The organism is Streptomyces sp. NPDC047049, assembly GCF_040643995.1.
GTDB classification, from domain to species: domain Bacteria; phylum Actinomycetota; class Actinomycetes; order Streptomycetales; family Streptomycetaceae; genus Streptomyces; species Streptomyces mooreae.
This window is the reverse complement of the sequence record NZ_JBEYVM010000013.1, coordinates 57,672-114,039: the sequence shown is the minus strand read 5'-3', so window position 1 is coordinate 114,039 and position 56,368 is coordinate 57,672. Positions and strand designations below refer to the sequence as shown.

The window sequence follows — 56,368 nt, the reverse complement described above, 5'->3', positions numbered from 1 at the left end:
TCGCCTCGGCCCACCGGCTGTCCGGCGGCTGGAGCGCCCTCTACGACCGCAACGAGGACGTCATCGGCTCCGACGCGGACCTGATCAAGCCGGGCCAACTGCTCGATCTCGGGCACTCCGCGGGGTAATTCGCCGCCGTTCGACCGCTTTTGGGAAAGTGAGACAAGGGTCTCGTTGACTCGGCTGAACCTCGGTGTGTACCGCCTCGGTAAACCGGGGTTCACCTGCGGGTATGTGACCCAGTCGTGATCAAAAGCGGTCAACTTGGTTCAGATGGTGGGGTTTGAACCCCAAGCCCATTACTGCTTAACGTCAGGACCGCTCGCCAAAGCGGGCCCTTTGATCACACGCCGAATCCTGCCGGTGATCGGAGGCACTTGACGCGCAAGCGCCGAAGGCAGGAGCGGGGGAACCAAGGTAAGTGCCGGCCCCGCCCGTGAAAGCGGGTCAGCCGGCTTGGGGTGAAGCCACGTGCGTCACGCGCACACGGCCGGGCGATTCTCACAGCCCGAACCCGACAGCTCACCTCGTAGGCGTCGGTGAGGAAACGAACGAACCATGCTGATCATCAAGGGCAAGCACCGTCGTCCCTCCAAGGCCGTCCGCGTCGCCACCCTCGCCGGCATCGCCGGTGCTGCCGTGGCCGTCCCGCTGATGGGCGCCACCTCCGCCTCCGCCGCCTCCGTCTCCACCTGGGACAAGGTCGCCCAGTGCGAGTCCGGCGGCAACTGGTCGATCAACACCGGTAACGGCTACTACGGTGGCCTGCAGTTCTCCAACTCCAGCTGGGCCGCCGCCGGTGGCACCAAGTACGCCCCGCGCGCCGACCTGGCCAGCAAGTCCCAGCAGATCGCCGCCGCCGAGAAGCTTCTCGCCATCCAGGGCCCGGGCGCCTGGTCCTGCGCCGGCGCCGGCAACCTGACCTCCGGCGGCCCCGCGGCCGACGTCGACACCTCCGGCTCCGCGCAGACCAAGTCCGCGCCCCAGCAGGACCAGGGCTCCGCCAAGGCCGAGACGAAGAAGGCCCCGGCCGCTCCCGAGCAGCACGCCTCGCGCTCGACCGAGCGCAAGTCCATGGGCCACGGCAACTACACCGTCAAGGCGGGCGACACCCTCGCCAAGATCGCCAAGGCGCACGGCACCGACTGGAAGTCCGTCTACAAGGCCAACAAGTCGGTCATCGGCGGCAACCCGAACCTGATCTTCCCGGGTCAGAAGCTCAACGTCTGAGTCTCCTTCTCACCGGGATCGGACGGGCCCGAGCGGCGAGCCCCCTTCCCGTGTGAGACCTCCGTGAGACCGCTTCCTGCGTGAGACCGCCCCGCCCGGCGCGCCCTTCCCCCCAGCGCGTCGCGGCGGGGCTTCTCTCGTCCGGCGCCGTGCCCGGGCCGCCGCAGCCGAGACGGCCGCACGCCGGTGACCGGCGACGATCACGGTTTTTTCCCATTCAGCGAACAATGCCCTGAAATCTCCCGCGAACTGGGTCTTTGGGGAGTATTCCGGGCCGTTCCGTCCCACGGAGCGGGCCAAGGGCGGGCGGACGCACCCCGGGCCGTTAGGCTCATGCGCAGAACGCCAGACACCCACGAAGGAGACAACGTGCCGTCGATCGACGTCGTCGTAGCCCGCGAAATTCTCGACTCGCGAGGTAATCCCACGGTCGAGGTCGAGGTCGGCCTCGACGACGGCAGCACCGGCCGTGCCGCCGTGCCGTCCGGCGCCTCCACCGGCGCCTTCGAGGCCATCGAGCTTCGTGACGGCGACCCGAACCGCTACCTGGGCAAGGGCGTGGAGAAGGCCGTCCTGGCCGTCATCGAGCAGATCGGCCCGGAGCTCGTCGGCTACGACGCCACCGAGCAGCGGCTGATCGACCAGGCCATGTTCGACCTGGACGCCACCGACAACAAGGGCTCGCTCGGCGCCAACGCCATCCTCGGCGTCTCCCTCGCCGTCGCGCACGCCGCCTCCGAGGCCAGCGACCTCCCGCTGTTCCGCTACCTCGGCGGCCCGAACGCGCACGTCCTGCCCGTCCCGATGATGAACATCCTGAACGGCGGCTCGCACGCCGACTCCAACGTGGACATCCAGGAGTTCATGATCGCCCCGATCGGCGCGGAGTCCTTCTCCGAGGCGCTGCGCTGGGGCGCCGAGGTCTACCACACCCTCAAGAAGGTCCTGAAGGAGCGCGGGCTGTCCACCGGCCTCGGCGACGAGGGCGGCTTCGCCCCGAACCTGGGCTCCAACCGCGAGGCCCTGGACCTCATCCTGGAGGCCATCAAGCAGGCCGGTTACGCCCCCGGCCAGGACATCGCGCTCGCGCTGGACGTCGCCGCCTCCGAGTTCTACAAGGACGGCAAGTACCAGTTCGAGGGCAAGGACCGCTCGGCCGCCGAGATGACCGAGTACTACGAGGAGCTGGTCGCGGCCTACCCGCTCGTCTCCATCGAGGACCCGCTCTTCGAGGACGACTGGGCCGGCTGGAAGGTCATCACCGACAAGCTCGGCGCCAAGGTCCAGCTCGTCGGCGACGACCTGTTCGTCACCAACCCCGAGCGCCTGGCCCGCGGCATCGAGGAGGGCTCCGCCAACGCGCTGCTGGTGAAGGTCAACCAGATCGGCTCGCTGACCGAGACCCTGGACGCCGTCGAGCTGGCCCAGCGCAACGGCTTCAAGTGCATGATGTCGCACCGCTCCGGTGAGACCGAGGACGTCACCATCGCCGACCTCGCCGTCGCCACCAACTGCGGCCAGATCAAGACCGGCGCCCCGGCCCGCTCCGAGCGCGTCGCCAAGTACAACCAGCTGCTGCGCATCGAGGAGATCCTCGACGACGCCGCGGTCTACGCCGGCCGCTCCGCCTTCCCGCGGTTCCGCCACAGCTGACCGCACCAGGCCCGCTGCCCGCCCGACCGGGGCAGAGGGCCGATCGGGCGAGGCAACCGCCCAGCACCCCGTACGTCCCCGGCGACGGTCCCGTACCGTTGCCGGGGACGTGCCTGCTTGAAGCAGTCAGGCGTCCGTCAGTGAAGGGGAGACGACGTGCCCGCGGACCGGTTCTCGACCGCGACCCGACTCAAGGCGCTCGGCGAGCAGGCCGCCGCCCGCGTCTACCGCGCCCGCCCGCCCCGCCGTAACCGCCTCACCGGCCGCGCCGCCCTGCTGGCGCTGGTGATGTGCTCCCTGGTGGTCGCCCTCGCGTACCCGATAAGGCAGTACGTCTCCCAGCGCTCCGACATCGCCGACCAGCGCCGCAAGGCCCAGGACGCGGGCGCCGCCCTCGACCGGCTGCGCGAGCAGAAGGCGCGCTGGCAGGACCCCGACTTCGTACGCCAGCAGGCCCGCCGGCATCTGCACTACCTCATGCCGGGCGAGACCGGCTATATCGTCCAGGACGGCTCCGCCACCGGCTCGGCACCGAAGGGGCCGCGAGCGGCGCAGCGCCCCTGGTACGAGAATCTGTGGGACACCGTCGACGCGGCCGACAAGCGGTAGCCCCCGGCTGCCCGTACCGCCGCCCGGCGGCAGCCCGTAGTGTCGGGGCCGGACGGCCGCCCCGCCGCCACCTCACCACTCACCTCACCGAAAGCGCACATGGACACCCCCCCGCCCCAGACCGAGCCCACCGAGCCCACCGACGCGGACATCGCCGCCTTCCGGGAACAGCTCGGCCGCCCGCCGCGCGGCCTGCGCGCCATCGCGCACCGCTGCCCCTGCGGGCAGCCGGACGTCGTCGAGACGGCGCCGCGCCTGGAGGACGGCACGCCCTTCCCCACGCTCTACTACCTCACCTGCCCGCGCGCGGCCTCCGCGATCGGCACGCTGGAGGCCAACGGCGTGATGAAGGAGATGACCGAGCGGCTGGCGAGCGACCCCGAGCTCGCCGCCGCCTACCGGGCCGCCCACGAGGACTACATCCGCCGGCGGGACGCCATCGAGGTGCTGCAGGGCTTCCCGAGCGCGGGCGGCATGCCGGACCGGGTCAAGTGCCTGCACGTCCTCGTCGGCCATTCGCTGGCCGCCGGGCCGGGCGTCAACCCGCTCGGCGACGAGGCGCTGGCGATGCTGCCGGAGTGGTGGAAGAAGGGGCCGTGCGTGACCCCCTGCCAGGACACCTCCGGCGGCCCGGACGCCCCCGGGGACCGGGACGCTGCCGAAGGAGACGCCAAGTGAAGCGGGTCGCCGCCATCGACTGCGGTACGAACTCCCTCCGGCTGCTGGTCGCGGACGTCACCGTGCCCGAGGCCTCCTCCGGGCCCGGGGCGGCGGGCGAGCTCAAGGACCTCGAACGCCGGATGGAGATCGTCCGGCTGGGGCAGGACGTGGACCGCACCGGGCGGCTGGCGCCCGAGGCGCTGGAGCGCACCTTCGCGGTCTGCCGCGAGTACGCCGCCGTGATCAAGGGCCTGGGCGCCGAGCAGGTCCGCTTCGTGGCGACCTCCGCCTCCCGGGACGCGGAGAACCGTGCGGACTTCGTCCGCGGTGTGCGGGACATCCTGGGCGTGGAGCCCGAGGTGATCACCGGCGACCAGGAGGCGGAGTTCTCCTTCATCGGGGCCACCAAGGACCTCACCGGCCGTGCGGACTTGGCGCGGCCCTTCCTGGTGGTCGACATCGGCGGCGGCTCGACCGAGTTCGTGCTCGGTGACGACTCCGTCCGCGCCGCCCGCTCGGTCGACGTCGGCTGTGTCCGGATGACCGAACGGCATCTGGCGCACGGCGGTGAGGCCCACCCGTCTCCCGGCCACCGCCCCTCAACGAGTGCCGCGCACGCCTCTCTCACCGACCCGCCGACCCCGGGGCAGATCAGCGCCATGAAGGCCGATATCGCCGCGGCGCTGGACCGGGCCGCGGAGACCGTCCCGCTGGACGAGGCCGCCACCCTCGTGGGCCTGGCCGGCTCGGTGACCACGGTCGCCGCGATCGCGCGGGGCCTGGAGGGCTACGACTCCGGGGCCATCCACCACTCGGTGATCTCCCTGGCCGAGGTCCGCGAGATCACCGAGCGCCTGCTGACCTCCACCCATGCCGAGCGCGCGGCCATCCCCGTGCTCCACCCGGGCCGGGTCGATGTGATCGGCGCGGGTGCGCTGGTGCTGCTGTCGGTCATGGAGCGGACCGGCGCCGAGAAGGTCATCGCGAGCGAGCACGACATCCTCGACGGCATCGCCTGGAGCCTCGCCGGCTGAGGGCGGCGGAGAAGCGGCAGAGGCCGGCAACGGCCTCTGCCGCGGAGTTTTCTGAGCGGGTGTGATGCCCGTCCGAGCGCACTACAGGGGGCTCGGGAGGGCTCCGCGGAGGGCCCCGCGGAGAAAGTTCGTGAAATCCTTCACATGAAAATCCCTCCCGTTGGACGAACAATCTGATCGTCCGACCCTCATTCGAAGGCTCCAGGGCGTCTCGACCCGGAAAATGCGCGGCGGCCGGTGCGCGGGCGGCGCGCCGACACAGGCGGTGGTTCACCCGCCCGGCGGACGACAATCCCTGATCAACAGGGGTCTCCAACGCCTCGCGGCACCCGGTGGTTCCGGATTGGACTATGGCGTCGGTCACGAAGCTGGCGGAGTGTAGCAGATGCCCCTGGCTTGCTTGTGAAGGGGCTCACGAGCGACCCCCCATGTGGGGGTGGATACTCGATTGCATGAGCACCACGGAGCGTCCCAGGATCCTCGTTGTAGGCGGTGGGTACGTAGGCCTGTACGCGGCACGTCGCATCCTCAAGCAGATGCGGTACGGCGAGGCGACCGTCACGGTCGTCGACCCGCGCTCGTACATGACGTACCAGCCCTTCCTCCCCGAAGCTGCAGCCGGCAGCATCTCCCCCCGCCACGTCGTGGTGCCGCTACGACGCGTGCTCCCCAAGGCGGAGGTTCTCACCGGCCGGGTCACCACCATCGACCAGGACCGCAAGGTCGCCACGATCGCCCCGCTGGTCGGCGAGGCGTACGAGCTGCCCTTCGACTACCTGGTCATCGCGATGGGCGCGGTCTCCCGTACCTTCCCGATCCCCGGCCTGGCCGAGAACGGCATCGGCATGAAGGGCGTGGAAGAGGCCATCGGCCTGCGCAACCACGTGCTGGAGCAGCTGGACAAGGCCGACTCCACGACCGACGAGGACGTCCGCCGCAAGGCGCTGACCTTCGTCTTCGTGGGCGGTGGCTTCGCGGGTGCGGAGACCGTCGGTGAGGTCGAGGACATGGCCCGCGACGCCGCGAAGTACTACAACAACGTGAAGCGCGAGGACATGCGCTTCCTGCTGGTCGACGTCGCCGACAAGATCCTCCCCGAGGTCGGCCCGAAGCTCGGTGCCTACGGCAAGGAGCACCTCGAGGGCCGCGGGGTCGAGGTCTACCTCAAGACCGGCATGGACTCCTGCGTCGACGGCCATGTGAAGCTCAACAACGGCCTCGAGGTCGACTCCAACACCATCGTGTGGACCGCGGGCGTCAAGCCCAACCCGGCGCTGGCCCGCTTCGGTCTGCCGCTCGGCCCGCGCGGCCACGTCGACACCGGCGCCACCCTCCAGGTGCAGGGCACCGACTACATCTGGGCGGCCGGCGACAACGCCCAGGTCCCGGACATGGTCGGCCGCAAGAACGGCAACGAGAACGCCTGGTGCCCGCCGAACGCGCAGCACGCGCTGCGGCAGGCCAAGGTCCTCGGCGACAACGTGCTCTCCGGTATGCGGGGCTTCCCGCAGAAGGAGTACAGCCACGCCAACAAGGGTGCGGTCGCCGGTCTGGGCCTGCACAAGGGCGTCGCGATGATCGTCATGGGCAAGATGAAGATCAAGCTCAAGGGCCGTCTCGCCTGGTACATGCACCGCGCGTACCACGGCATGGCGATGCCGACGTTCAACCGCAAGATCCGGGTCTTCGCGGACTGGACGCTGGCCATGTTCCTCAAGCGCGAGGTCGTTTCGCTCGGCGCCATGGAGAACCCCCGCGAGGAGTTCTACGAGGCCGCCAAGCCGGCGCCGGCCCCGCCGACCGCCGCCGAGGCCGGGGACAAGACGAAGGCCAAGGCTTCCTGAATTCCCGGTCGGGTACTCCGACCAGCCCGAAGGGCGTCCGCCATCCGTGGGGCGGGCGCCCTTTGGCGTGTCCGCTCTGGCGGAAACCGGGCGGTGTGCGGTTCTCTTGCGTGTGAACGGGACTATCCGGGCGCCCCATTGGCGTTTACGTGGTGGGTGAAACTTCTTTGCCCGACTCGTCAACACGGAGGTGTGCGACATGGCCGACGCCGCTGGACGGCTCACCAAGCTCGCCGAGGAGGTGCTGGGAGTCCCGCTCCCGGTGCGCATCCGCGCCTGGGACCGCAGCGAGTCGGGCCCGCCGGGGGCACCCACGCTCGTCATCCGCCATCGCCGGGCGCTGCGCCGGCTGATGTTCAAACCGGGCGAGCTGGGCCTGGCCCGCGCCTGGGTGGCCGGCGACCTCGACATCGAGGGCGATCTCTACGACGCGCTCGACCGGCTCGCCGGACTGATCTGGGAGCGCGGCGACACGGCGGCGCCGCACCGCGCCGCCGCGCTGCGGGCGTTGGCCCGCCCGGAGGTCCGCGCCGCCGCCCGGGAGCTGCTGTCGCTGGCCGGTGCCCCCGTCCCGCCGACGCCGCCCGCGGAAGAGGTCAGACGCCGCCGTGGACCCCTGCACACCCTGCGGCGCGACAAGGAAGCCATCAGCCACCACTACGACGTCGGCAACGACTTCTACGCCCTGGTGCTCGGCCCGTCCATGGTCTACTCCTGCGCCTACTGGGGGACCGCCGAGGAGGGCGTCGCCACCCTGGAGGACGCCCAGCGCGGCAAGCTGGACCTGATCTGCCGCAAGCTCGGCCTCCGGAAGGACCTGCGGCTGCTGGACGTCGGCTGCGGCTGGGGCTCGATGGTGCTGCACGCGGCCCGCGAGTACGGCGTACGGGCGGTCGGCATCACCCTCTCCGAGGAGCAGGCCACCTTCGCCCGTAAGCGCATCGCCGAAGCCGGGCTGGCCGACCGGGTCGAGATCCGGGTGCAGGACTACCGCGAGATCCACGACGAGCCGTTCGACGCGATCTCCTCGGTCGGCATGGCCGAGCACGTCGGCCGCACCCGGTACGCGGAGTACGCCGGTGCCCTGTATGCGCTGCTCAAGCCCGGGGGGCGGCTGCTCAACCACCAGATCGCCCGGCGGCCGGTCGCGGACGAGTCGGCGTACCACGTCGACGAGTTCATCGACCGCTATGTGTTCCCGGACGGTGAACTGGCGCCGCTCGGCCGGACCGTCGGCCAGCTGGAGGACGCCGGCTTCGAGGTGCGGGACGTGGAGGCGATCCGCGAGCACTACGCCCTGACGCTGCGGCGCTGGGTCACCAACCTGGAGGAGCACTGGGACGAGGCGGCGCGGCTGACCTCCGTGGGCCGGGCCCGGGTGTGGCGGCTGTACATGGCCGCCTCCGCGCTGTCCTTCGAGCGCAACCGGATAGGAGTCAACCAGGTGCTGGCCGTCCGTACACCGGAGTCCGGGACCTCGGACCTGCCGTGGCGGGCGCGTGAGTGGCGCACCGGCACCCACCGCGGCTGAACGCCGCCCGCCCGCCCGCTGCCGTGCAGGAGCGGGCGGGCAACGGGGCCGCGCCGGGGCGCTATTCGGCCTTGATGGCGGCCAGCATGTTCAGCCGCGCCGCCCGGAACGCCGGCCACAGGGCGGCCAGTACGCCGACGAGCGCGGCCAGGCCGAGGAAGATGCCCATCCGGGCCCACGGCAGCATCAGTTCGTAGGTGGGCAGGTGGGCACTGATCAGCCGGCCGACCGCCCAGCCCATGAACACGCCGAGCCCGATGCCGAGCACCCCGCCGAACAGCGAGATGACCAGCGACTCCAGCCGCACCATCCGCTTGATGCCACGCCGGTCCAGGCCGATCGCCCGCAGCATGCCGATCTCCTGTGAGCGTTCGAAGACCGACATCGCCAGGGTGTTGACGACCCCGAGCACCGCGACGATCACGGCCATGGCCAGCAGGCCGTAGAGCATGTTCAGCAGCAGGGTGAACATCGAGGCGATGGCGTTCGAGACGTCCTTCTTGTCCGCGACGGTGACCGCCGGGTTCTTGCCGAGCGCCTTGACCAGGTCTTCCTTGTGTGCGTCGGTGGCGCCGCCGGCCATCTTCACCAGCAGCCGGCTGTCGCCGATGTCCTTCTGGTGCGGAGCCAGGGTGCGGTTGTCCAGGTAGACGCCGCTCAGCATCTGGTTGCCCTGGTAGACGCCCCCGACCGTCAGCGTGGACGTCTTGCCGTCCTGGAACGTCACGGGGAGGTGCGAGCCGGCCCGCCAGCCGTTGCGGGCAGCGGTGTCCTCGTCCACCAGGACCCGGTCGCCGCGCAGGGTGCCGAGCGACCCCTCGCTGATGTCGGGCCGGACGAGCGAGCCGAACTGTGCGCCGTCGACACCGGTCAGCCGGGTCGGATACCGGGCGGCGTCGCCGGTGCCGATCGTCGCCATGCCCTCGCGCAGCGGGGTGACGGCGGTGACGCCGGGCGCCTGGCGGACCTGCTTCTCCGTGGTGGTGGGCAGTGGGGCGTGGCCCTCCATGGAGATGGTGTAGTCGGCCTTCAGCGCGTCGACGGCCAGTTTGTCGATGGCCTGCTGCGTACTGCCCGCGATCACCGTCATGCCGGTGATCAGGGTCAGCCCGATCATCAGCGCGGAGGCGGTGGTGGCGGTACGGCGCGGATTGCGCAGCGCGTTCTGCCGGGCGAGGCGGCCGGAGGTGCCGAAGGCGCGCAGGACGGGGGCGGCCGGCGCGATCAGCGGACGGGACAGCAGCGGCGTCAGGATGAACACGCCGACCAGCAGCAGCATTCCGCCGCCGCCGAGCAGGATCTTGCTGGTGTCGTCGCCGTCGTACGTGGAGGTGGCGGCGATGACCGCGGCCGTACCGGCGCCCGCGACGAGCGCACCGAGGGTGTTGCGGACCACCAGCGACTTGGTGGTGGCGACGGCGTGCACGCTGTTCATCGCGGCGACCGGTGGGACCTTGGCGCCGCGCCGGGCGGGCAGCCAGGCGGCCAGCACCGTGATGACGATGCCGATGCCCAGGGCGGCGACGGCCGCGGAGGGCGAGACCACCAGCGGCCCCTCGGGGAACTTCGTGACGAAGCCGTTCAGCACCTCCCGCAGCAGTGCGGCGAGGCCGATCCCGGCCACCAGGCCCGAGACACCGGCGATCGCACCGACGAGGAACGCCTCGATCAGCACCGAGCGGGTGACCTGGCGCCGGCTCGCGCCGACCGCCCGCAGCAGCGCCAGCTCCTTGGTGCGCTGGGCGACCAGCATGGTGAAGGTGTTGGCGATGAGGAAGATGCCGACGAAGAGCGCGACGGCGGCGAAGGCCAGCAGCGCGGTCCTCATGCCCTCCGTCTTCTGGTCGATCGCCTTGGCCTCGGCGTCGGTGAGTTCCTTGCCGGTGGCGGTGGTGGCGCTGCCCTGGGGCAGCGCCTTGTCGATCGCCTGCCGCAGCGCGGCCTGGGACGTCCCGGCCGCGGCCTTGACGTCGATCTCGGTGTAGCCGCCGGACAGCCCGAACAGCTTCTGCGCGGTCGTGGTGTCGAACAGGGCCAGCGAGCCGCCGGCCGCGACCCGGCCGTCGTCGGTGGTGAAGATGCCGGTCAGCTTCTGCTGCCGGACCGGTCCGCCGGCGGATATCCGGACGGTGTCGCCGACGTGGTAGCCGCCCTTCGCCGCGGTGCCCGCGTCCAGCGCGAACTGGCCGGCGCCGGCGGGGGCCGTGCCCTGCTTCAGCGGATAGCGGGCGTCCTTGCCGTCCTTGCCGCGGAAGTAGTTGCTGCCGCGGCTGTTCTCGCCGGACGCGATCAGCTTGCCGTCCTTGTCGCCGACCCCGGTGAAGCCGTCGGCGGTGCCGGTGACGGAGGCGGCGCCGGGGAGGTGGGCCAGGGTGCCGAGCGCCTTGCCGTCGAGGCGGGAGTCCTTGGCACCGGTGGTGCCGGGCCCGTCGGGCGACGCCGGCAGCACGGCGACGTCGACGTTGTCGAAGCTCTTCTCGGAGCTGGTGCGGAAGGCGTCGGAGATGGTCGAGGTGAAGACCAGGGTGCCGGAGACGAAGGCCACGCCGAGCAGCACGGCGAGGACGGTCATCAGCAGCCGGGCCTTGTGCGCAAGCACATTGCGCAAGGCGGTACGGAACATGGGGGTCAGTCCTGGAGGAGAGGTCCGGAGTTCTGGCGGCGGTTGCTGATCAGGTCGTACGACGCCGGCCGTCGAAGCCCTTCATGCGCTCCAGCACCGTGTCGGCGGTCGGGCCGGCGAGGTCGTCGACGATCCGGCCGTCGGCGAGGAAGACCACGCGGTTCGCGTACGAGGCGGCGACCGGGTCGTGGGTCACCATCACCACGGTCTGGCCCAGTTCGCGCACGGAGTTGCGCAGGAAGCCGAGGATCTCGGAGCCGGAGCGCGAGTCGAGGTTTCCGGTCGGCTCGTCGGCGAAGATGATCTCGGGCCGGGAGGCCAGCGCACGGGCGACCGCGACGCGCTGCTGCTGGCCGCCGGAGAGCTGGCCGGGGCGGTGCTTGAGACGCCCGGCCAGGCCGACGGTCTCCACGACGCGGTCCAGCCAGGCGCGGTCGGGCTTCCGGCCCGCTATGTCCATGGGCAGGGTGATGTTCTCCAGGGCGTTGAGGGTCGGCAGCAGGTTGAACGCCTGGAAGATGAAGCCGATCTTGTCGCGCCGGAGCTGGGTGAGCTTCTTGTCCTTCAGCCCGGTCAGTTCGGTGTCGCCGATCCGGGCGGAGCCGCCGGAGATCGCGTCCAGCCCCGCCATGCAGTGCATCAGGGTCGACTTGCCGGACCCGGAGGGGCCCATGATCGCGGTGAACTGGGCCTGCTGGAATGTGACGGAGACCGCGTCGAGGGCGACCACCTGGGTCTCGCCCTGTCCGTAGACCTTGGTGAGGTCCGTGGCGCGGGCGGCCGCCGCGGTGGCGCGGGGGGCGGGGGCGACGCCGGTGTGGGTGGTGGTCACGGGAACGGGCTCCTGTCGGGACGAAGGACCTCGGATCCGCGGCGGCCGTGAGGACGGCTGCCGCGAAGGGAAGCGGACCTTTCCATCGTGGGACAGGGCGGGGGCCCGGACGTCAACCCCTGTGCCCGTCCTGGGCCACACCTGGGAGGTAGCCGGGGAGTGCGGGTCATCCCTGGGGAGGAGCGGAACCCTGACGGGCGCTACTGCGTCCGGAGCGGCCGGACGGGCCGGTGCGGCGGCGGCGCGGGGGCTCGGAGAGGGCGTCGAGTTTCCGTCAATTCGGACAAGAAATTGCGTTGCGGGGTGTCCTGGCGAAGGCGGGCCTCAGGCATGTGCCCAAGGCCTGTACCCGGCACTGATGCTCCCTCAGTTGCCAATAAAATAAGACAACCTCGGGAAGAGCGGCCGATCTGTGTCGTGCGCTGCGGGCTACGCTCGTGCTGCCTCTTTGAGGTGGCATGGGGGGAGCCCAGGCCCGGATGGTGGAATGCAGACACGGCGAGCTTAAACCTCGCTGGCCTACGGGCCGTGCCGGTTCAAGTCCGGCTCCGGGCACTGCTCAAGCGCAACCTTGAGACCTTGAACCAACAACCATATAGATCCCAGGTCCCTGCCCTTCACCGGAACACGCCGGGAACGCAGGGACTTTGACGGTGCGGACGACGAGAGCCGCCCGCGGAAAACCGTGCCGGAAATATCCCGGGTTACCAAGTGAAGTGCCGCCATGACGGCATCGGACAAACGCCTGGGCGGCCCGCCCTGTTCCTGCCCTGTTCGTACCGTGTCCTACGGTCGGGGCCGCTTCCGGGGAGCGCTGAAGGCCCGTCAACTAGCCTGCGCACAGGCCGCCTTCGGGAACGGCGGTCGGGTGTGGCGGGTGGGGCCTACTGGGCGGGCGGCCCGGCGGACGGCAGGGGTTCCCCGTCTTCGTGGTGGGCGGCACGGTGTTCGCCTCGTACGGCCCTCGCGGGGCGCGCTCCTGGCACATACCCGAGGTAACTTGAATATTGGATTTTCCCGCTGTCGGTGAGCCGATACCCGGCACCGCGCACTTCCTCTCCGACGCCGTCCGGCTGATGTGCCCGCCCTGATCCGGAAAACGTTGTGCCACTTCTGTTGCCCGGGCCCGCTTTTGCCTTCTTGGCGTCGCCGGGTGGTGGACGGCGAACGCGCCGGGCGCCGAGCGATCGGCGCTTTCGGAAGTTTTGCGGCGTGAAAGAAATGGTGCCCCATCGCCTTCGAATGTGAGGCGATGCGATGTGGTGGCTGCTGTACGCAAGGACGGGCGGCCCGCTCCGGTGTGCGAGGGCGGCCGGGGGGTCCGAAACGGGCGTGCGGAGCGGTCGAGCGGATCACCGCGGTTTTCCCGGTGCCGAGAGCGTGCGCGTTGTTGTGGGAGATTCACAACTTACCGTTGCTGAAATCGGTCTGCTCGGCCCCTGTTTGGCGAGCGTATCGCTGAGATGATCTCTACGGGCCCGCCATGGGCTTTGTGCGGTTTCTATGAGATCAGAGGAGACGGAGATGACCGAGAACGGTCAGGTGCTGGTGACGGGTGTCGGAGCGATGACTCCGGTCGGCGCCGATGCGTCATCGTCCTGGTCGGGGCTGCTGGCGGGGAAGTCCGGGGTGCGCGCGCTGGAAGAGGAGTGGGCCGCGGATCTCCCGGTGAGCGTCGCGGCCTCCCTCACCGAGGATCCGGCCGCCGCGCTGCCGCGTACGGAAGCCCGGAAGCTGGACCGCAGCGAGCAGTTGGCGATACGCGTCTCGCGCGAGGCCTGGCAGGACGCCGGCGCGCCCGAGGTCGAGCCCGAACGGCTGGCCGTGGTCATCGGTACCGGCACCGGCGGTGTGCTGACCACGCTCGGCCAGGACGACCTCTTCGAGAAGTCCGGGGCACGCCGGCTCTCGCCGTTCGCGGTGCCCATGCTCATGCCCAACGGACCGGCCGCCTGGGTGAGCATGGACCTGGGCGCCAAGGGCGGGGCCAGGACGCCCGTCAGCGCCTGTGCGTCCGGTGCCGAGGCGCTGGCGATGGGCCTCGACCTGCTCCGCGCCGGACGGGTGGACGTGGTGGTCGCGGGCGGCGTCGAGGCCTGCCTGCACCCGTTCACCCTCGCCGCCTTCGCCCAGATGAAGGCGCTCTCCACGCAGTCGGCGGACCCGGAGGCGGTCTCCCGCCCGTTCGATGTGGCCCGCAGCGGCTTCGTCATGGGCGAGGGCGCGGGAATCATGGTCCTGGAGCGTGCCGGGTTCGCCCGGGCCCGCGGCGCGACGGCGTACGGCACGCTGGCCGGCAGCGCCGTGAGCTCCAGCGCGAACCACATCACGGCCTCCGACGCGGCGGGCCAGGTCCACGCCATCGAACTGGCCCTGCGCGATGCGGATCTGACCGCGCGGGACATCGGCCATGTGCACGCCCACGCCACCTCCACCGAGTCCGGCGACCTGGCCGAGGCCGAGGCGATCGGCCGCGCGGTGGGCACCCATGCCTCCGTCACCGCCACGAAGTCCATGACCGGCCACATGCTGGGTGCCTCCGGCGCGGTGGGCGCGCTGGCGGCGCTGCTGGCGCTCAGGGACGGCGTGGCCCCCGCCGTCCGCAACCTCGACACCCTCGACCCGAGGATCGACCTGGACGTGGTGCGGGGCGAGAACCGGACCGGCAGCTGGAAGGCCGCACTGGCCAACTCCTTCGGCTTCGGCGGCCACAACGTGAGCCTGGTCTTCACCGCGTGACCCCACGGGGAGGGGCCGCCACGGATCACGTGGCGGCCCCTCCCGCAGGCTGTGGGGGTCCCGTCCGCGCCTCAGCGCTCCACGAGCGCGAACAGGTTCTCCCAGCGGCCGACGATCTCCTCCGTGGAGAAGCGCTGGATGTTCTCCCGGCCCGCTTCGCCCATGGTGTCGCGGAGGTCCTTGTCGGACATCAGGGTGTCGAGGTGCCGGGCGAACTCGGTGATGTTGCCCGGGGGCGCGAGGAGGCCGTCCACGCCGTCCGAGATGATCTCGTGGACGCCCGGTGCCACATCGAACGCCACACACGGCACCGCCGTCGCCATGGCTTCCATGGGGGCCAGCGGGAAGCCCTCGCCGCGCGAGCTGAGGGCGAAGACCGCGCTCTGGCGCAGTGCGCCCGGCACATCGGACGTCCGGCCCATCCAGGCGACCGTGGACGCGACCCCCAGGTCCGCGGCCTGCTTGCGCAGCGCCTCCTCTTCCTCGCCGGAGCCGTAGATCCGCAGCGTCCAGTCGGGGTGCTGCGGCGCGACCTTGGCCCAGGCCTCCAGCAGGAGGTCCACGCCCTTCTCCTCGTGGAGCCGGCCGATGCTGACCACACACTTGTGGGAGCGGTCCGAGGGGACCTCCGGGAAGAACGGCAGCGGGTTCGGCATGAAGCCGACGTTGTCCATCCGCTGCCGGATCCAGCGGTCGGCGTCCTCCCGGGTGAGCGTCAACATCCGGTCGACGTTCGCGTAAAACCGCTTGACCCGGCCGAAGCGCGACGACTTACGGCAAGTTTCGAAGGATTCATGGCTCATACCGATCACACTCAGACCCGCGGTGTCGGCCAGCGCCACCCACTCCATCGCCCACACCTGCGTGACGATCACCACGCCGCCCGGCTCGGCCGCCCGGAACAGCGCGCTCATCTTGCCCGCCTGCTCGTGCATACCGGCCTCGCGGGCGGCGCGACGGCGCTGCTCGACGAGGTTGAGCCTGCCCTTGAGGCCCCGCGGGGGACGGACGGACGGCGGGTGCTCGGAGTAGAGCGTGGTGGTCTTGAACGGCAGATCGGCCGCCAGCTCGTGGACCCGCCCCTCCGGGGGCGGCACCACGCCGATGAGGTGCACCCGGTGGCCCCGCTCGCTGAACAGGCGCGCCATCTGGTGCGACCAACTGGTGACGCCACCCACCTCGTTGACGCTGTTGGAGACGAAGAAGATGTCCCGCGGCTCGGCTGCGTACGACTCGGTCATCAACGGCTCCACTGCGCGAAAAACTGATCGACGATGCTCCGGGCGGCGTTGCCCTGGTCGTATTCACCGAACTTGGCGACGAATTCCCTGCGGCTCTCCGCGTATTCCGCGGACTGCGAGTCGAAGACCTTGATCGCCTGGTGGAAATCCTCCTCGGTGCGGACCACCGGGCCCGGTGCGTGCTCCAGCAGATCGAAGTAGGTGCCCCGGCCCTCGTGCACATACTCGTCGTAGTCGTAGGTGAAGAACACCAGCGGCCGGTCGAGCAGCGCGTAGTCGAACATCACCGAGGAATAGTCGGTGATCAGCCCGTCGGCCAGCTCCAGCACCGGGGTCACATCGTGGTGCCCCGATACGTCGATGACCCGGCCCTGCACGGTCGGCGGCAGCACCACGTGATTGAGGTAGTGCGAACGCACCAGCAGGACATAGCGGTCACCGAACCGGTCGGCGAAACGCTCCACGTCGAAGGGCAATTCGAAGCGCCCGTGCCGGCCGCCGGCCTTACGGAACGTCGGCGCGTAAAGCAGCACGGTCTTGTCGTCGGGAATGCCCCAACTGGCTGCCAGCGGCCCGCGTTCACGCACCCCCCGGTCCGCTTCCCGCTGCCGGGCGCGCACCAGCGCGTCATTGCGCGGGTACCCCACCCGCAGCAGGGTCTTCTCCTGGAGCCGGAAGGCCCTGGCGAGGGTGTGCACATCGTGCTCGGAGCGGATCAGGAACCGGTCGAAGCGGTCCAGCGAACGCTGCTGCTCCGCCTGCTGCTGCCGGGTCTGCGCCTTCAGCGCCGGCTGGTCGAAGCCCATGTTCTTCAGCGCCGAGCCGTGCCAGGTCTGGAGGTAGGTGGTCTCCGGGCGCTTGGTGAGCTTGAGCGGGTAGCTCTGGTTGTCCACCCAGAACTCGGCCTGGGCCAGCGCCTTGAGGTAGGGCAGCGACCAGCGCTTGACGAGCGTGGCGTCCTTGGGGAAGCCCTTGGGGGACCCCGCGTACGACCAGATCGCCTCGAACTGCAGGCCCCGCCGGCGCATCTCCTCGTAGAGGGCGCGCGGGCTGTCGCTGTACTGCTTGCCCAGGTGGCTTTCGAAGACCACCGTGCGCTTCTTGACCGGCAGCCGGCTGAACACCTCGTGATAGGCGCGGATCTTGTTGTCGCCCGAGAGGACCTTGCCGCGCAGCGCCTTCGCCTTGCGGTAGCCGGTCTTGGCCAGCGTCCCCGGCTTGCCGTGCACCCCGCGGGTGATCAGTTCCTGTACCCGCTCGGCCTTCTGGCTCTCGCTGACCAGGCGGAATGCCAGATGGCCCTTGGCCGAGACATGCGGTTCGAGGTGGTCGGCGACCATCCGTGTCAGCCGCGGCCGCACCGGCAGCGCCCCGGACAGCGTGGTGTCGGCGACGGTGAGCCGGCTCGTGGTGCGCACGCCGTCCACCTCCAGGCGCAGCCGTACGTCCCAGATGGTGTCGACGATGCCCAGCGGGCGCAGCTTCGCGGTGAGGTCGGCGACAGCCGCCCAGTGGATCGCGTCCCCTTCGTGGCGCAGCTCCTGCACCGGGAAGTGGAAGGACTGCAGGCTGCGCCGCCGGGCACTGAACTCCAGCTCGCCCTTGAGCCGCGCCCCGGGCGGGATGACACCGAGCGGGTTGGTGATCTCGCCGGTCAGCGAGACGGCCCGGCCGGACTCGCCGAAGCCGGTGAGCTGGTTGCGCAGGAACAGCTGGTTGACCGGCTTCTCGTGGTAGCCGATGTCGGTCACGTCCAGCACTCCGCGCCCGAACGCATCGTCGAAGTGGCCGCCGCACCAGTAGATCCGGCCGTCGTGCTCGGCGAGCGGCGAGGAGATCTTGGTGCGGTTGATGAGCGTGTCGACCGCCGGGATCAGGTTGGCCCAGTCACCCTGCTGGAGCAGATACGCACAGATGGCCTGTATCGGCTGGACGTGCTCGTACGCCTCGGGGGCCACGCCGGCGAGGTATTCCCGGGAGAGCTCGGCGAACTCCCGGCGGTAGGCCTCGTCCCGGAACGGCAGATCCCGCAGGTGCAGCACCAGGTCGTGCTTGAGGAATTTGATGTCCTTGGCGAGCTTCATCTCGGTGAGACCGCGCTCCGCCAGCATGGCGTCGATCCGCTTGTGGACCTCCAGCCGGTGGACGTAATTCCTCATCTCGTGCCGGCGGTTTGTCACCGACTTCACGGCGCCCTGCGTGTAGACATTCCAGAAATAGACCTGATTGGGGATCAGGGTGATGCGTTCCGCGGCGAGGTAAGCATCGGCGATAAAGAGCAGGTCCTCGTAGAACAATCCCTTGGCGAAGCGGAGATTGTGCGCCATGAGGAATTCGCGCCGGTAGCACTTGTTGGTGGAGAGGGTATCCCACACGAACAGGTCCGGAAATTCCGTCACGGAATCAATGGTCCGGGTGGTGGAGTACAGCCAGGAATACCACTCGTCCCGCTTCTTGTTGCGGGTGTCCACATGCAGTCGTACGCACTGACCGGAAACGATATCGGAGCCGGTTTTCTCGGCGGCCTCCAGCATATTCCGGCACGCATTGGGTTCCAGGACGTCATCGCTGTCCAGGAACATGACGTAGCGGCCCCGGGTGTGCTGGATGCCGGCGTTGCGCGGCTCGCCGCACCCACCGCTGTTCTCCGGCAGCTGGAAGGCTCTGGCCCGCCCTGGATGATCAGCGGCGAGCCGCTGCGCCACTTCGAAAGAACGGTCGGTGCTGCAGTCGTCGACGATCACCACCTCGACGTCCCGGAGCGTTTGATCCAGCACGGACTGAACCGCGGTCGGCAACCGGTCGGCGTCGTTGTAGACGATGACGACTACTGAGACGTCAGGCACAGGCACCTCAACCCTCTTTCGCTACTGTTTCCCGCCAGAATAGCCCTATCTGTACCCCCGGATTACAACCGATCGCGTCCATAGTGCTACGGACGGTGAGTCGCGGGAGAGTGGCGAGGGGTCCTCCGGCGTTCGGATCTTGACCATGCGTCAGCCCTGCAGATCCACCCGCCGAGGCAGGATCCGGCCGCCAGGGAAGACGGGTCCCCCCGTGAATCGGTTGCCTGCCGTGTCGGGCGAGGTCCGTTGCGATCAGACATTTATCGGATTCCGTGCGAAGCGTCCCGGGAAGGAGTGCCCGGGGCGGCGGACGGAAATGGCAGTTCGAGCACGGCTGCCTCGCGTGACGACAACGGACGGCAGCAAGAAGGCGACAAGAGAGTGGCAAGGGAGCGGTAAGGGAGCGGCAAGAGCGCGACGGGACACGGCAAGAACACGGCAAGAACACAGCAACAACACGGCACGAGATCGAATATCCGAAATGGCGGGGACGGGCAGGCGTGACGGTGTAGCGGCAGGACCGCCCGGCCGGTCGGGCGCCGCCCGTCCGGGGCTGCTCCGGGCCCCCGCCGACCCGCTCCGGGCACCTCTGCGTCCTCCCGTACGTCCTCCTCCCGGAGGAGGTGTCCGGCTCCTCTCGGAGGAGGTATCCGGGCGGGTTCGGGGAAAGATCCTGCTCAAGAACTAGCGACGCCCCTTTGCCAAGCCATTACGCTTGCCGTCGAGGCCGCGCAGGGCGGCCATGGAGGAGTGAGATGAGGAGCAGCAACCCGGTCTTCTCGCGACGGGGGTTCAGCCGCGCCACCGGCTACGCGGGCTTCAACGCACCGCCGCAGGCCGGGGCCGCCGCGAACCCGTACGCCGGAGCCAACCCCTACGCGCAGGGCGGCAACCCCTACGCCCAGGACCAGCAGCAGGTAACCCAGGCACCGCCGCAGTACAGCCCGCAGACCCGCCCGATGACGATGGACGACGTCGTCATGCGCACGGGCATGACGCTCGGCACGCTCATCGTGGGCGCCACCGCCGGCTGGCTCTTCCTGACCGGGAGCCTCGGCTTCGCGTTCGGTGCCGGCCTGGTCGCGATGGTGCTGGGCGTCGTCCAGTCCTTCAAGCGCACGCCGTCGCCCGCACTGATCCTCGGGTACGCGGGGCTGGAAGGCCTCTTCCTCGGGGCGCTCAGCGGCTTCATCAACGACCTGCCGCAGCTGCACGGCGCGCCCATGCAGGCGGTGCTGGGCACGATGGCGGTGTTCGTCGCCATGCTGGTGGCCTACAAGACGCGGATCATCCGGGTCACCGCCCGGTTCACCCGCTTCGTGATCATCGCGGGCCTCGGCTTCTTCCTGCTGTCGATGGTCAACGTCCTGTTCATGGTGTTCAGCGGGGGTGACGGCCTCGGCTTCCGCAGCGGCGGCCTGGGCATCGTCTTCGGCATCGTGGGCGTGGTCCTCGGCGCGCTCTTCCTGGCGCTGGACTTCAAGCAGGTCGAGGACGGTGTCGCCTATGGCGCGCCGCGCGAGGAGTCCTGGCTGGCGGCGTTCGGCCTGACCACGACCCTGGTGTGGATCTACGTGGAGATGCTGCGGCTGATCTCCATCCTCCGGGGCGACTGACCCCGCACGACGCCGGGCGCACCAGGCGCCGTACGCGGCCCGAGCGCCGCACGAAGGGCCCGTGGGCAGATCTGCCCACGGGCCCTTCGGCGTGGTGAACGAGGAGTGTCCCGATCCGGGCCGGGGCCGGGCCCCGTCACCGCGGATCAGAACTTGCGCGCGGCGCGCCTGAGGTCGTGTTCATGGACAATTGCCTTGGCGTGGCCGTAGGCGAGATTGTGCTCGCCACGGAGCCAGCTGACCTTTTCGTCGAAACGGAAGAGAGCGGGGCCTTCTTCAACGGTGCGGAGCCAGTCGGAGATTTCCCGGCCGGTGCAGTGCGGGATACGGGAGAGCATGTTCCGGTGGGTCTCTTCTGAGAAGAGCTGAGACATCGGCGCCTCCGGACGCGGTCGATGCTGGTTCTTCAGCCCACCGTGCCTGAGCGTTCGGGCGTTGGCAACCACCCCGCGGTGGCGCATAGGCTCACTGCGTGCTTGACGTGACCCCCTTGCAGACCGCCGTGGACGCCCTCGCCGACCGGCTCCGATCGCTGCCGCAGAGCAGGCTCCACCAGGGTGCCGCGGCCGAAGGTCTGGCGCTGGCACGGCAGTTGGCGGCCCGTGCGCAGCTGATCGAACGGCCGGGGGAGCCCCCGCGGGAGCTGCCGGACGCCGGGGTGTTCGCGGCCGGCGACCAGCTGGCGGTGGCCGGCCACGATCTTGTCGAGGCGCTGCGTGCCGCGGCGGTGCGGATGGCCGACGCACCGGGGGATTCTGACGCGAAAAGGGCCCCCGCCGACGAACTGGCGGAGGCCGTGCGATGCGTCCGGGCGGCGGCGGAACGCTGCTGACGCGGACCGCCGCGCCGGGTCAGAGCGAGGCGATGACGCGGTCGGCGAGGATGTAGACGCTGTCCTCGCGGCTCTCGCCCCAGGAGAAGGTCAGCGCGTACGCGCCGGAGATGCCGGAGCCGCCCAGCAGCACGGGCGTGTGCCCCGCGTGCAGTGCGCCGGCCACGCGCTCCGCGGTCTCGCGCTGCCCGGGGGTCAGGCAGAGCGTGGTGCCGTCGGTGAAGACGTAGACGTCCAGGGTGCCCAGCGGGCCGGGACGGACGTCCGCGAGCGGGGTCGCCAGCTGCGCCAGTTCCTCCAGGCGCGCGACGGTGCGCTCGTGGTCACTGACCACCGGGGACGGGGAGAAGTCGGGGTGCGAGGGGTGGCGCCGGCGCGCGGCGGCCAGCTCGGCGGACTCGGTCTCCTCGACGGGCTCCAACTCCGGCGCGTCCAGGGCGTCCATGGACTCCAGTGCGTCCATCGCCTCCAGGGCGTCCGGGCCCAGTAGCGGCTCCAGTCCGGCCAGGTCCGCCTGGCGGGGGAGGAACGGCTGGGTGTCGAACCGGTCGGCGTCCTGGTGGTCGGGCAGCTCGCGCGGGTCGGTGCGGCCGTCGAGGAGTTCGTCGCCGAGGCCGGCGAGGCCGCCCAGCAGCGACGGGGCGTCGGCGGCGTCCCTGGCCTCCTGCGCGGCCCAGAAGGCGCGTGCCTCGGCCAGTTCGCGTTCCCGCTCCTCGGCCAGGGCATCGGCGACGGCGGCACGTATGTCGGCGAGCGGGGTCTCGGCGGCGGGGGTGGCGCGGGCGGCCGGGATGGCTGCCGCGGCCGGATGCACCGCCGCGGTGCTCGCGACGGCCTCCCGCCGGGCCGCGCTGAGCTCGGCGTGCAGCTCGGCGAGCTGCCGGCGCAGGGCGCGGGCGGTGTGCAGGGCGGCGGCGCCCAGCGCCACGGCGACGGCCGCGGCCAGCAGCAGGACGAGGGTGGTGACGCTCATGCCGAAACCTCTCTTCGTTCGGTCCCGCACGGGCGAGACGCGCACCCCTGGGTGATGCGCCCCCGGCCGGTGGCCGAGGGGATCCCCGGGTGACGCTCGCTCATGCGTCCTCCCCACTTCGCTCGGCGGCCCTCACCTCATCGCACGGGCCGCGCATCGGTACGTGGACTCGCCCCGGCCTTCGGCCGGGGTGACCCCCTTGATGCGCTCGCTGACGGGATCACTCCTGGTAGCGCCTCGCTCACCGGCGTACTCCCGTTAGCAGAATGTTCTCCGACTTCCTACATCAGGCTGCCGGTGGTCGGCGACCGCTCCGGGTGCGCTATGTCCCGAAAAGGAGGGGAGTCGGGGGCTCGTTCGGCCGGGCGAACCCCTGCTGACCTGCAAGAATGCCGCTCCCTCAGGGCGTTGGTCACAATCCTGGGGGAGATTGGGTCGCGATCTCGTTAACGAGTGGCGCAGGTCACGCCATGTCGCCGCCCGTGTCCGGACGACCGCGAGGGGTGTGCGCCGGGCGGTAGTTGGTCCGTTTTGTCGCGCGCCCTGGCGAGCGGCGCGCGGCTGGGCGCATGCGCTCGCGCGCGGGGCCGGCGGCCACTCTCTGCTACGGGCCGGGCCGGGCCGGGTCGGCGTACCGCGACTCGGCTCAGCCGCGCGCGTTCACGGTCGCGCTGAGCCTCGCCGCCGCTGCGGGCGGATGCCGGGTACTCGTTCCTCGCACCCGGCCTCCACCCTCCGCTACAGCTCAGCTCAGCCGCACGCGTTCACGGTCGCGCTGAGCCTCGCTTCCGCTGCGGGCGGATGCCGGGTACTCGTTCCTCGCACCCGGCCTCCACCCTCCGCTACAGCTCAGCTCAGCCGCTCGATGACCATCGCCATGCCCTGGCCGCCGCCCACGCACATCGTCTCCAGGCCGAACTGCTTGTCGTGCCACTGGAGGGAGTTGATGAGGGTGGTGGTGATCCGGGCGCCGGTCATGCCGAAGGGGTGGCCGACGGCGATCGCGCCGCCGTTGACGTTGAGGCGGTCCAGGTCGATGCCCAAGTCGCGGTAGGACGGGATCACCTGGGCGGCGAACGCCTCGTTGATCTCGACCAGGTCGATGTCGGAGACCGAGAGGCCGGCCCGTCGCAGCGCCTGCTTGCTGGCCTCGACCGGGCCGTAACCCATGATCTCGGGGGAGAGGCCGGAGACGCCGGTGGAGACGATCCGGGCGAGCGGGGTCAGGCCCAGCTCGCGCGCCTTGGTGTCGGACATGATGACCAGCGCCGCGGCCCCGTCGTTCAGCGGGCAGCAGTTGCCGGCGGTCACCAGGCCGTCGGGGCGGAAGACCGGCTTGAGGCCGGAGACACCCTCGACGGTGACGCCGGCGCGGGGGCCGTCGTCCTTGGCGACGACCGTGCCGTCGGGCAGCGTGACCGGGGTGATCTCCCGCTCCCAGAAACCGTCGTTGAGCGCCTTCTCGGCGAGGTTCTGGGAGCGGACGCCGAACTCGTCCATGTCCTGGCGGGTGACGCCCTTGAGGCGGGCCAGGTTCTCCGCGGTCTGGCCCATCGCGATGTACGCGTCCGGGATCAGGCCGTCCTCGCGCGGGTCGTGCCAGTCGGCGCCCTCCTGCTCGGCGCGCGCCGCGGTACGGGCCTCGGCGTCGGCGAAGAGCGGGTTGTGGGTGTCCGGCAGACCGTCGGAGCTGCCCTTGACGCTGCGCGAGACGGTCTCGACGCCGGCCGAGATGAAGACGTCGCCCTCGCCGGCCTTGATGGCGTGCAGCGCCATGCGGGTCGTCTGGAGCGAGGAGGAACAGTAGCGGGTGATGGTGCAGCCCGGGAGGTGGTCCATCCCCATCTGGACGGCCACGATGCGGCCGAGGTTGTGGCCCTGCTCGCCGCCGGGGAGGCCGCAGCCGAGCATCAGGTCGTCGATGTCCCTGGGGTCCAGCTCGGGGACCTTGGCGAGGGCGGTCTCGATGATCTTGGCGGTCAGGTCGTCCGGCCGCAGATCCTTGAGCGAACCCTTGAAGGCGCGGCCGATCGGGGAGCGGGCGGCTGAGACGATCACGGCTTCGGGCATCACACGGCTCCAAGTGCGCGGGAAATGGGCGGACTGTGAGGGAAGTTACCTGCACGTAGTGCTGAGGTCACGGGGTCCGCGCTGTGATGCGGGCCTCTTTTCTAAGCGGGCGCTTATAGGAACGGGGAGGGGCCGCGGGGTATTCCCCGCGGCCCCTGGCGGGAGGGTGTCCCTCGCCGGCCGCTGCCTGCTGACCGCCGCCCGGGGAGTACCGGGCGGCCGCCCGTCACGGAATGACCGAGGGCGGGTCCGTCGGCTCCGGCGTCGGCAGCTGGCGGCGCCTGCGGTGCTTGAGCAGCACCCAGGGCGCACGGCGGGAGGCGGTGACCTCCGTGCCGCCCTCGGAGGCCGCCTCGGCGGCCGCCTGCTCGACCGGCAGCAGGCCCTCGCCGCGTGCGGGCTCCGGCTGCTCCTTCTCCGGCCACAGGCCGAGCGAGGCGCACAGCGTCGGCAGCACGGCCATCGCGGCGGTGGCATAGCCCTCGGCCGACGGGTGGTAGTTGTCCGGCCCGAACAGCTCCCGGGGGCGCGCCTCGAATTCGGGGCCGAGCAGATCACCGAGCGAGACCGTACGGCCGCCGCTCTCGACCACCCCGATGGTCTGGGCGGCGGCGAGCTGCCGGGAGAGCCGCCGGGCCACCCAGCGCAGCGGCTGGTAGACCGGCTCGATGGTGCCCAGGTCGGGGCAGGTGCCGACGACCACCTCGCAGCCCGCCGCACGCAGGGCGCGCACCGCCTCGGAGAGATGGCGGACCGACTGTGCCGGCGGCATCCGGTGGGTGACGTCGTTCGCGCCGATCATGATGACGCAGACGTCCGGGGTCTCGGTGCCGTCGGCCAGCATCAGCTCCACCTGGCGCGCCAGGTCGTCCGACTGCGCGCCGGGCAGCGCCACATTGCGGAAGTCGACGGGCAGCTCGGAGAGCGCGGCCAGGCCGGAGGCGAGCAGCGCGCCGGGTGTCTGGCGGGCGCGGTGCACGCCCTGGCCCGCGGCGGTGGAGTCGCCGAGGAAGCCGAGCCGCAGCGGCGGGCGGTCGGTGAGGTGGTCGAAGGCGGCGCCGTAACGGCCGTCGGCGCACGGCGGAATGTCGCTGGAGCCACCGACCGTACGGCGCGCCAGCCGGACCTCGGTCAGCAGCACCCCGACGGCGGCCACCCCGAGCAGCCCGATCCCGCCGCCGCCGAAAGCGGCGGCGGTCGCGATCCGCCGGGCCACTCTGGCCCTGGACATCGTCATCGGCATGGGCCGGGCACCTCCCCGCGCAGTGCGGGCGCGCCCTGGCACCGGGGGCCGGACGCGCTCTTGAATCGGCAAGAACTCCTACAACAGGGTGTTGCCCGTTCCTGCACGGAACGCAACGCATCCCTCCTCTAACGGACCCGGGCAATAGGCTGGCCGCACGGGCGCAGGAGAGCGTGCCCCCGACCGCGGAGACCACCGTGCAGTTTTACGATTCGATGATTGAGCTAGTCGGCAACACCCCGCTCGTGCGGCTCAACAACGTCACTCGAGGGATCCAGGCCACCGTCCTGGCGAAGGTCGAGTACTTCAACCCCGGCGGATCGGTCAAGGACCGGATCGCCGTGCGGATGATCGAGGCCGCCGAGCAGTCGGGTGAGCTGCAGCCCGGCGGCACCATCGTCGAGCCGACATCCGGCAACACGGGTGTGGGCCTGGCGATCGTCGCCCAGCAAAAGGGTTACAAGTGCATCTTCGTCTGCCCGGACAAGGTGTCCACGGACAAGATCAATGTGCTGCGTGCCTACGGTGCGGAGGTGGTGGTCTGCCCGACCGCCGTCGACCCCGAGCACCCGGACTCGTACTACAACGTCTCGGACCGGCTGGTGCGCGAGACGCCCGGCGCCTGGAAGCCGGACCAGTACAGCAACCCGAACAACCCGCGCTCCCACTACGAGACCACCGGTCCCGAGCTGTGGGAGCAGACCGGTGGGCGGATCACCCACTTCGTGGCGGGTGTCGGCACCGGCGGCACGATCAGCGGCACCGGCCGCTATCTGAAGGACGCCAGTGACGGCAAGGTCAAGGTGATCGGCGCCGACCCGGAGGGCTCCGTCTACAGCGGCGGCTCCGGTCGCCCGTATCTGATCGAGGGCGTCGGCGAGGACTTCTGGCCGACCGCCTACGACCGGACCGTCGCGGACGAGATCGTGGCGGTCTCGGACAAGGACGCCTTCCAGATGACCCGGCGGCTCGCCAAGGAGGAGGGCCTGCTGGTCGGCGGCTCCTGCGGGATGGCCGTGGTGGGTGCGCTGGAGGTCGCCGCCAAGCTCGGCCCGGACGACGTGGTGGTCGTGCTGCTGCCGGACAGCGGCCGCGGCTACCTCTCCAAGATCTTCAACGACGAGTGGATGGCCGACTACGGCTTCCTGGAGGAGGGCGGCGCCGCCGCCCGGGTCGGCGAGGTGCTGGAGTACAAGGAGGGCGCGCTGCCCTCGCTGGTGCACATGCACCCGGAGGAGACCGTCGGCGAGGCGATCGAGGTGCTGCGCGAGTACGGCGTCTCGCAGATGCCGATCGTCAAGCCGGGCGCCGGGCACCCGGACGTGATGGCCGCCGAGGTCGTCGGCTCGGTCGTCGAGCGCGAACTGCTCGATGCGCTGTTCACCCAGCGCGCCTCGCTGACCGACCCGCTGGAGAAGCACATGTGCCCGCCGCTGCCGCAGGTCGGCTCCGGCGAGCCGGTCGCCGATCTGATGGCGGTCCTGGAGAACGCGGACGCGGCGATCGTCCTCGTCGAGGGCAAGCCGAAGGGCGTGGTGAGCCGGCAGGACCTGCTGGCCTATCTGGCGCGCGAGGCCGGCAAGTAGCGGCGGGACCCGGCGGCCGGGGCGTGGGGCGGTGACCGTCCCGCGCCCCGGCCGCCGTCCGTTCCGCACCTGTCACGGCGTCAAGCGGACGTCAGGAAACGGGACGTCGCCGCAAGGTGTACGTATGCGTCATGTGCTCGCAGCACGGGCTTAACACGCGTCGGGCAGATTGAGGTCACGGCGACAAGGACCTCCGGAGCGGCTCCCGGACCTCCACCGTCGCCACCGGATGCGCCGACCGGCTTCACCCCGGAACGCGTCCCGTGCGGGGGACCGCCGTCGTCCCGCCCCCGGCAGCGCCGGGGTGCGGCGGCCCCCGCACCTTCCGGTTCCTGCCGCAGCCTTGAGGGCTCCGCGCTTCAGTCCCCCGCGCCGTCGCGGCGGTCCGTGCGTGAGCGCACCAGCCGGTGCAGGCCGCCGCCCGCTACGGCGTTGACGCCGACGATCCCGGCCCAGCACATCAGCAGTCCCGGTTGCCCGGCCTGGCTCGCGGCGATCGCGGACAGCGGCACGGCCAGCACCAGCGAGAGCGCGGCGAGCCCGCACCGCTCCCAGGAGAGCGGGCCGCCGCCTCCGGGGCGCGGCGGCCGGGCGCCGCGGGCCACCTGGACCTGCTGTTCGGCGAGTTGCCGCCGCACCCGCTGGTCGACGCTCCGCTCCAGCTTCTCCAGGAAGGCCTCCAGGAGTTCGGACTCGTACTCCGGCCCCAGTTCCTTGCGCGTCTGGAGGGTCGCGTCGAGTTCCTTGCGCAGCTCGGGGTCGTGGATCGCCATGCCGCGAGAATACGGACGCCGGGCGGGCGGCGCGGTAGGGCTAGCCCCCCGATCCGGCCGGATTCCGGTCCTCCTGGGGCGTTGCCGGCGCTGTCGGCGCCGCCGTACGGGCGGTGTCGCGGCGGGCGGTCAGCCAGTACAGGACGGCCGGTACGGCGAGCCCGACGAGCCAGGAGACATCGGCGCCGCCGAGCGGTGCCACCAGCGGGCCGGTGTAGAAGTGCGTGGCCAGGAACGGCAGCTGGGCGAGCACCCCGAGGACATAGACCGTCAGCGCCCGCACGTTCCAGGCGCCGTAGCGTCCTGCCGGGTCGCTGAGCGCCGGGATGTCGTAACGCTCCTTGGAGATCAGGTAGTAGTCGACGAGGTTCACCGCCGACCAGGGCGTGAAGAAGGTCAGCAGGAAGAGCAGGAAGTCCTTGAAGGACGTCAGGAACGAGTCCTTGCCCAGGAGGGCGACGGCGGTGCCGGCCACCATGATCCCGGCGATGTAGGCGGAGCGGCCGCGCGGCGTGAGGGTGCGCTGCCCGCGGAAGCCGCTGACGCTGGTGACCAGCGACATGAACCCGCCATAGGTGTTGAGGATGTTGATGGTGAGTTTGCCGAGGGCGATGACGAAGTAGAGGAGCGAGGCGATCAGGCCCGCGCCGCCCAGGCCGACGATGTAGCTGACCTCGTGGCCCACGAATGCCGCGGGTGCCGCGGCGGCGGCCAGCGCGCCGAACGTCATCGACCACTGCGAGCCGAGCACCGAACCGGACAGCGTCCACCAGAACGTGGCGCGCGCCGAGGTGTGCCGCGGCAGGTAGCGCGAGTAGTCCGCGACGTACGGGCCGAACGCCAGCTGCCAGGAGGCCGAGAGCGAGACGGCGAGCAGGAAGACCGGCAGCCCGAAGCGGTGGTCGGCGAGGAGCGTGCCGAGGTCGGTGCGCTGCAGCAGCCGGATGCCGAGGTAGACGAAGGCCAGCGCGCAGACCAGGCCGGCGATCTTGCCGAGGGTGTGGATCAGTCGGTAGCCGACGGCCGCGGCCACGGCGGTGACCGCGGCGAACAGGACGATCCCGGGGGTCTCGCCGAGGTGCGTCAGCTCGCCGACGGCCTGCCCGGCCAGCACGCTGCCGCTGGCGAAGAACCCGATGTACATCACGATGACCAGCGCCAGCGGGACCACCGCGCCGCGCACCCCGAACTGGGCCCGCGAGGTGATCATCTGCGGCAGTCCGAGCCGTGGCCCCTGGGCGGAGTGCAGCGCCATCACCGCACCGCCCAGGAGGTTGCCGAGCAGCAGCCCGATCAGCGACCAGAAGGCGTTCGCCCCGAAGACGACGGCCAGCGCGCCGGTGATGACGGCGGTGATCTGGAGGTTGGCGCCCAGCCAGAGCGTGAACTGGCTGACCGCGCTGCCGTGCCGTTCCTCGTCGGGGACGACGTCGATGGAGCGCCGTTCGACCACACCTGCCATGAGTCCGCCTCGCGTTGCCGCCTGTATGGATTCATGCAGGATCGATGGCGATGAATGGAAGGTCAATAGGTGGGGAGTAATTCGTGGTGACGGGCGGGGCCGGGCGGGTCCGGGCGTTCCTGGCGGCGCGCCGTCGGCGCCGGCCCGCACTTCGGCGGCCCCGGGCCGGGCCCCGGGCCGCCGGAGCGCCCGGGCCGGCGTTCAGGCCGCGGTCGTCGTCCCGTCCGTCGGCCGCAGCTCGTCCGCGTAGGAGACCGAGATCCGGCGCATCAGCCCGTCCGCGGTGATGTCGTACTGGCCCAGCCGCCACAGCGGCGGCGAGTAGGCGTGCACCGACACCGCGTCGTCGCTCGCCCCGGTGAGCCGGTGGATGTGGTCCGGGCCGAAGGAGAAGGAGGAGCCCGCGCCGACCGCGGTGGCCAGGTGCTCGCCGCCGATCCGGGGGTTGGACTCGGTCAGGACGCCCTGGACGACCCGGACCGCCCCGGAGGAGAGGTCGTGGTCGTGCCAGCCGGTGTCGTTCTGCCGGGTCCAGCACAGCAGCCAGACATCGACGAACTCATCGCGGTGCAGGGAGGCGTAGTGGCGCTCGGTGTCCGAGAAGGCGACCTGTTCACGCCACAGGTCCGGGCGGGTGGCGAGCTCTTCGACCAGGTCCTGCAGCTCGCGCCGGTCGAGGTTGCGCTCGGGCAGTGCGGTGAACGGCTCCTCGCCGTCGGGGACCTCTCGGGCGGTGGCGGCCGGGGAGGTGCGGTACGTCATGGGCGGGCTCCTTTCGTCGGGCCCAGCAGGCGGGCCGGGTTGGCGGTGCGCAGGGCGTGCACGGCGGCCTGCGCACCGAGGTCGGGGAGGACGGGTTCGGCATAGGGGCGGTCGCTGCCGCTGACGACGACATCGATGCCCGCCGCCCGGACCAGCGCGTCGACCGCACGGGTCCCGTACGAGGACGTCTCGTAGAACGCCTTGCAGTCCACCCGGCCGCGCTCCCGGCCGCCGCCGCGGGCGACCAGCCGTTCGCCGTGCAGCGGGGCCAGGCCGGCCAGGGCCGCGAAGCAGACCCGCAGGTCCGGGTGGCGCGGCCGGCCGAAGGCGCGGAAGGCGAACCACGAGGCGTGCAGCTGCTGGAGGTAGGGGACCAGCGCGGGCCACCAGGCGGGGGCGTCCTGCTCCGCGGCCGGGGCCGGGCCGGGGTGGACGAACAGCGGCGCGTCCCGCTCGGCCGCGGCGTCCAGCAGTGGTGCGCAGCGGGCCCATCCGGCGGCGTCGAGCAGGGCGGTGGCGGGCAGTTGCAGCCCCACGCAGCCGTGGGCCAGCTCGCGCCGCAGGGCGTCGGGGTCCGGCTCGGGTGCGGACAGGCAGACCGAGGCCCAGACGCCGAAGGGGGCGGGCAGGTCCAGCGCGCCGTCGTGGAAGGCGGCGAGCAGGGGGGCGGCCTCGGCGGGCGGCAGGTATTCGATGCCGAGCGGGCTGGAGAGCGACACCAGGGCCAGGTCGAGGCCGTCGGCGCGGGCGAGCCGGGCGCGGGCCGCGATGTCGTGGGCGGCGGGGTCGACGGCGTACGGGGGCTCGCCCGGCAGGTGCAGCGTCCAGCCGTCCAGCCGCGGCGGCGCACTGCGGGACCGCAGCAGCGCGACGAACCCGGGCGGCCAGAGGTGCTGGTGGACGTCGGTGGGCACGGGCCTCCCTCAAGGTGCGGGGCGGTGGCGTGGGCGGGGGTGCGGGGCGGCGCGCCCGTCGTGGCCCGCGCCCCGGACCGCCTGCTCAACCGCTGTGCTTAACCGCTTCACTGATGCGTTTAAGTGAAACGGTTAACCGAGAGCGCTGTCAAGGCCCTGCCGGACCCGGCGGGCCGTTGCCGCCGCGGGGTGCCGCCCGGCGGGCGCCGCATCGTGACCGGCTGCCGCGCCCTCCTTGGGTAGGCTTCCGGACATGGCCAGGCCCAATAAGCGCACCACCCTCCGCGAGGTGGCCGAGGCCACCGGTCTTTCCACCGCGGCCGTCTCCTACGCGTTGCGCGGCAAGCACGTCTCCAAGGAAACCGAGGAGCGGGTGCGCAAGGCCGCCGCCGAGCTCGGCTACGAGGCCGATCCGATCGCCCGCGCCCTCGCCAGCGGCCGTACGAGCACGGTCGGCGTGCTCGCCGGTGATCTGCAGGACCTCTGGCAGCAGCAGCTGATGGCGGCGATAGGGCGGGAGCTGCTGGCCGGCGACCGCTATGCGCTGATCCTCGACGCGGGCGGCGACCCCGGGCGGGAGCTGTCCCTCGCCAAGCAGCTGCGCGACCAGCGGGTGGACGGCCTGCTGGTCTCGCCCGTTGATCCGTCGGCCGAGGGCTGGGCGGCGATCGCCGACGCGGTGCCGGTGGTCTCCATCGGCGACGCCCTGAGCCGGGCCCGTACGGCGGGCGAAGTCCTCTTCGACAACCGGGCCGGCATCGATGCCGTCCTGGACTACCTCCGGGGGCTGGGCCACCGCCGGGTCACCGTGCTGACCCCCACCGGCCCGTCCACCCCCGACCGCCCCGCCGACGTCTATGTGCGCGAGGCCGCCGACCGGCTCGGCATCGAGGCCGAAGTCCTGCCCTGCCCGCAGGAGTTGGGCGAGGCGACCGCGATGGCCCGCCGGGTCCTGGCCAACAGCCCGGACGGCCGCCGTCCCGCCGGTCCCGCCCCGGTCACCGCCGTCTTCTGCTTCTCCGACTCCATCGCCTACGGCGTCTACGCGGCCGCCGCCGAGGCCTCCCTGGCCGTCGGCCGCGACCTCTCGGTCGTCGGCTTCGACGACCACCCCGTCTCCCGGGTCCTCACCCCGCCCCTGACCACCGTCGACTGGGGCCTGAGCGAGATCGCCAAGGAGGCCGCCCGCCTCGCGGTCGCCGCCATCGAGGGCCGCCGGGTCCGCCGCAAGCGCATCCTGTGCGCCCCGCGCCTGTCGGAACGGGGGTCGGCGGTGGCGGCGCGGCCTTAGCGACCCGAAGGGGCTTGCCGGGCCCCGCCGGTGGTGCCCCGTCAGCTCGCGCGAGGGCGAACTGCCCCGTAAGCGGCTGCGTTTGCCTCGAAATTACTCGCTATGGATCTTGCATTTGCGACGTCCCCCATAGGCTGATCACGGAATCGATCCACACGGGGAAACGGGGATATATGAGGTTCCGTAGGACCGCTGCGACCGCACTCACCGCACTGACCATTGCGGGGATGGCCGGTCCCGCCTCCGCGCACAGTGCGCCGCATTCGGCGAAATCGGTGAGTTCCACCAAGGGATTCAAGCTGAAGTCGCTCAAGTCGCCGGACGCCAAAACGCTGACGGCCACCCTTTCCATGCCTGCCGGTTACCACTTCACGGTGGCCGGGAAGAAGCTGGAGCTGGTCGGGCCCGGCCATCGGACGGTGGGCTCGCTGGGCACCGCCATCAAACTGAAGAACGGCAGGACGGCGCACGTCAGCTACCGTGCCAAAGGCGCCACGGTGACCGTGCGGGCGACCCGTAGCTTCCGGGATCTCGGCGTCACCGCGCGGAGCGTGGCGGCCGAGAGCTACTCCCGGTGCGCCAACGACAAGATCAAGGATTATGTGGTGTCCGGCGGGATAGGCGGCTGTATAGCGGGCGCTGAGACCGGGTGTGCCGCGGGTGCCACGGCGGGGGCTTTCGGAGGCCTGGTCTCCGGTGCGGTGCTTTCGCTTTCCGATTGCTGATGATGGGCAAGAAATGAGAAAGGCGCTGATCGCCGGAGTTCTCGCGGTCGTGGTCGTTTTCGCGCTCACGCACACCGTGTTCTCCGGATTGACGGAACCTGCCCGGCTCGGGCTGAGCATCGTGGCCGGAGCGGTCGTCGGAGGGGTGCTGCGCGGCGTGCAGTTGCGCAGATGACCTGAGACGCGGGGCGGGCCGGGCTGCGTGGTGCCCGGCCCGCCTTTGCGCTGTTCTCCCGCGTCCGGTCCCGAGGTCTTCCGCCGTCAGGTCCCCGGGTTCTCCCGCGTCCGGTCCCCGGCTGCGGAGCCCCGTGCCGAGGAGCAGACTGGTGGCCCATGCTCCGGTAACGTCGGGCGCGCGTGCCGGTGGTCGGCCGACGGGCGGATGGGCGGGTCCTCGATGAAACGGTCCTCGACGAGCGGAAGCACGGCGGCCGACGGAGCCGGTCCGGCGGGCGGCGCCACGGGTCGCGCGCCCGGGAAGGAGCCCGCGCACCGGAACGAAACGGCGCCCCGGACCGAGCCCGTGGAACGGACCGACCCCGTGGACCGGCTGGAGGCCCACCGCACCGAGCTGACCGGCTACTGCTACCGCATGCTGGGCTCGGCGTTCGAGGCCGAGGACGCCGTGCAGGAGACGATGGTGCGGGCCTGGCGGGGCTACGACCGGTTCGAGGGGCGGGCGTCCCTGCGGTCCTGGCTCTACCGGATCGCCACGAATGTGTGCCTCGACCTGCTCAAGGGCGGTCAGCGCCGGGCCCGGCCGATGGATCTCGCCTCCCCGTCGAGCGTGGACACCCCGGTCGGCACCGGCCTGCCCGAGGCGACCTGGATCGGGCCCGTACCGGACCAGCGGGTGCTGGCGTCCGCGGCGGACCCGGCGGAGACCGCCGTCGCCCGGGAGTCGGTCCGCCTGGCGTTCATCGCCGCGCTGCAGCGGCTGGCGCCCCGGCAGCGGGCGGTGCTGATCCTGCGGGAAGTGCTCAGCTGGTCGGCGAGCGAGGTCGCCGAGCTGCTGGGAAGCTCGGTCGCCTCGGTCAACAGCGCCCTGCAGCGGGCCCGTGCGACCCTCGCCGCCTCCGGTGACACCGCCGCCGACGCGGCGCGGCAGCCGCTGGACGACGCCCAGCAGGAGCTGCTGCGGCGCTATGTCGACGCCTTCGAACGGTTCGACATGGACGCGCTCACGGCCGTGCTGCACGAGGACTCCACGCTCTCCATGCCGCCGCTCGAACTGTGGCTGCGCGGCCGCGAGGACATCGTGAAGTGGATGCTGGGGCCGGGCTGCGGCTGCCAGGGGTCGCATCTGGTGCCGGTCGCGGCGAACGGCCGGCCGGCGTTCGGGCAGTACCGCGCGGACGGCACGCCCTGGGCGATCCAGGTCATCGAGACGGCGGGCGGCCGGATCACCGCGCTGCAGTGCTTCCTGGACACCGAGCGGCTGTTCCCGCTGTTCGGCCTGCCGCTCCACCACGGCGGCCCGCCGCCCGCGTGAGGCGTGCGGCGGCGCCCGCCGTGAGGCCTGCGGCCGCCGCCGGGCCTCAGCTCACCTTGTGCTTCTTCAGCCAGGCGTCGGCCACCCGGTCCGGGTCCTGCTTCTCCTTGTCGACGAGGCGGTTGAGCTCGGTGAGGTCGGCGGTGGTGAGGGTGTTGCCCAGCCGGGCCAGGGCCTTGCGGACCTTGGAGTCGGCCTTGCGGGCGGCGATCAGCGGGACGATGTGCTGGGCGGGTATCAGGTGCTGGGGGTCCGCGAGCAGGACCCAGCCGTTCTCCGCGGTGTCGACGTCGGTGGTGAAGACGTTGCCGACGTCGATGTCGCCCTTCTTCAGCGCGCCCTTGACCAGCGGTCCGGAGGAGTCCAGCGCCTTGAACTCCTTGAATTCCACCCCGTACCGCTCCTTGAGGCCGACGAGCCCGACCACCCGCTTCTTCATCTCGGCCGCCGCGCCGAACACCAGCTTGCCGTTGACCTTGCGCAGGTCGGCGAGCGTCTTGAGGCCGTAGTGGTCGGCGGTCGCGCGGGTCACCGCGAAGCTGTCGCGGTCCTCGGCGGCCGCGTAGGGCAGGATTTCCAGGCCGTCGGGGAGCACGGTGGCCAGCGCGTTCTGCATCGCGCCCGCCTCGGTCTCGGTGGCCTTCTTGTCGAGGTAGAGCAGCAGGCTGCCCTGGTACTCGGGGAGCAGGTCGATATCGCCGGAGCGCAGCGCGGGGACCACGATCTCGCGGGAGCCGAGGTTGGGCTTGACGGTGGCCTTGACCCCGGCCGCGGTCAGTACGCCCGCGTACAGGTAGCCGAGGATCTGGTTCTCGGTGAAGTTGGCGGTGCCGATGACGAGTCCGCCGGTGCTGCTGCCGCTGTCGCCGCCGGCGCCGTCCCCCTTGAGGGAGGTGATGCCGGAGGAGCAGGCGGCCAGCAACGGGGCCGAGGCGCCGGCGAGGAGAGCGGTCAAGGCGGTACGACGGTTCATGGACGGGCTCCTCGGGTGCGTACGTAGGGGGCGGGGCGGCAGGTGCTCAGCGTGCGGGGGCCGGGTGCCAGGCGTTCAGCGTGCGGTGGCCGGGCGGCCGCGGAACAGCAGCCGGGTCAGCCCGCCCAGCGCCAGGTCGGCGACCACGGCGAGCACGGCGACCAGGGCCGCACCGCCGAGGACCTGCACCAGGTCGCGCTGCGCCAGCCCGTCGAAGACATAGCGGCCCAGCCCGCCGAAGCTGACGTAGGCGGCGATGGTGGCGGTGGCGACGACCTGCACGGTCGCCAGCCGTACGCCGGTCATGATCAGCGGGAGCGCGAGCGGGAGCTCGACCTGCCACAGGACCTGGTGGCCGCGCAGCCCCACGCCCTTGGCGGCGTCCTTGACCTCGGGGTCGACGGCGGCCATCCCCGCGTACGTATTGGTGATGATCACCGGCACGGCGAGCGCGACCAGTGACACGTACACCGGCCACACGCTCAGCCCGCCCGCGAGGAAGACCAGCGTGACCAGGCCGACGGTGGGCAGCGCCCGGCCGAAGGAGGAGAGGTTGACGGCGAGGAAGGCGCCCCGGCCGGTGTGCCCGATGAGCAGGCCGACGGGCAGCGCGATCACGGCCGCGGCGAGGGTGGCGAGCACTGAGTACTCCAGGTGCTCCAGGAGGCGCGCGGCGATGCCCTCGGGGCCCGACCACTGGGCCGGACTGGTCAGCCAGGCGGCGAGGTTCTTCAGGAGTTCGAGCATCGGGGCGTCACGCTGCCTTCCGCCACAAAGAGGTGCGCTGCCGGGAGGTGGTGCCGCGCAGCCACGGGGTGCACAGCCACTGGACGGTCACCAGCACCGCGTCGGCGGCCAGGGCGAGCAGCAGGGTCAGGGCCACACCGGCGATGACCGGGGTGGGGAAGTTGCGCTGGAAGCCGTCGGTGAAGAGCTGGCCGAGGCCGCCGTAGCCGATGTAGCTCGCCACGCTGACCAGGGAGAGGGACATGACGGTGGCGACCCGGACGCCCGCCATGATCACCGGGAGGGCGAGCGGCAGCTCGACGGTGAGCAGGGTGCGCAGCGGCCCGGTCCCCATCGCCGTCGACGCCTCACGGACCTTGACCGGGACCGCGTCCAGACCCTCGACGGTATTCCGTACGAGGACGACCAGGGTGTAGACGGTCAGACCGACGATCGCGGTGGTGCGGGTGAGGCCGGTGACCGGCAGGAGGAGGACGAAGAAAGCGAGGGAGGGGATGGTGTAGAGGATGTTGGACGCGCCCAGGATGGCGCCGCGCAGCGGCCGTATCCGGTGGGCGAGGACCGCCAGCGGCAGCGCGATCAGCAGGCCGAGGAGGACGGCGGGCACGGCGGTGGCGAGGTGGTCGGCGGTCAGGCGGGCCATCTCGCCGGCGTGGTCGGGGAACCAGCCCCACTCGATGGTCATGCGGGGCGCTCCGTGGCGGAGGGGGGCGTTCCGGGGGTGGGCTCGGCGTCTCCGGGAGTGTCGTCGGAGGCGTCTCCCGGGGTGCCCTCGGAAGTGTCGTCGCAGTCAGGTGCCCGGGAGGCGGGCCCGGGAGGGGCGGTCCCGGCGTCCGCCGCTGCCCGGCCCGCTTCCGCGTGGCTGCGGCCCGCCCGGTCGTGGATGGCGTCGCGGGAGGTGAGACCGGTCAGCACTCCGTCGTCGGAGACCCGGACGACGGCGGCGGCGGGAGAGGAGACCGCCTCGTTGAGCGCCGAGAGCAGCGAATCGCTGTCGCGCAGCGGCCGTACGGCCTCCAGCGGGGCCTCGCCCGCCGTCCCGCCGGCGGGCAGCGCGTCGGCGTCCAGCCACCCGAGCGGTTCCCCGCGCGGTGAGGTGACCACCCGCCAGCGGCCGCCGTCGCGGGGTATCCGGCCGACCGGCTCGTCGGCGCGTATCGCCCGGCCGGGGGCGTACGGCACGTCCGCGAGGGGGGTGAGCGAGAGCAGCTTGAGCCCGCGCTCGGCGCCCAGGAAGCCGGCGACGAAGTCATCGGCGGGCCGGGCCAGCAGCTCGGCGGGCTCGGCGCACTGGACGAGCCGGCCGCCGGTGCGGAAGACCGCGATCCGGTCGCCCAGCCGGACCGCCTCGTCGATGTCGTGGGTCACGAAGACGACGGTCTTGCGCAGCTCCTCCTGGAGCCGCAGCAGCTCGTTCTGCAGCTGGGTGCGCACGACGGGGTCGACGGCGCCGAAGGGCTCGTCCATCAGCAGCACGGGCGGGTCGGCAGCGAGCGCACGGGCGACGCCGACGCGCTGCTGCTGGCCGCCGGAGAGCTGGTGCGGATAGCGCTTGCCGGCGTCGGCGGGCAGGCCGACCAGTTCCAGCAGCTCGGCGGCGCGGGCGCGGGCCTTGCGCTTGCCCCAGCCCAGCAGCAGGGGGACCGTCGCGATGTTGTCCAGGATCGTACGGTGAGGGAAGAGGCCGGACTGCTGGATGACGTAGCCGATGCCGCGGCGCAGCTCGGCGGCGTCCGCCTCCTGGATGTCGCGGCCGCCGACGCTGATCCTGCCGGAGGTCGGCTCGACCATCCGGTTGACCATCCGCAGGGTGGTGGTCTTGCCGCAGCCCGACGAGCCGACGAGGACGGTGACCCCGCCTTCGGGCAGGTCCAGGGACAGCTCGTCCACGGCGGTGGTGCCATTCGGGTATCGCTTGCTGACTGCGTCGAACTTGATCATCCGCTGCCCCTTGCCCGGCCTGCATAGTGTCATGCAGAGTCATAGGCGCGTGAATAGAAGTCAATAGACGGGAGCGCATCGCCTGCGGCCCGCCTGTTACTTCGCCTCACCGTACGGAGAGAGGTGTCGGAATTACGTCGTCAAAGCGCGTTATAAGAGGGAGTTGAACCCCTTGGTTTCTCACATGCTGGACAATGGCTCCCCTGCCGGCCGGCGGATCACGCTCGACGGCACCGGCCTGCACAGCGCCGACATCGCCGCCCTCGCCCGGCGCACCGCGCACCCCACGGCGTCCGACCCCAAGGCCTTCGCCCGCGCCCAGGAATCCTGGGAGACCGCACGCCGCCTCGCTGCCACCGGCCGGGTCTACGGGCGCAGCACCGGCGTCGGCGCCAACCGCACGGAGGACGTCGGGGCCGCGGACGCCGAGCACGGACTGCGGCTGCTGCGCAGCCACGCCGGCGCGATCGGCGACCCGCTGCCCGGCCGTGAGGTCCGCGCCATGCTCGCCGTGCGCGCCAACCAGCTGCTGGCGGGCGGCGCCGGCCTGAATCCCGCCGTCATCACCTCCCTGCTCACCGCCCTGGACACCGGCGCGCACCCCGTCGTCAACGAACACGGCGGCGTCGGCACCGGCGACCTGGCCGCGCTCGCCCAGACCGGACTCGCGCTGGCCGGCGAACACCCCTGGCACTGCGCGTCCGGCGGCCTGGCCCCCGCCCCCATCGCCCTCGACAACAACGACGCCCTGGCCCTGATCAGCAGCAACGCCCTCACCCTCGGCCAGTCCGCGCTCGCCCTCGACGCACTGCGCCGGCTCCTGGCGGCCTCCCTCCCCGTCGCCGCGCTCTCGCTGCTCGCGGTCGGCGGCTCGTACGAGCCCTTCGCCGAGCCGGTCATGCTCGCCCGCCCGCACCCCGGCTCCGCGGCCGCCGCCACCCGGCTGCGCACCCTCTCCGGCGTCCCGCCCCGCCCGGCCCCGCCGCTCGGCCGTATCCAGGACCCGTACGGCTTCCGCTGCATCCCGCAGATACACGGCCCGGCGCTGGACGCCGCCGACACCCTGGACGAGGTGCTGACGGTCGAGGTGAACGCCGCCGCCGAGAACCCCCTGATCAGCATCGAGGACCAGGCCGCCTACCACCACGGCAACTTCTACGCCGCCCATGCCGCGCTCGCCCTGGACGCCCTCCGGCTGGCCGTGCTGCAGACCGCCCAGCTGTCCACCGCCCGGCTCGCCGCGCTCTCCGAGCCGGACTTCACCCGGCTGCGGCCGTTCCTGGGGGATGCGGCACCGGCCAGCTCCGGCGTGATGATCCTCGAATACGCGGCGGGCGCCGCGCTGGGCGAGATGCGCGCGGTCTCCCAGCCGGCGTCGCTCGGCCATGCCGTCCTCTCCCGCGGCGTCGAGGAGCAGGCCAGCTTCGCCTCCCTGGGCGCGCGCCAGAGCCTGCGCGCCGCTGCGCACTACCGCCAGGTCCTCGCCTGCGAACTGGTCGCCACCGTGAGGGCCTTGCGGATGCGCTCCCTGGAACCCGACCCCGGCATCCCGCTCGCCGCCGCCTACGCCTTCGCCGCCGACGCCCTCGATCCGCGGATGGAGGACCGGCCGCTGACGGATGACGTGGCGGTCGCGGCGGGGCTGCTGGACGGGCTGGCGGAGCTGTAGGGGAGCGGGGCGCCGGGCGGGCGGAGAGGGTGTCGGGGCCGGGACGCTCTTACGGCCGGATCGTGGCGCGTACCGAGGACCGGAGCGGGCCAGGAATTCCGTACAGTCGGTCGACACAGGACAGGACAGGCCCCCGACCGGGCCGGGAAGAAGAGGCGATGAGCGGGGACGGGGACAACGGCGGCGGCATCGGCGGCGCGAACGGCGGGGCGACCGGCGGCCCGCGTGGTGGCGCGCGTGGCGACGGGCCGCGGGACAGGGGCGGCCGGACGGCGGGCGCGCCGGTCACCGTGGACCCGGGGGCGGGCGCGGATGCGGGCGCGGGTACGAACGGGAATGCCGGGGCGGACACCACCGGGAGGGACGCCACCGCCACGGAAGCAGGCATCGCCGCCGTGGACACCGGTACGGCCGCCCGGCTCCAGAAGCTCTTCGAGGGCCACCGGCTGACCCCCACCCAGCGGCGGATCGCCCACTGCATGGTGCGCCGGGCCGCCGACGCCCCCTTCCTCTCCAGCGTCGAACTGGCCGAACTGGCCGGGGTCAGCCAGCCGTCCGTCACCCGCTTCGCCGTCGCCCTCGGCTTCGACGGCTACCCGGCGCTGCGCCGCCATCTGCGCGAGGTCGCCCCCATGGACAAGCCCGGCGACACCGGCTCCTACAACGAGTACCAGCAGGCCGTCCAGGCGGAGATCGACAACCTCCGCCGGCTCGCCGCCGCCCTCGCCGACCCGGCACCGGTGGCCGAGGCCGGCCGCCTCTTCGCCGCCTCCCGGCCGCTCCCCGTCCTCGGCCTGCGCGCCGCCACCGCCCAGGCCGCCGGTTTCAGCTACTTCGCCCGTAAGGTCCACCCCGACGTCCGGCTGCTGGACGAGGGCGGCACCATGCTCACCGACCGCATCGACGCCGCGGTACGCGCCGGCGCGAGCGCCCTCCTCTGCTTCGCCCTGCCCCGCCACCCCCGCGAGGTCATCGACGCACTGGAATACGCCCGCTCCGCCGGCCTGACCGTCGTCACCGTCGCCGACAGCGCCTTCGCCCCCGTCGCCCACCACACCGACCTGCTGCTTCCGGCCCCCGTCGGCACCGGCCTGGCCTTCGACACGGCCTGCGCCCCCATGCTCCTGGGCCGCGTACTGCTGGAGGCGATGTGCGACGCCCTCCCGGACGCCCAGGCCCGGCTGGAGGAATTCGACGCGGCGGCGGCGGCGCGGGGGCTGTTCGTGGAGTGAGGCGGCCATGCCGTGCCCGGGTCAGGCCATGCCCCGGGTGAGGCCGTGCCCCGGGTGAGGCCGTGCCCCGGGTCAGGCCGTGCCCCGGGCCAGGCCGTGCCCCATGCCGGGCCGGTGGCCGGGAGACCGGCGTCCGAAGGGCTCGCCGCTGAAGTGTGACCGGATTCGTGCGTCCCGGTGCGGAAAAAGGGCAAGACGTCCGCCGCGCCGCGGAGGAGGATCGGCGCATGGCGATGATCAGGACGACGGGGGGCCGGCGCGGGATGCTGCCGATGACGGTGCTGAGCGTATTGGGCGTGCTGGCGGCGGGATGCGGAACGCACCGGGCGGAGGACAACGCCGGTGCGGCCGAGCCCTCGCGGGCAGCGGCAGCGGCCCCGAGCGGACCGGCGGACTTTCCGTGCCCCGGCGAAAGCCCCTCCCCGACGCCGACCGCACACTCCTCGGGGCGGACCGCGCCGCCCACCGACCACTACGCCGAGAACCACGGCTTCCGGGTCCCCTTCCCGTTGCACGGCCGGCACCGCTGCGACGGGCTCGCGGCCGTCCGGCGCATCGAGCGTGCGCTCGAACCGCTGCGCAGGCGTGGCGACTTCAACCCCGCCAGCACCCGCAGCGCACTCGCCGGACTCGGCTACTCCGCCGGCCAGGTGCAGTCTCAGCAGAACGGTCCCGCGGGGGTCAGCTTCCTCATCGACGCCTCTCCGCTGTGCCTGGAGGGCACGATGAACAGCAGGACCACCCAGGCGGACGCCTTCGGCGGCTACCCCGACCACCCGGGCTGTGACGCCCCGTCCGGCGGCCACTGACCCTCAGCGGCCACCGGCCCGAAACCGGTCGGACCGCGCCGGGCGGCCCCCTGGCCGTCTCAGGTAATCCTCATCCGGGCTGGCTACGATCCGCCGCCGGTACAGGTGTGCCGGAAGGCGGGTACAGGTGTGCCGGACAGGTGGGAACGGAGCGGTCTCGGGGCGAGGAGGGCTGTCGTGGGGCACGGGGCGTATGCGCTGGCGCGGGTGACGGTGGTGGTGCGGGCGCCGGCGGGCTGGCTGTGGTGGCCGGGGCTGCTGGCCGCGGGGATCGGTGTGCTGGTGCCGGGCCTGGCCGGGCGGACGGCGGGGCTGTCGGCGGGGGCGGCGCTGTGCGTGGGCGCGGCACTGGTGGTGTACCTGGCACGGCGCGGCCGGTACACGACGCTGGCGCGTGCCGCGTCGCGTGCCGGGAAGGCCGTCATCCTGCAGGACCGTGCGGTCACCCTCCGGGCCTGGCGGCGGGCGCACCGCTGGTGGCTGCTGTGCGCCTTCCTGGCCGCGGTCGGGTCGTCCGGTGTGCTGCCGGCGGCCGGTGGGCTGCTGATGGCCGGGGCCGCGCTCGGGCTGTGGGCCAAGGCGCTGTGGCTGGGCCGCTGGGAGCGGGAGCACGAGGCGCTGCTGTGGGTGCGCACGGAAGCCGCCACACGGGGTGGCGCCGCGGGCAAGGAGGTCCGCGAGTACGCCCTGACCGGGACGGCCGCGGGCGACGCCCGGCCCGGCGGGGCACGGCGAGCGGGAGCGCGGACCGGCGGTTCCCGGGCCGGGGGAGTACGGGCCGGGGGAGTGCGGGCCGGCCGCTGAGCGGCGCGCGGCGGCCGGCACCCGGCCGACGGGTTCTCTCTGCCGGGTGCCCGCCGCCTACTGCCTCCCGAGTTCGCCCAGCGACTTCGCGTGCGCACCACCGCTTTCCGCGGTCAGCTCCTCCAGGGTCTGCGGGGCGCGCACGGTCGCGAAGCGGACCCCGCCGTCCGCGTCCGCCGCATAGCCGTAAATCCCGGGGCGCGGGAGGGAGTTGTAGGCGAAGTGGGTGGAGAAATAGTAGGCGCCGGTGTCCAGGAGGGCGGCGTGGTCGCCGGCCTCAAGGCGGGGGAGCGGACGGTTCTCCGCGACCAGGTCACCCGCGAAGCAGCACGGCCCCGCGATGTCCTGGGCGACCGGGGCGTCCGTCTTGGGGCGCCCCTCGGCGTCATAGGCCGCGACCCGGATCGGCCAGGCTTCGGGGACGAAGACCGTACGCGTGGCGACCTGGGCGCCGGCATGGGTGACGGCGATGGGGCGGCCGCCGGCCGACTTGGCGTACTCGACCCGGGCGAGGACCGTGCCGTGCTTGGCCAGCAGTGAGCGGCCGAACTCGGTGACGAGCCCGTAGCGCCCGGACAGCAGGCCGGGGACGGTCGAGCGCAGCAGCGCGGCGTACTCGCGGTAGGTCGGGGTGGTGGCGTCCGAGGAGAAGTTGACCGGCAGGCCGCCGCCGATGTCGAGGGTGTCGATCTGACGCCGGCCGGCCTTCTCGTTGATCTCCTCGGCGAGGTCGTACAACGCCGTGACGCCCGCGGCCATCAGCTCCAGGGGCATGCCCTGGGAGCCGACATGACCGTGCAGCCGGGTCAGCCACGGGCGGGCGAGGAAGGCCTGGACGACCCAGTCGCGGGCGCCCTCGTCACGCAGCCCGACGCCGAACTTCGAGGTGTCCGTGGCGGTGCTCATCGCCCCGATGCTGCCGCCGCCGATCTGGGGGTTGACCCGCAGGCCGATGGGCACGCTGCTCGGCGCCGAGGCCATCAGCGCGTCGATCCGGGCCAGCTCCTCGGGGTTGTCGGCGTTGACGGCGATCCCGAGGGCCAGCGCCTCGCGCAGCTCGGCGAGGGTTTTGGCCGGCGAGTCCAGAACGGTCCGGGCGACCGGCACTCCGGCGGCACGGGCCAGCGCCAGCTCGCCGGGGCTGGCCACCTCGCAGCCGAGCCCTTCCTGCGCGAGCAGCCGCAGTACGGGGACGAGCGAGGCGGCCTTCACCGCGAAGGCGTGCAGGACGGGGGTGCCCGGCGCGGTGAACTCTTCGAAGGCGGCGCGGAGTTCGGCCGCCGACCGGCGGATCCCGGCGATGTCGAGCAGTCCGGCAACGGGCTCGCCGGGGCCTACCAGCCCGTCTGCGATGGCTGCCTGAATGGCACGGTCCCGCTCCGTGGGCTGCATGGCACGGTCTCGCTCCGTGAAGTTCATGGGTCAACTCCATCATTGGGTGGGGGTGTGACGCCAACCGGGAGCGGGGCCCCGGACCGCCCGTCTCTGACCGGGGCGTCGGTCTCCGCACGGCGCGTCCGCCGTCCGTCTCCGACCGGACGGGCCGGGCGGGCCGGCTTCCGCTCAGGCCGTCCGGCCGCCGCTCCAGCCCGCCTTGCGGTGGCGTTCGGAGAGGCGGGAGCCGGACTCGCGGCGGGCCGCGCGGCGCAGGAGCGGGACGGCGAGCAGGAAGCCGAGGACGGCCCAGGCGGTGAGTATCAGCGCCACGGTCGGCAGCTCCCAGGAGCCGGCTGGTTCCGCGGCGCGTGCGGCGTCCGGGAGGAGGGCCGAGCGCAGGCCCTGGGCCATCCACTTGAGCGGGAAGACCGAGGCGATCTTCTGGACCAGCACCGGCAGCGACGTGAGCGGGAACATCGCGCCCGAGGTGATCAGCAGACCCATCGAGGGCAGCATGATCAACGCAAGCGCCTCACGGGGGTTCGGCAGCACGGCGCCGATGGCCGCCCCCAGCGGCACGACGGCGAGGAGCCCGAGCGCGCTGACCCACAGCAGCGTCAGCCACCCGCCGGGGCCGTGCGGCAGCGGCCCGTCCACCAGCACCGCGGCGGCTCCCAGCAGGACGACCAGGGTCCCGAACGCCATGGCGACCACCAGCAGGGACTTGGCGACGAGGTAGGCGGGTATGCCGCCGGGGGTGGCGCGCAGCCGTAGCAGAGCGCCTTCCTCGCGCTCGGTCACCAGGATCTGCGGGAGATTGACCAGGCCGATCTGGAACAGCAGATAGGCGGCGAAGCCCGCGAGCGTCAGATGGGCCATCGGGACCCGGGTGCCGGGAACCTTGTCGCTGATATAGCCGGCGAGCAGCAGCGCGACGACGACATTGACCAGATGGCCGCTGAGCTCCTTCGGATTGCGGATGAGGTGGCGGAGTTCGATGCCACCGCGCAGGAGGCCGGCGCGCCAGTAGCGACGGCGGGGCGATCCCGCTCCCGCGGGGGCGCCGGCCGGGGCCACCCGTCCCGCCGTGTCGTCCCCCTGGGCCATGCCCGTCACCACGGCCGCTTCTGCCGACGTCGTCACTCCGGTCCCCCTCATGCTTCCTTCTCCCCGTCCGGGGCTTCCCCGTCCGAGGTCTCTGCGTTCGAGGTCTCTGCGTTCGAGGCCTCTGTGCCGGAGGCCTCCCCGCTCCAGGCCCCGGCCCGGCCCGCACCCCTGACCTCTGCCCCTGCGCCCGCACCAACTCCGTCCCCGCTCCCGGCTCCGTCCTCCCGGTGCACCATGTGCAGGTAGGTGTCCTCCAGCGTCGGGCGGCGGACCTCCAGATCGGCCACCGGTCCCTGCGACTCCCGGTGGAGCTCCCAGACCAGCCGGGAGGGGTCCGCGGTGCGTTCCCGGCGGGCCGTGCCGTCGGCCGTCGTCCAGCGGACCTCGGCCTGCGCGGCGGCCCGACGGGCCAGCTCCGCCGGGGTGCCGCCGGCCCGGATCCGGCCGCTGACCAGCACGGCTATCCGGTCCGCCAGCCGCTCGGCCTCCGCCAGGTCGTGGGTGGTGAGCAGGACCGTGACGCCCTCGTCGCGGGCGAGCCGTTCGACCAGGTCGTGGAAGTCGCGCCGGGCCTCGGGGTCGAAGCCGGTGGTCGGCTCGTCCAGGAAGAGGAGTTCCGGGCGGCCGACGATCGCCAGTGCCACGTCGAGGCGCCGGCGCTGCCCGCCGGAGAGCCGGTCGACCTGCTGCCCGGCCTGCTCGGTGAGGCCCACCAGGGCCAGCAGCCCGGCGGGATCGCGGGGAGCGGGGTAGTACAGGGCGAAGTGCCTCAGCAGCTCGGCCACCTGCCAGCGGCGGTGGTCGCGCCAGGACTGCAGGACCAGGCCGATCCGGGCACGCCAGGCGTCGTCGCCGCGCGCCGGGTCCGTCCCCAGGACGGTGACCTCCCCCGCGGAGCGCTGCCGGAAGCCCTCCAGGATCTCGACGGTGGTGGTCTTTCCCGCACCGTTGGGGCCGAGCAGCGCGAAGATCTCGCCGCGGTGGATGTCCAGGTCGATGCCGTGCAGGACGTGTGTGGCGCCGTACGACATCCTCATGTCGCGCACCCGGATGACGGGCGGGCCGGCGGATCCGGCCGGGCCCGCGGCGGACGGAGCGGTCGCGGACCGAGGGGCGGCCGGCTGCGAAGCGGTCGTGGACGGGGCGGCGGTCGGCTGTTCGGTTGTCGTCATCGGCTCGCCTCCGCGTGCTGGTGCTGCTGCCCTGTCCCGGTGGCCGCCGTGGTCTCCGCCGACGCCGCGGCATCGGCCGCCGGCGCGGGCGCCGCCGCGGGCCCCGCGCCCTCGACGATGGCCCGCAGCGCGGCCACATGCCCCTCGAAGGCGGTCCGGCCGCGGTGCGTCAGCCGTACCTTGGTGCGCCGCTTGCGGCCGCCGCCTTCCTTGCGGATCTCCAGATACTCCGCCTCTTCCAGGGTGTGCAGCTGCTTGGAGAGCGCGGAGTCGCTGAGCGAGAGGCTGTCGCGGATGAACGGGAAGTCGGCCCACTCCGTGGCGGCGAGCAGCGCCACCACGGACAGCCGGGTGGAGGGGTGGATCAGTTCGTCGAAGCCGCTCGGGGTGCTCATCGGCCTGCTCCCTTCCGGAGAGTTCTCGTACCGCGGTCGCGCAGTGAGCCGACCGCCCAGCGGTTCGCCGGCCCGACGAAGAGGGCAAAGACGCCCGCCGAGACGGTGGCCTGGATCAGGCTGCCGAAGGGCAGCGCCAGCCAGTCGACCAGCAGGCCGGAGCCCAGGATGGTCAGCGCGGTCACCGCCATGCCCGCGAAGAAGATGGCGAACGACCGCCAGCTGTGACGCGAGCGGTGCAGGCGCATCCGCGTCCTGCGGTTGTAGAGCACAGCCAGCGAGCCGAGCAGGGCGACATAGACCGTGAGCGACAGCCAGAACGCCCACCCGGGCAGATCGAGGCCCGATACGGCGACGAACACCCACATCACCGCGGCCGTGGTGTAGGCCGACCCCGCGTCGTTCCGGGCGGTCCGCTCGATCTCGTCGTACACCCGCTCCTGCGGTACCCGGATGCGCTGCAGATCCTTCCAGGCCTGTTCGGCATTGACTGATGTGCTCATGTTCCTCGCCTCCCCAAGGCGGTCCGGACGGGGGCGGGTTCGGACGATTCCCCGTTGACTTGCCCACTAGGAAAGTTAGCGCAGACTTTCCCGGTGGGCAAGTCAGAAAGCCCCGGCGGGTTGGCCGGTTCGTGCGGCTCGCGCCGGACGGCCCACCGTGCCCTGTTGACTAGCGCTATTCATCAACCTCAATATGTGAATAGCTCAATCCATTCGACGTCAGGGAGGCACGGCCCATGTCGGGACCGCGACCCGTGCGGGCACCGCGCGGTACGGAGCTGAGTGCTCGGGGATGGCAGCAGGAAGCCGCGCTGCGCATGCTGCAGAACAACCTCGATCCGGAGGTGGCCGAACACCCGGACCAGCTCGTCGTCTACGGCGGCACGGGCAAGGCCGCGCGTGACTGGCGCTCCTTCGACGCCATGGTGCGCACGCTCACCACGCTGAAGCAGGACGAGACGATGCTCGTCCAGTCCGGCAGGCCGGTCGGCGTGATGCAGACGCACGAATGGGCGCCGCGGGTGCTCATCGCCAACTCCAACCTCGTCGGCGACTGGGCCAACTGGGAGGAGTTCCGCCGCCTGGAAGCCCTCGGGCTGACCATGTACGGCCAGATGACCGCCGGTTCGTGGATCTACATCGGCACCCAGGGCATCCTCCAGGGCACTTACGAGACCTTCGCGGCCGTCGCGGCGAAGAAGTTCGGCGGCACCCTGGCCGGGACGATCACGCTCACCGCCGGCCTCGGTGGAATGGGCGGCGCCCAGCCGCTCGCCGTCACCATGAACGACGGCGTCGCGATCTGCATCGACTGCGACCCCCGCGCCATCGAGCGCCGGATCGAACACCGCTACCTGGACGTGCAGGCGGACAGCCTCCAGCACGCCCTCCAGCTCGCCGTCGAGGCCCGCGACCGGCGCAAGCCGCTCTCCATCGGCCTGCTCGGCAACGCCGCCGAGCTGCTGCCGCGGATGCTCGCCGAGGGCGCGCCGATCGACATCGTCACCGACCAGACCAGCGCCCACGACCCGCTGGCCTACCTTCCGGCCGGCATCGACTTCGGCGACATGGCCGCCTACGCCGCCGAGAAGCCCGCCGACTTCACCCAGCGGGCCCGCGAGTCCATGGCCCGGCACGTCGAGGCCATGGTCGGCTTCATGGACGCCGGCGCCGAGGTCTTCGACTACGGCAACTCGATCCGCGGCGAGGCCCAGCTCGCCGGATACGAGCGGGCCTTCGCCTTCCCCGGCTTCGTCCCCGCCTATATCCGGCCACTGTTCGCCGAGGGCAAGGGGCCGTTCCGCTGGGCCGCGCTGTCCGGCGACGCCCGCGACATCGCCGCGACCGACAAGGCGATCCTGGACCTCTTCCCGGAGAACGAGTCGCTGGCCCGCTGGATCAAGCTGGCCGGCGAGCGGGTGCACTTCCAGGGCCTGCCCGCCCGGATCTGCTGGCTCGGCTACGGCGAGCGCGACAAGGCCGGTGAGCGCTTCAACGAGATGGTCGCCGACGGGACGCTCCAGGCCCCGCTGGCCATCGGCCGCGACCACCTCGACTGCGGCTCCGTCGCCTCGCCCTACCGCGAGACCGAGGCCATGAAGGACGGCTCGGACGCGATCGCCGACTGGCCGCTGCTCAACGCCATGGTCAATGTCGCCTCCGGCGCCTCCTGGGTCTCGCTGCACCACGGCGGCGGCGTCGGCATGGGCCGCTCGATCCACGCCGGACAGGTCACCGTCGCCGACGGCACCGCGCTGGCCGGCGAGAAGATCCGCCGGGTGCTCACCAACGACCCCGGCATGGGCGTCATCCGGCACGTCGACGCGGGCTACGAGCGCGCCGACGAGGTGGCCGCCGAACGCGGCGTCCGTATCCCGATGCGCGAAGGCGAAGGCGGGGACGCGTGACCGCCTCGTTCCACGAGATGTGGGAGGAGCTGCGGCCGCTGGGCCGCGACTCCTCCTCCGGGGGCTACCGCCGCTACGCCTGGACCGGCGCCGACGCCGACTGCCGGGCGTGGTTCCGGGCCCAGGCCGAGACCCGTGGACTCGCGTACGAACTGGACCGCAACGGCAACCAGTGGGCCTGGCTCGGCGCCACCGGCTACCGGGACGTGGACCCGGGCGATGCCGTCGTCACCGGCTCGCACCTGGACTCCGTGCCCGACGGCGGCGCCTTCGACGGCCCCCTGGGTGTCGTCTCCTCCTTCGCCGCGCTCGATGAACTCCGCCGGAGGGGAGCGGCGTTCGACAAGCCCCTGGCGATCGTCAACTTCGGCGACGAGGAAGGCGCCCGCTTCGGCCTGGCCTGCACCGGCTCCCGGCTCGCGGCCGGGGCGCTGACCCCCGAGGCCGCGCACCGGCTGCGCGACGGCGAGGGCATCACCCTCCCGCAGGCCATGGAGCGCGCCGGATACGACCCGGAAGCCATCGGGCCGGACCCCGAACGGCTCGCCCGGATCGGCGCGTTCGTCGAACTCCACGTCGAGCAGGGCCGTGCCCTGGACCTGTCCGGCGACCCGGTCGGCATCGCCTCCGCCATCTGGCCGCACGGCCGCTGGCGTTACGACTTCCACGGCGAGGCCAACCACGCCGGCACCACCCGCCTGGAGGACCGCCGGGACCCGATGCTCAGCTACGCCGCGACCGTGCTCGCGGCCCGCGAGCAGGCCCGGCTGGCCGGTGCCGTGGCCACCTTCGGGAAGATCAGCGTGGAGCCCAACGGCGTCAACGCCATCCCCTCGCTGGTCCGCGGCTGGCTGGACTCCCGCGCCCCCGACCAGGACACCCTGGACACCGTGATCAACGGGATCGAGCAGGCCGCCGCCGAGCGTGCCGCCCGCGACGGGGTGGAGCTGGCCGTCGTCCGCGAATCCTTCACCCCCGTCGTGGAGTTCCAGCACGCCCTGCGGGACGAGCTGAGTGCGATCCTCGGCAAGACGGGGGAGCGGGCCGTGCCCGTCCTGGGCACCGGCGCCGGGCACGACGCGGGTATTTTGTCCGCAACGGTGCCCACTGCGATGCTGTTCGTCCGCAACCCCACCGGGGTGTCGCACTCGCCCGCCGAGGCGGCGGACGAGGACGACTGCGCCGCCGGGGTCACCGCACTCGCCGACGTACTGGAGGGGCTGGCGTGCCGCTGACGCCGCAGGCAACACCGACGACGTACTGGCTCGAACACGCCTGGCTCGGCACCCACGCCGAGCCGGGCGTGACGGTGGACACCGCGGACGGCCGGATCACCGCCGTCCGCACCGGTACGGACACCCCGCCGCCCGGTGCCACCACGCTGCGCGGCCTGACCCTCCCCGGCCTCGCCAACGCCCACTCGCACGCCTTCCACCGGGCCCTGCGCGGAGTGGTCCAGGTCGGCACCGGCACCTTCTGGACCTGGCGCGAGGTGATGTACAGCGTCGCCGACCGGCTCACCCCCGACACCTACTACGCCCTCGCCCGCGCCGCCTACGCCGAGATGGCGCTGGCCGGCATCACCTGCGTCGGCGAATTCCACTACCTCCACCACGCGCCGGGCGGCGCCCGCTACGACGACCCCAACGCCATGGGCGAGGCGCTGATCACCGCCGCCGCCGACGCCGGCATCCGGATCACCCTCCTGGACACCGCCTATCTCTCGTCCGGTTTCGGCGCCCCGCCCGACCACCACCAACTGCGCTTCTGCGACGGCACCGCCGAGCGCTGGGCCGAACGCGCCGACGCGCTCAAGGAGCGCGCCCACGCCCGCATCGGCGCCGCCGTCCACTCCGTACGCGCCGTCCCCGCGGGGCAGCTCGGCACCGTCGCGGACTGGGCCCGCGCGCGGCAGGCCCCGCTGCACGTCCACCTCTCGGAACAGACCGCCGAGAACGACGCCTGCCGCGCGGCCCACGGCTGCACCCCCACCCGGCTGCTGGCCGACCACGGCGCGCTGGGCAGCCGCACCACCGCCGTGCACGCCACCCACCTCACCACCGAGGACATCGAGCTGCTGGGCGACTCCCACACGGGCGTGTGCATGTGTCCCACCACCGAACGCGATCTGGCCGACGGCATCGGCCCGGCCGCCCGGCTCCAGGGCCGCGGCAGCCCGCTGTCCCTCGGCAGCGACAGCCACGCCGTCATCGACCTGCTCGAAGAGGCCCGCGCCATGGAGCTGGACGAACGGCTGCGCACCCGCACCCGCGGGCACTGGACGGCCGCCGCCCTGCTGCGCGCCGCGACCGCCGACGGTCATGCCGCCCTGGGCTGGGACGACGCCGGCGCCCTGGAGACCGGCGCGCTCGCCGACCTCACCACGATCGCGCTGGACTCCGTACGCACCGCCGGACCACCGCCCCGGCTGGCCGCCGAGACCGCCGTATTCGCCGCCTCAGCGGCGGACGTACGGCACACCGTCGTCGGCGGCCGGCAGATCGTCCGGGACGGTGTGCACACCCTTGTCCCCGACGTACCCACCGCCCTCGCAGAGTCCATCGCCGCGGTACGCGGCTGAAGGAGAACACCCCCGCGATGACGACGACCTCCACGCCGACCACCACCGCCATCACCCACATCTCCCAGCTCGTCACCAACGACCCCTCCCTCGGTGAAGGCCCCCTCGGCCTGATCCAGGACGCCACGGTCGTCATCGACGGCGACCGCATCGCCTGGGTCGGTGCTTCCAGCAAAGCACCCGCCACCGACAAGGCCGTCGACGCGGCCGGCCGGGCGGGCATCCCCGGCTTCGTCGACTCCCATTCCCACCTGATCTTCGCCGGCGACCGCACCGCGGAGTTCAACGCCCGGATGTCCGGCCGTGCGTACTCCGCCGGCGGCATCCGCACCACCGTCGCCGCCACCCGCGCCGCCACCGACGAGGCACTGCACGCCACCGTCGCCCGCTACCTCGCCGAGGCGCTGCGCCAGGGCACCACCACCCAGGAGACCAAGTCCGGCTACGGGCTCACCGTCGAGGACGAGGCCCGCGCGCTGCGCATCGCCGCCGACCACACCGACGAGGTCACCTTCCTCGGGGCGCACATCGTCTCGCCCGACTACGCCGATGACCCGGCCGGCTACGTCGACCTGGTGACCGGCCCGATGCTGGACGCCTGCGCCCCGTACGCCCGTTGGGTGGACGTCTTCTGCGAGCGGGGGGCCTTCGACGGCGACCAGGCCCGCGCCGTGCTCACCGCGGGCAAGGCCAGGGGCCTGGTACCGCGGGTGCACGCCAACCAGCTCGGCCACGGCCCCGGCGTCCAGCTCGCCGTCGAACTCGGCGCCGCCTCCGCCGACCACTGCACCCACCTCAGCCCGGCCGACATCGACGCCCTCGCGCAGTCCGACACCGTCGCCACCCTCCTGCCGGGCGCCGAGTTCTCCACCCGCGCCCGGTGGCCCGACGCCCGCCCGCTGCTCGACGCCGGCGCCACCGTCGCGCTGTCCACCGACTGCAACCCCGGCTCGTCCTTCACCAGTTCCATGCCGTTCTGCATCGCGCTGGCGGTCCGCGACATGGGGATGACACCCGACGAGGCGGTGTGGTCGGCGACCGCGGGCGGCGCCCGCGCCCTGCGCCGTACGGACGTCGGACGGATCGCACCCGGCGCCCGCGCCGACCTCGCCCTCCTGGACGCGCCCTCGCACGTCCACCTCGCCTACCGGCCGGGCGTCCCGCTCGTCTCGGCCGTGTGGCACAAGGGCGTGCGCGTCTGACACCCGCCCGGCCGCAGTGATCTCCGCGCCGGCGCACCGAGCCGGCGCGGACGGCTTCCGGCACCGGCACGAGACGGCGTTCCGCACCGGCAAGCAAGAGAGGGCCCGTCCCGGGTAACCCCGGGGCAGGCCCTCCTTTGCGCGGGCGACTGCCGGCCGCGCGGACCGGCAGGGACCGCGGTCCCTCACTCCTCGACCATCAGCCCCTTACGGAGGCGCACGAGGGTGCGGGAGAGCAGACGGGAGACGTGCATCTGGGAGATGCCCAGCTCTTCGCCGATCTCGGACTGCGTCATATTGGCGACGAAGCGCAGCGAGAGGATCTTCCGGTCGCGCGGCGGGAGTTCGGCGATCAGCGGCTTGAGGGATTCGACGTACTCGATGCCCTCGAGCCCGTGGTCCTCGTAGCCGATGCGGTCCGCCAGCGCGCCCTCGTTGTCGTCCTCCTCGGGCTGGGCGTCCAGCGAGCTCGCGGTGTACGCGTTGCTCGCGGCCATGCCCTCCACGACCTCGTCACGGCTGATGTCGAGGCGTGCGGCGAGTTCGTGCACCGTGGGGGCGCGGTCCAGCTTCTGCGCCAGTTCGTCGCCCGCCTTGGCGAGGTCCAGACGCAGCTCCTGCAGACGCCGCGGTACCCGCACCGACCAGCTGGTGTCACGGAAGAAGCGCTTGATCTCACCGACGATGGTCGGCATGGCGAACGTCGGGAACTCGACGCCACGGCTGATCTCGAAGCGGTCGATCGCCTTGATCAGGCCGATGGTGCCGACCTGGACGATGTCCTCCATGGGCTCGCTGCGGGAGCGGAACCGGGAGGCCGCGAACTTCACCAGCGCGAGGTTGAGCTCGACCAGGGTGTTGCGGACGTACGCGAATTCGTGGGTGCCTTCCTCAAGCGTCTCCAGACGCTCGAAGAGGGTCTTGGACAGAGCCCTCGCGTCCACCGGGCCCACCTCGTCGAACGGCGGGATCTCGGGCAGTCCCTCGATCTCAGTCAATCCCGCCAGATCGGATTCGGCGGGGAACAACTGGGCAGGGATCTGCTCGGTCGGGTCGGACGGGGGTGTCGACGATGCGGGCTGCCGGTGGTCTTCGGTGCGCAATTCGTCGAGCCGGGGTGACATGGTCTCCTCCATCGTTCTCGGCATATGGCTGCCGATGCCTCTACGCGAAGCTGCGGTGTGCGGCGCCTCCAAAGCCGGCCGTTTCGAATGTGTGCTTCTACGCCTACCTGGGTTTGCCTGAAGATGGCAAGTACGCGTTGTCCATATATTGGGCAATACGCGGATTGTTCGGCTACCGAGAGGCGTCGGGAAGGCGTAGGGTTCGCACGAGCGCAGTAGGTAAGCAAACAGTCGTCTAGACAGCAGGAGAGGTGCGCGCGCATGGACCGCGGGACGGTCGGCAGTGCAAGCCGGGGCCGGCTTCATGTCGAGATCCGCCATCACGGCGCCAGCGCGGTCGTGACGGTTTCGGGTGAGCTGGATCACCACACCGCAGATCTGTTGCGTGAGTCACTCGAGGGCTGTGTGGACGACGGATACGCACGCCTGGTGGTGGACTGCTCACCCCTTGAGTTCATGGACTCCACCGGTCTCAATGTGTTGCTCGGCGCCCGCCTGAAGGCGGAAGCCGAGGGGGGCGGAGTCCACTTGGCCGGAATGCAGCCGGTAGTCGCCCGGGTCTTCGAGATCACCGGCGCCGAGGCGGTCTTCACGGTGCACGACTCCCTCGACGCGGCCCTGGCCGACTGACATGGCGACGGTGTCCGGAACGTTGCATTCCGGGCACGTAGTCCGTGTCACAACTTCCGTACCCAAGAAGTGGGTGTTCTCACGGTCCGGTCGGGCAGGAGACATCTGAATCCGTTGAATCAGTCAGTATCTGTTTTCCGTGAACAGGCGAATCGGTGAGGTGAAGCGCTGATGAGCACCACCCGGCCGTATCCGCCGGGCGATCTCGGCCCGGAGCCGGGCAGCGCGGGTGCTTCCGCCGCCCCGGCTGCCGCCGCCCCGGTGGGGCAGATCCGCCGGCTGCGCCTGGCGGGCACCCGAGGGGCCGTGGCGCGTGGCCGTGACTTCGCCCGGCAGGCGCTGCACGACTGGGGCTGGCTGCCGGCCGCGAGCGCCGACCGGCGTGCCGCGGCCGAGGATGTGCTGCTCGTCGTCTCGGAACTGGTCACCAACGCCTGCCTGCACGCCGAAGGGCCCGAGGAGCTGCGCTTGCGCAGCACCGGCAAAGTGCTGCGCCTGGAGGTCAGTGACCTCGGCGCGGGCTCGCCGGCGCCGCGCAGCCCGCACCGTCCGGGCCGTCCCGGCGGCCACGGCATGTTCATCGTGCAGCGCCTGTGCCTGGACTGGGGTGTGGTGCGCAACGCCGACGGCACCGGCAAGACCGTCTGGGCGGAGCTCGCCGCGCCGTCCTGAAGGGCGGGCGGACACCGCCGGGGAAGAGCAGAGCTGAGCGCGGGCCCGAGGGCCCGCGCTTTGTCGTGTCCGGAGGGCGTACCGAGGCCCGGATTCCCCCACCGTGCGGCCCTCGGGGCGATCGGGGCTGTGCATTGCCTTCCCTCGGCAAGGTCCCCGGCGTACCTTGAGCGGCCAATCTGATGTGCCGTCAGTAACGTCCGGCGGTGCGCTCACCGGGAGAAGGGGAATCCGAGGTGGCCCGCTTCTACGAACAGCACGGCAGGCGCCCGGGCCGGGCGGCCGGTCTCGCCGCGGCCGTGGCGATGGCGGCGGGGTCCGCGGTGATGCTCACCGCACCGGCTGCCCACGCCGAGGTCGTGGACGTCAACTACCAGTGCAAAACACCGATCGGCAGCAAGGGCGCGGTCTCGCCCATCGACATCACCAGCACACCCGGCGGCGGCGCGTACAAGCTCGTCATGTCCTTCCGCAAGGGCGTCTCCTCCAGCCCCGTCGAGCTGGGCAAGGGCGCCATGAAGCCGAGCGCGCTGATCACACTGGGCGGTGCGGAGAGCGGTACGGTGCCGGTCGCCGGGCCGCCCAACGACCAGGCCATCCCGGCCAACACCCCCATCAAGATCAGTGACTTGAGCGGTACGTACACCCCCAAGGGCAGCGGCAAGGTGACCTTCACCGCCTCCACGCTCACCATCAAGGCGCTGGGCACCACCACCACGTGCACGCCCGCCAACCACCCCAAGCCCTCGCTCACCCTGGACGTGAAGGGGACCGGCGGCTCGGCCGGCGCCTCGGGAAGCACCGGCGCCGGCGCGGCCGGCGGCGGCTCCTCGGGCGGGCAGCTGCCGCAGACCGGACCCGCGGACTCCGCCCTCGCGCTGGGCACCCTCGGCGGCACCGTGCTGCTGGCCGGTGGGGCCGGCGCGCTCTGGCTGACCCGCC

Annotated in this window: 49 protein-coding genes, 1 tRNA gene and 1 riboswitch (2 of these 51 only partly in view); of the genes, 28 read left to right on the top strand and 22 right to left on the bottom strand. The window is 71.8% G+C overall.

Annotation, left to right across the window (positions count from 1 at the left end; translation table 11 throughout):
* From ABZ851_RS25735 to ABZ851_RS25700, 8 genes are all read left to right on the top strand, one after another.
* On the top strand, positions 1-128 hold the end of the coding sequence (locus tag ABZ851_RS25735) for a transglycosylase family protein (protein ID WP_361131846.1). 874 nt of this gene lie to the left of the window's left edge; the window shows 128 of its 1,002 coding nt (coding positions 875-1,002); its start codon lies off the left edge, out of view; the stop codon is at positions 126-128.
* Positions 129-338: 210 nt separating this feature from the next.
* A riboswitch (cyclic di-AMP (ydaO/yuaA leader) is annotated at positions 339-551 on the top strand.
* A gap of 7 nt (positions 552-558) precedes the next feature.
* Positions 559-1,230 (top strand): transglycosylase family protein, encoded by a 672-nt coding sequence (locus tag ABZ851_RS25730; RefSeq protein ID WP_336050645.1) that lies wholly within the window; start codon positions 559-561, stop codon positions 1,228-1,230.
* Positions 1,231-1,563: 333 nt separating this feature from the next.
* The gene (gene eno, locus ABZ851_RS25725; RefSeq protein WP_336050644.1) at positions 1,564-2,883 is read left to right on the top strand and encodes a phosphopyruvate hydratase; all 1,320 of its coding nucleotides are present in this window, start codon (positions 1,564-1,566) and stop codon (positions 2,881-2,883) included.
* A gap of 156 nt (positions 2,884-3,039) precedes the next feature.
* Positions 3,040-3,492, top strand: a complete 453-nt coding sequence (locus ABZ851_RS25720; RefSeq protein ID WP_336050643.1) for a septum formation initiator family protein — start codon at positions 3,040-3,042, stop codon at positions 3,490-3,492.
* 99 nt (positions 3,493-3,591) lie between these two features.
* Complete coding sequence (locus ABZ851_RS25715; RefSeq protein ID WP_336050642.1) at positions 3,592-4,170, top strand: DUF501 domain-containing protein; 579 nt, start codon at positions 3,592-3,594, stop codon at positions 4,168-4,170.
* Positions 4,167-5,186, top strand: coding sequence for a Ppx/GppA phosphatase family protein (locus ABZ851_RS25710; protein WP_361131841.1), 1,020 nt, complete (start codon positions 4,167-4,169; stop codon positions 5,184-5,186). Before ABZ851_RS25715 ends, ABZ851_RS25710 begins: the two co-directional genes overlap by 4 nt.
* Before the next feature lie 452 nt (positions 5,187-5,638).
* A complete protein-coding gene (locus tag ABZ851_RS25705; protein WP_088798016.1) occupies positions 5,639-7,030 on the top strand; it encodes an NAD(P)/FAD-dependent oxidoreductase in 1,392 nt (463 codons plus the stop codon).
* Between the two features lie 199 nt (positions 7,031-7,229).
* On the top strand, positions 7,230-8,561 hold the full coding sequence (locus ABZ851_RS25700) for a cyclopropane-fatty-acyl-phospholipid synthase family protein (RefSeq protein WP_361131837.1): 1,332 nt from the start codon (positions 7,230-7,232) through the stop codon (positions 8,559-8,561).
* 61 nt (positions 8,562-8,622) lie between these two features.
* Here the strand turns inward: ABZ851_RS25700 and ABZ851_RS25695 are convergent, their stop codons facing one another.
* A complete protein-coding gene (locus ABZ851_RS25695) occupies positions 8,623-11,184 on the bottom strand; it encodes an FtsX-like permease family protein (protein WP_361131834.1) in 2,562 nt (853 codons plus the stop codon).
* A gap of 49 nt (positions 11,185-11,233) precedes the next feature.
* On the bottom strand, positions 11,234-12,016 hold the full coding sequence (locus ABZ851_RS25690) for an ABC transporter ATP-binding protein (RefSeq protein WP_361131831.1): 783 nt from the start codon (positions 12,014-12,016) through the stop codon (positions 11,234-11,236).
* Between the two features lie 473 nt (positions 12,017-12,489).
* On the opposite strand from ABZ851_RS25690, the gene ABZ851_RS25685 reads away from it, so the two are divergent.
* Together ABZ851_RS25685 and ABZ851_RS25680 are read left to right on the top strand one after the other, a co-directional pair.
* Positions 12,490-12,571 (top strand) — tRNA-Leu (locus tag ABZ851_RS25685).
* A gap of 969 nt (positions 12,572-13,540) precedes the next feature.
* Entirely contained in the window at positions 13,541-14,755 is a 1,215-nt protein-coding gene (locus ABZ851_RS25680; protein WP_361131828.1) for a beta-ketoacyl-[acyl-carrier-protein] synthase family protein, read from the top strand.
* Positions 14,756-14,826: 71 nt separating this feature from the next.
* On the opposite strand, the gene ABZ851_RS25675 is transcribed toward ABZ851_RS25680, so the two are convergent.
* Both ABZ851_RS25675 and ABZ851_RS25670 read right to left on the bottom strand, forming a co-directional pair.
* The gene (locus tag ABZ851_RS25675) at positions 14,827-15,996 is read right to left on the bottom strand and encodes a glycosyltransferase (RefSeq protein ID WP_361131825.1); all 1,170 of its coding nucleotides are present in this window, start codon (positions 15,994-15,996) and stop codon (positions 14,827-14,829) included.
* Positions 15,996-18,842 (bottom strand): CDP-glycerol glycerophosphotransferase family protein, encoded by a 2,847-nt coding sequence (locus ABZ851_RS25670; RefSeq protein WP_361132026.1) that lies wholly within the window; start codon positions 18,840-18,842, stop codon positions 15,996-15,998. Before ABZ851_RS25670 ends, ABZ851_RS25675 begins: the two co-directional genes overlap by 1 nt.
* A gap of 755 nt (positions 18,843-19,597) precedes the next feature.
* On the opposite strand from ABZ851_RS25670, the gene ABZ851_RS25665 reads away from it, so the two are divergent.
* Complete coding sequence (locus ABZ851_RS25665; protein WP_361131822.1) at positions 19,598-20,458, top strand: Bax inhibitor-1/YccA family protein; 861 nt, start codon at positions 19,598-19,600, stop codon at positions 20,456-20,458.
* Between the two features lie 146 nt (positions 20,459-20,604).
* On the opposite strand, the gene ABZ851_RS25660 is transcribed toward ABZ851_RS25665, so the two are convergent.
* Positions 20,605-20,832, bottom strand: coding sequence for a DUF4287 domain-containing protein (locus ABZ851_RS25660; RefSeq protein WP_030088455.1), 228 nt, complete (start codon positions 20,830-20,832; stop codon positions 20,605-20,607).
* 98 nt (positions 20,833-20,930) lie between these two features.
* Between ABZ851_RS25660 and ABZ851_RS25655 the strand changes: the two genes are divergently transcribed.
* Entirely contained in the window at positions 20,931-21,290 is a 360-nt protein-coding gene (locus ABZ851_RS25655; RefSeq protein ID WP_361131818.1) for a hypothetical protein, read from the top strand.
* Positions 21,291-21,309: 19 nt separating this feature from the next.
* Here ABZ851_RS25655 and ABZ851_RS25650 read toward each other — a convergent pair whose 3' ends face one another.
* The 3 genes from ABZ851_RS25650 to ABZ851_RS25640 all read right to left on the bottom strand — a co-directional run bounded on the left by ABZ851_RS25650 (position 21,310) and on the right by ABZ851_RS25640 (position 25,576).
* Entirely contained in the window at positions 21,310-22,263 is a 954-nt protein-coding gene (locus tag ABZ851_RS25650) for a hypothetical protein (protein ID WP_361131815.1), read from the bottom strand.
* Between the two features lie 849 nt (positions 22,264-23,112).
* Complete coding sequence (locus ABZ851_RS25645) at positions 23,113-24,333, bottom strand: acetyl-CoA C-acetyltransferase (RefSeq protein ID WP_361131812.1); 1,221 nt, start codon at positions 24,331-24,333, stop codon at positions 23,113-23,115.
* A 226-nt stretch (positions 24,334-24,559) separates the two neighbouring features.
* Complete coding sequence (locus tag ABZ851_RS25640) at positions 24,560-25,576, bottom strand: SGNH/GDSL hydrolase family protein (RefSeq protein ID WP_361131809.1); 1,017 nt, start codon at positions 25,574-25,576, stop codon at positions 24,560-24,562.
* A gap of 197 nt (positions 25,577-25,773) precedes the next feature.
* Between ABZ851_RS25640 and ABZ851_RS25635 the strand changes: the two genes are divergently transcribed.
* On the top strand, positions 25,774-27,162 hold the full coding sequence (locus tag ABZ851_RS25635) for a cystathionine beta-synthase (RefSeq protein ID WP_336050623.1): 1,389 nt from the start codon (positions 25,774-25,776) through the stop codon (positions 27,160-27,162).
* A 359-nt stretch (positions 27,163-27,521) separates the two neighbouring features.
* Here the strand turns inward: ABZ851_RS25635 and ABZ851_RS25630 are convergent, their stop codons facing one another.
* The 4 genes from ABZ851_RS25630 to ABZ851_RS25615 all read right to left on the bottom strand — a co-directional run bounded on the left by ABZ851_RS25630 (position 27,522) and on the right by ABZ851_RS25615 (position 31,073).
* The gene (locus ABZ851_RS25630; RefSeq protein ID WP_361131805.1) at positions 27,522-27,935 is read right to left on the bottom strand and encodes a hypothetical protein; all 414 of its coding nucleotides are present in this window, start codon (positions 27,933-27,935) and stop codon (positions 27,522-27,524) included.
* A gap of 40 nt (positions 27,936-27,975) precedes the next feature.
* Positions 27,976-29,397 (bottom strand): cytosine permease, encoded by a 1,422-nt coding sequence (locus ABZ851_RS25625; RefSeq protein ID WP_361131802.1) that lies wholly within the window; start codon positions 29,395-29,397, stop codon positions 27,976-27,978.
* Between the two features lie 201 nt (positions 29,398-29,598).
* Positions 29,599-30,159 carry a cysteine dioxygenase family protein gene (locus ABZ851_RS25620; RefSeq protein WP_361131799.1) on the bottom strand — a complete coding sequence of 187 codons (561 nt, stop codon included), beginning with the start codon at positions 30,157-30,159 and terminating at the stop codon, positions 29,599-29,601.
* Positions 30,156-31,073 carry an amidohydrolase gene (locus ABZ851_RS25615; protein WP_361131796.1) on the bottom strand — a complete coding sequence of 306 codons (918 nt, stop codon included), beginning with the start codon at positions 31,071-31,073 and terminating at the stop codon, positions 30,156-30,158. Before ABZ851_RS25615 ends, ABZ851_RS25620 begins: the two co-directional genes overlap by 4 nt.
* A gap of 253 nt (positions 31,074-31,326) precedes the next feature.
* Between ABZ851_RS25615 and ABZ851_RS25610 the strand changes: the two genes are divergently transcribed.
* From ABZ851_RS25610 to ABZ851_RS25595, 4 genes are all read left to right on the top strand, one after another.
* Positions 31,327-32,364 carry a LacI family DNA-binding transcriptional regulator gene (locus tag ABZ851_RS25610; protein ID WP_361131793.1) on the top strand — a complete coding sequence of 346 codons (1,038 nt, stop codon included), beginning with the start codon at positions 31,327-31,329 and terminating at the stop codon, positions 32,362-32,364.
* 227 nt (positions 32,365-32,591) lie between these two features.
* Positions 32,592-33,089, top strand: a complete 498-nt coding sequence (locus tag ABZ851_RS25605) for a hypothetical protein (RefSeq protein WP_361131790.1) — start codon at positions 32,592-32,594, stop codon at positions 33,087-33,089.
* 13 nt (positions 33,090-33,102) lie between these two features.
* Complete coding sequence (locus ABZ851_RS25600; RefSeq protein ID WP_336050612.1) at positions 33,103-33,264, top strand: hypothetical protein; 162 nt, start codon at positions 33,103-33,105, stop codon at positions 33,262-33,264.
* 348 nt (positions 33,265-33,612) lie between these two features.
* On the top strand, positions 33,613-34,581 hold the full coding sequence (locus tag ABZ851_RS25595; RefSeq protein ID WP_361131787.1) for a sigma-70 family RNA polymerase sigma factor: 969 nt from the start codon (positions 33,613-33,615) through the stop codon (positions 34,579-34,581).
* 46 nt (positions 34,582-34,627) lie between these two features.
* On the opposite strand, the gene ABZ851_RS25590 is transcribed toward ABZ851_RS25595, so the two are convergent.
* The 4 genes from ABZ851_RS25590 to ABZ851_RS25575 form a co-directional block, all read right to left on the bottom strand.
* Complete coding sequence (locus tag ABZ851_RS25590; RefSeq protein WP_361131784.1) at positions 34,628-35,554, bottom strand: ABC transporter substrate-binding protein; 927 nt, start codon at positions 35,552-35,554, stop codon at positions 34,628-34,630.
* A 75-nt stretch (positions 35,555-35,629) separates the two neighbouring features.
* On the bottom strand, positions 35,630-36,301 hold the full coding sequence (locus ABZ851_RS25585; RefSeq protein ID WP_311624940.1) for an ABC transporter permease: 672 nt from the start codon (positions 36,299-36,301) through the stop codon (positions 35,630-35,632).
* Between the two features lie 7 nt (positions 36,302-36,308).
* Positions 36,309-36,986, bottom strand: coding sequence for an ABC transporter permease (locus ABZ851_RS25580; protein ID WP_361131781.1), 678 nt, complete (start codon positions 36,984-36,986; stop codon positions 36,309-36,311).
* Positions 36,983-38,242 (bottom strand): ABC transporter ATP-binding protein, encoded by a 1,260-nt coding sequence (locus ABZ851_RS25575; RefSeq protein WP_361131778.1) that lies wholly within the window; start codon positions 38,240-38,242, stop codon positions 36,983-36,985. Before ABZ851_RS25575 ends, ABZ851_RS25580 begins: the two co-directional genes overlap by 4 nt.
* A 184-nt stretch (positions 38,243-38,426) precedes the next feature.
* On the opposite strand from ABZ851_RS25575, the gene ABZ851_RS25570 reads away from it, so the two are divergent.
* The 4 genes from ABZ851_RS25570 to ABZ851_RS25555 all read left to right on the top strand — a co-directional run bounded on the left by ABZ851_RS25570 (position 38,427) and on the right by ABZ851_RS25555 (position 42,756).
* Positions 38,427-39,911, top strand: coding sequence for an aromatic amino acid ammonia-lyase (locus tag ABZ851_RS25570; protein WP_361132023.1), 1,485 nt, complete (start codon positions 38,427-38,429; stop codon positions 39,909-39,911).
* A gap of 158 nt (positions 39,912-40,069) precedes the next feature.
* Positions 40,070-41,143 carry a MurR/RpiR family transcriptional regulator gene (locus ABZ851_RS25565; RefSeq protein WP_361131775.1) on the top strand — a complete coding sequence of 358 codons (1,074 nt, stop codon included), beginning with the start codon at positions 40,070-40,072 and terminating at the stop codon, positions 41,141-41,143.
* Between the two features lie 227 nt (positions 41,144-41,370).
* Complete coding sequence (locus tag ABZ851_RS25560) at positions 41,371-41,952, top strand: hypothetical protein (RefSeq protein WP_361131772.1); 582 nt, start codon at positions 41,371-41,373, stop codon at positions 41,950-41,952.
* 177 nt (positions 41,953-42,129) lie between these two features.
* Positions 42,130-42,756, top strand: a complete 627-nt coding sequence (locus ABZ851_RS25555; RefSeq protein WP_361131769.1) for a hypothetical protein — start codon at positions 42,130-42,132, stop codon at positions 42,754-42,756.
* Positions 42,757-42,813: 57 nt separating this feature from the next.
* Here the strand turns inward: ABZ851_RS25555 and ABZ851_RS25550 are convergent, their stop codons facing one another.
* From ABZ851_RS25550 to ABZ851_RS25530, 5 genes are all read right to left on the bottom strand, one after another.
* Positions 42,814-44,148 carry a diaminopimelate decarboxylase gene (locus tag ABZ851_RS25550; RefSeq protein WP_361132020.1) on the bottom strand — a complete coding sequence of 445 codons (1,335 nt, stop codon included), beginning with the start codon at positions 44,146-44,148 and terminating at the stop codon, positions 42,814-42,816.
* Positions 44,149-44,319: 171 nt separating this feature from the next.
* The gene (locus ABZ851_RS25545) at positions 44,320-45,291 is read right to left on the bottom strand and encodes an ABC transporter permease (RefSeq protein WP_361131766.1); all 972 of its coding nucleotides are present in this window, start codon (positions 45,289-45,291) and stop codon (positions 44,320-44,322) included.
* Positions 45,288-46,271 (bottom strand): ABC transporter ATP-binding protein, encoded by a 984-nt coding sequence (locus ABZ851_RS25540; RefSeq protein WP_361132017.1) that lies wholly within the window; start codon positions 46,269-46,271, stop codon positions 45,288-45,290. The genes ABZ851_RS25545 and ABZ851_RS25540 overlap by 4 nt, the downstream gene beginning before the upstream one ends.
* Positions 46,272-46,408: 137 nt before the next feature.
* Positions 46,409-46,807 (bottom strand): transcriptional regulator, encoded by a 399-nt coding sequence (locus ABZ851_RS25535; RefSeq protein ID WP_361131764.1) that lies wholly within the window; start codon positions 46,805-46,807, stop codon positions 46,409-46,411.
* Entirely contained in the window at positions 46,804-47,310 is a 507-nt protein-coding gene (locus ABZ851_RS25530) for a hypothetical protein (RefSeq protein ID WP_361131761.1), read from the bottom strand. Before ABZ851_RS25530 ends, ABZ851_RS25535 begins: the two co-directional genes overlap by 4 nt.
* Positions 47,311-47,546: 236 nt before the next feature.
* On the opposite strand from ABZ851_RS25530, the gene hutU reads away from it, so the two are divergent.
* Genes hutU through hutI form a run of 4 tightly spaced genes read left to right on the top strand, consistent with a single transcriptional unit; the run spans position 47,547 to position 53,000 of the window.
* On the top strand, positions 47,547-49,217 hold the full coding sequence (hutU, locus tag ABZ851_RS25525) for a urocanate hydratase (RefSeq protein ID WP_361131758.1): 1,671 nt from the start codon (positions 47,547-47,549) through the stop codon (positions 49,215-49,217).
* 17 nt (positions 49,218-49,234) lie between these two features.
* On the top strand, positions 49,235-50,452 hold the full coding sequence (locus ABZ851_RS25520; protein WP_361132013.1) for an allantoate amidohydrolase: 1,218 nt from the start codon (positions 49,235-49,237) through the stop codon (positions 50,450-50,452).
* A complete protein-coding gene (locus ABZ851_RS25515) occupies positions 50,443-51,798 on the top strand; it encodes a formimidoylglutamate deiminase (protein ID WP_361131755.1) in 1,356 nt (451 codons plus the stop codon). Before ABZ851_RS25520 ends, ABZ851_RS25515 begins: the two co-directional genes overlap by 10 nt.
* A 17-nt stretch (positions 51,799-51,815) precedes the next feature.
* A complete protein-coding gene (gene hutI / locus ABZ851_RS25510) occupies positions 51,816-53,000 on the top strand; it encodes an imidazolonepropionase (RefSeq protein ID WP_361131752.1) in 1,185 nt (394 codons plus the stop codon).
* A gap of 185 nt (positions 53,001-53,185) precedes the next feature.
* Here the strand turns inward: hutI and ABZ851_RS25505 are convergent, their stop codons facing one another.
* Positions 53,186-54,124: an RNA polymerase sigma factor SigF gene (locus ABZ851_RS25505; RefSeq protein ID WP_336050658.1), complete on the bottom strand. Its 939-nt coding sequence runs from the start codon at positions 54,122-54,124 to the stop codon at positions 53,186-53,188.
* A 261-nt stretch (positions 54,125-54,385) separates the two neighbouring features.
* Between ABZ851_RS25505 and ABZ851_RS25500 the strand changes: the two genes are divergently transcribed.
* From ABZ851_RS25500 to ABZ851_RS25490, 3 genes are all read left to right on the top strand, one after another.
* Positions 54,386-54,754 carry an STAS domain-containing protein gene (locus ABZ851_RS25500; RefSeq protein WP_018093152.1) on the top strand — a complete coding sequence of 123 codons (369 nt, stop codon included), beginning with the start codon at positions 54,386-54,388 and terminating at the stop codon, positions 54,752-54,754.
* Positions 54,755-54,925: 171 nt separating this feature from the next.
* Positions 54,926-55,426, top strand: coding sequence for an ATP-binding protein (locus tag ABZ851_RS25495; protein ID WP_336050595.1), 501 nt, complete (start codon positions 54,926-54,928; stop codon positions 55,424-55,426).
* A 236-nt stretch (positions 55,427-55,662) separates the two neighbouring features.
* Positions 55,663-56,368, top strand: the 5' portion of a protein-coding gene (locus tag ABZ851_RS25490; RefSeq protein ID WP_361132010.1) for an LPXTG cell wall anchor domain-containing protein. The gene runs 17 nt beyond the window's last position; only the first 706 of its 723 coding nucleotides appear in the window; it begins with the start codon at positions 55,663-55,665; its stop codon lies off the right edge, out of view.

What these genes read in the sequence shown, in the direction of transcription:
- ABZ851_RS25730 (WP_336050645.1), top strand. Translation starts at nt 559, where the DNA reads ATGCTGATCATCAAGGGCAAGCACCGTCGTCCCTCCAAGGCCGTCCGC.
- eno (WP_336050644.1), top strand. Translation starts at nt 1,564, where the DNA reads ATGCGCAGAACGCCAGACACCCACGAAGGAGACAACGTGCCGTCGATC.
- ABZ851_RS25715 (WP_336050642.1), top strand. Translation starts at nt 3,592, where the DNA reads ATGGACACCCCCCCGCCCCAGACCGAGCCCACCGAGCCCACCGACGCG.
- ABZ851_RS25705 (WP_088798016.1), top strand. Translation starts at nt 5,639, where the DNA reads ATGAGCACCACGGAGCGTCCCAGGATCCTCGTTGTAGGCGGTGGGTAC.
- ABZ851_RS25700 (WP_361131837.1), top strand. Translation starts at nt 7,230, where the DNA reads ATGGCCGACGCCGCTGGACGGCTCACCAAGCTCGCCGAGGAGGTGCTG.
- ABZ851_RS25695 (WP_361131834.1), bottom strand. Translation starts at nt 11,184, where the DNA reads ATGTTCCGTACCGCCTTGCGCAATGTGCTTGCGCACAAGGCCCGGCTG.
- ABZ851_RS25680 (WP_361131828.1), top strand. Translation starts at nt 13,541, where the DNA reads ATGACCGAGAACGGTCAGGTGCTGGTGACGGGTGTCGGAGCGATGACT.
- ABZ851_RS25675 (WP_361131825.1), bottom strand. Translation starts at nt 15,996, where the DNA reads ATGACCGAGTCGTACGCAGCCGAGCCGCGGGACATCTTCTTCGTCTCC.
- ABZ851_RS25665 (WP_361131822.1), top strand. Translation starts at nt 19,598, where the DNA reads ATGAGGAGCAGCAACCCGGTCTTCTCGCGACGGGGGTTCAGCCGCGCC.
- ABZ851_RS25660 (WP_030088455.1), bottom strand. Translation starts at nt 20,832, where the DNA reads ATGTCTCAGCTCTTCTCAGAAGAGACCCACCGGAACATGCTCTCCCGT.
- ABZ851_RS25650 (WP_361131815.1), bottom strand. Translation starts at nt 22,263, where the DNA reads ATGAGCGTCACCACCCTCGTCCTGCTGCTGGCCGCGGCCGTCGCCGTG.
- ABZ851_RS25645 (WP_361131812.1), bottom strand. Translation starts at nt 24,333, where the DNA reads ATGCCCGAAGCCGTGATCGTCTCAGCCGCCCGCTCCCCGATCGGCCGC.
- ABZ851_RS25640 (WP_361131809.1), bottom strand. Translation starts at nt 25,576, where the DNA reads ATGCCGATGACGATGTCCAGGGCCAGAGTGGCCCGGCGGATCGCGACC.
- ABZ851_RS25630 (WP_361131805.1), bottom strand. Translation starts at nt 27,935, where the DNA reads ATGGCGATCCACGACCCCGAGCTGCGCAAGGAACTCGACGCGACCCTC.
- ABZ851_RS25625 (WP_361131802.1), bottom strand. Translation starts at nt 29,397, where the DNA reads ATGGCAGGTGTGGTCGAACGGCGCTCCATCGACGTCGTCCCCGACGAG.
- ABZ851_RS25620 (WP_361131799.1), bottom strand. Translation starts at nt 30,159, where the DNA reads ATGACGTACCGCACCTCCCCGGCCGCCACCGCCCGAGAGGTCCCCGAC.
- ABZ851_RS25610 (WP_361131793.1), top strand. Translation starts at nt 31,327, where the DNA reads ATGGCCAGGCCCAATAAGCGCACCACCCTCCGCGAGGTGGCCGAGGCC.
- ABZ851_RS25605 (WP_361131790.1), top strand. Translation starts at nt 32,592, where the DNA reads ATGGCCGGTCCCGCCTCCGCGCACAGTGCGCCGCATTCGGCGAAATCG.
- ABZ851_RS25600 (WP_336050612.1), top strand. Translation starts at nt 33,103, where the DNA reads ATGAGAAAGGCGCTGATCGCCGGAGTTCTCGCGGTCGTGGTCGTTTTC.
- ABZ851_RS25590 (WP_361131784.1), bottom strand. Translation starts at nt 35,554, where the DNA reads ATGAACCGTCGTACCGCCTTGACCGCTCTCCTCGCCGGCGCCTCGGCC.
- ABZ851_RS25585 (WP_311624940.1), bottom strand. Translation starts at nt 36,301, where the DNA reads ATGCTCGAACTCCTGAAGAACCTCGCCGCCTGGCTGACCAGTCCGGCC.
- ABZ851_RS25580 (WP_361131781.1), bottom strand. Translation starts at nt 36,986, where the DNA reads ATGACCATCGAGTGGGGCTGGTTCCCCGACCACGCCGGCGAGATGGCC.
- ABZ851_RS25575 (WP_361131778.1), bottom strand. Translation starts at nt 38,242, where the DNA reads ATGATCAAGTTCGACGCAGTCAGCAAGCGATACCCGAATGGCACCACC.
- ABZ851_RS25570 (WP_361132023.1), top strand. Translation starts at nt 38,427, where the DNA reads ATGCTGGACAATGGCTCCCCTGCCGGCCGGCGGATCACGCTCGACGGC.
- ABZ851_RS25565 (WP_361131775.1), top strand. Translation starts at nt 40,070, where the DNA reads ATGAGCGGGGACGGGGACAACGGCGGCGGCATCGGCGGCGCGAACGGC.
- ABZ851_RS25560 (WP_361131772.1), top strand. Translation starts at nt 41,371, where the DNA reads ATGGCGATGATCAGGACGACGGGGGGCCGGCGCGGGATGCTGCCGATG.
- ABZ851_RS25550 (WP_361132020.1), bottom strand. Translation starts at nt 44,148, where the DNA reads ATGCAGCCCACGGAGCGGGACCGTGCCATTCAGGCAGCCATCGCAGAC.
- ABZ851_RS25545 (WP_361131766.1), bottom strand. Translation starts at nt 45,291, where the DNA reads ATGAGGGGGACCGGAGTGACGACGTCGGCAGAAGCGGCCGTGGTGACG.
- ABZ851_RS25540 (WP_361132017.1), bottom strand. Translation starts at nt 46,271, where the DNA reads ATGTCGTACGGCGCCACACACGTCCTGCACGGCATCGACCTGGACATC.
- ABZ851_RS25535 (WP_361131764.1), bottom strand. Translation starts at nt 46,807, where the DNA reads ATGAGCACCCCGAGCGGCTTCGACGAACTGATCCACCCCTCCACCCGG.
- ABZ851_RS25530 (WP_361131761.1), bottom strand. Translation starts at nt 47,310, where the DNA reads ATGAGCACATCAGTCAATGCCGAACAGGCCTGGAAGGATCTGCAGCGC.
- hutU (WP_361131758.1), top strand. Translation starts at nt 47,547, where the DNA reads ATGTCGGGACCGCGACCCGTGCGGGCACCGCGCGGTACGGAGCTGAGT.
- ABZ851_RS25520 (WP_361132013.1), top strand. Translation starts at nt 49,235, where the DNA reads ATGTGGGAGGAGCTGCGGCCGCTGGGCCGCGACTCCTCCTCCGGGGGC.
- hutI (WP_361131752.1), top strand. Translation starts at nt 51,816, where the DNA reads ATGACGACGACCTCCACGCCGACCACCACCGCCATCACCCACATCTCC.
- ABZ851_RS25505 (WP_336050658.1), bottom strand. Translation starts at nt 54,124, where the DNA reads ATGTCACCCCGGCTCGACGAATTGCGCACCGAAGACCACCGGCAGCCC.
- ABZ851_RS25500 (WP_018093152.1), top strand. Translation starts at nt 54,386, where the DNA reads ATGGACCGCGGGACGGTCGGCAGTGCAAGCCGGGGCCGGCTTCATGTC.
- ABZ851_RS25495 (WP_336050595.1), top strand. Translation starts at nt 54,926, where the DNA reads ATGAGCACCACCCGGCCGTATCCGCCGGGCGATCTCGGCCCGGAGCCG.